This is a genomic window from Ensifer sp., assembly GCF_035999185.1.
Classification (GTDB): Bacteria; Pseudomonadota; Alphaproteobacteria; order Rhizobiales; family Rhizobiaceae; genus Ensifer.
The window spans coordinates 57,304-107,117 of record NZ_DASYHB010000132.1 but is presented as its reverse complement, the minus strand read 5'-3'; the positions used below and the strand labels follow the sequence as shown (position 1 = coordinate 107,117).

Annotated in this window: 42 protein-coding genes (1 of these 42 running past the window's edge); 16 read left to right on the top strand and 26 right to left on the bottom strand. The window is 64.0% G+C overall.

Annotated elements, in window-relative coordinates; all coding sequences use genetic code 11:
• Window positions 1-34: 34 nt before the first annotated feature.
• Genes VGO04_RS17455 through VGO04_RS17445 form a run of 3 tightly spaced genes read left to right on the top strand, consistent with a single transcriptional unit; the run spans window position 35 to window position 3,184 of the window.
• Window positions 35-709 carry a response regulator transcription factor gene (locus VGO04_RS17455; protein WP_327497235.1) on the top strand — a complete coding sequence of 225 codons (675 nt, stop codon included), beginning with the start codon at window positions 35-37 and terminating at the stop codon, window positions 707-709.
• Window positions 699-2,084 (top strand): sensor histidine kinase, encoded by a 1,386-nt coding sequence (locus VGO04_RS17450; RefSeq protein ID WP_327497233.1) that lies wholly within the window; start codon window positions 699-701, stop codon window positions 2,082-2,084. Before VGO04_RS17455 ends, VGO04_RS17450 begins: the two co-directional genes overlap by 11 nt.
• Window positions 2,081-3,184: an ABC transporter substrate-binding protein gene (locus VGO04_RS17445; protein ID WP_327497232.1), complete on the top strand. Its 1,104-nt coding sequence runs from the start codon at window positions 2,081-2,083 to the stop codon at window positions 3,182-3,184. Before VGO04_RS17450 ends, VGO04_RS17445 begins: the two co-directional genes overlap by 4 nt.
• Window positions 3,185-3,225: 41 nt before the next feature.
• Here the strand turns inward: VGO04_RS17445 and VGO04_RS17440 are convergent, their stop codons facing one another.
• The 4 genes from VGO04_RS17440 to VGO04_RS17425 all read right to left on the bottom strand — a co-directional run bounded on the left by VGO04_RS17440 (window position 3,226) and on the right by VGO04_RS17425 (window position 5,909).
• Entirely contained in the window at window positions 3,226-3,741 is a 516-nt protein-coding gene (locus VGO04_RS17440) for a DoxX family protein (RefSeq protein WP_327497231.1), read from the bottom strand.
• Window positions 3,742-3,744: 3 nt separating this feature from the next.
• Entirely contained in the window at window positions 3,745-4,548 is an 804-nt protein-coding gene (locus VGO04_RS17435; protein ID WP_327497230.1) for a DNA-binding domain-containing protein, read from the bottom strand.
• Window positions 4,535-5,461 carry a DUF692 domain-containing protein gene (locus VGO04_RS17430; RefSeq protein ID WP_327497229.1) on the bottom strand — a complete coding sequence of 309 codons (927 nt, stop codon included), beginning with the start codon at window positions 5,459-5,461 and terminating at the stop codon, window positions 4,535-4,537. Before VGO04_RS17430 ends, VGO04_RS17435 begins: the two co-directional genes overlap by 14 nt.
• Before the next feature lie 124 nt (window positions 5,462-5,585).
• Window positions 5,586-5,909 (bottom strand): DUF2282 domain-containing protein, encoded by a 324-nt coding sequence (locus tag VGO04_RS17425; RefSeq protein ID WP_327497228.1) that lies wholly within the window; start codon window positions 5,907-5,909, stop codon window positions 5,586-5,588.
• A gap of 226 nt (window positions 5,910-6,135) precedes the next feature.
• Here VGO04_RS17425 and VGO04_RS17420 point away from each other — a divergent pair, with 226 nt between their 5' ends.
• Together VGO04_RS17420 and VGO04_RS17415 are read left to right on the top strand one after the other, a co-directional pair.
• The gene (locus tag VGO04_RS17420; protein ID WP_327497227.1) at window positions 6,136-6,672 is read left to right on the top strand and encodes a sigma-70 family RNA polymerase sigma factor; all 537 of its coding nucleotides are present in this window, start codon (window positions 6,136-6,138) and stop codon (window positions 6,670-6,672) included.
• Between the two features lie 2 nt (window positions 6,673-6,674).
• Entirely contained in the window at window positions 6,675-7,313 is a 639-nt protein-coding gene (locus VGO04_RS17415) for an NrsF family protein (protein ID WP_327497226.1), read from the top strand.
• 266 nt (window positions 7,314-7,579) lie between these two features.
• Here the strand turns inward: VGO04_RS17415 and VGO04_RS17410 are convergent, their stop codons facing one another.
• On the bottom strand, window positions 7,580-8,374 hold the full coding sequence (locus tag VGO04_RS17410; RefSeq protein ID WP_327497225.1) for a DeoR/GlpR family DNA-binding transcription regulator: 795 nt from the start codon (window positions 8,372-8,374) through the stop codon (window positions 7,580-7,582).
• A gap of 236 nt (window positions 8,375-8,610) precedes the next feature.
• Between VGO04_RS17410 and VGO04_RS17405 the strand changes: the two genes are divergently transcribed.
• On the top strand, window positions 8,611-11,910 hold the full coding sequence (locus tag VGO04_RS17405; RefSeq protein ID WP_327497224.1) for an autotransporter domain-containing protein: 3,300 nt from the start codon (window positions 8,611-8,613) through the stop codon (window positions 11,908-11,910).
• Window positions 11,911-12,019: 109 nt separating this feature from the next.
• Here the strand turns inward: VGO04_RS17405 and VGO04_RS17400 are convergent, their stop codons facing one another.
• The 7 genes from VGO04_RS17400 to VGO04_RS17370 all read right to left on the bottom strand — a co-directional run bounded on the left by VGO04_RS17400 (window position 12,020) and on the right by VGO04_RS17370 (window position 21,775).
• Entirely contained in the window at window positions 12,020-12,679 is a 660-nt protein-coding gene (locus VGO04_RS17400; protein ID WP_327497223.1) for a histidine phosphatase family protein, read from the bottom strand.
• Between the two features lie 74 nt (window positions 12,680-12,753).
• A complete protein-coding gene (locus VGO04_RS17395; RefSeq protein WP_327497222.1) occupies window positions 12,754-13,854 on the bottom strand; it encodes an ABC transporter ATP-binding protein in 1,101 nt (366 codons plus the stop codon).
• 14 nt (window positions 13,855-13,868) lie between these two features.
• Window positions 13,869-15,578, bottom strand: coding sequence for an iron ABC transporter permease (locus tag VGO04_RS17390; RefSeq protein ID WP_327497221.1), 1,710 nt, complete (start codon window positions 15,576-15,578; stop codon window positions 13,869-13,871).
• Window positions 15,579-15,700: 122 nt separating this feature from the next.
• On the bottom strand, window positions 15,701-17,020 hold the full coding sequence (locus VGO04_RS17385; RefSeq protein WP_327497220.1) for an ABC transporter substrate-binding protein: 1,320 nt from the start codon (window positions 17,018-17,020) through the stop codon (window positions 15,701-15,703).
• A gap of 158 nt (window positions 17,021-17,178) precedes the next feature.
• On the bottom strand, window positions 17,179-18,519 hold the full coding sequence (locus VGO04_RS17380) for a sigma-54 dependent transcriptional regulator (RefSeq protein WP_327497219.1): 1,341 nt from the start codon (window positions 18,517-18,519) through the stop codon (window positions 17,179-17,181).
• The gene (locus VGO04_RS17375; RefSeq protein WP_327497218.1) at window positions 18,516-20,432 is read right to left on the bottom strand and encodes an ATP-binding protein; all 1,917 of its coding nucleotides are present in this window, start codon (window positions 20,430-20,432) and stop codon (window positions 18,516-18,518) included. Before VGO04_RS17375 ends, VGO04_RS17380 begins: the two co-directional genes overlap by 4 nt.
• Entirely contained in the window at window positions 20,420-21,775 is a 1,356-nt protein-coding gene (locus VGO04_RS17370; protein WP_327497217.1) for an ABC transporter substrate-binding protein, read from the bottom strand. The genes VGO04_RS17375 and VGO04_RS17370 overlap by 13 nt, the downstream gene beginning before the upstream one ends.
• A 514-nt stretch (window positions 21,776-22,289) precedes the next feature.
• On the opposite strand from VGO04_RS17370, the gene VGO04_RS17365 reads away from it, so the two are divergent.
• Window positions 22,290-24,104 (top strand): ABC transporter ATP-binding protein, encoded by a 1,815-nt coding sequence (locus VGO04_RS17365; protein WP_327497216.1) that lies wholly within the window; start codon window positions 22,290-22,292, stop codon window positions 24,102-24,104.
• 57 nt (window positions 24,105-24,161) lie between these two features.
• On the opposite strand, the gene VGO04_RS17360 is transcribed toward VGO04_RS17365, so the two are convergent.
• The 4 genes from VGO04_RS17360 to VGO04_RS17345 all read right to left on the bottom strand — a co-directional run bounded on the left by VGO04_RS17360 (window position 24,162) and on the right by VGO04_RS17345 (window position 28,781).
• The gene (locus VGO04_RS17360; RefSeq protein ID WP_327497215.1) at window positions 24,162-25,376 is read right to left on the bottom strand and encodes a TIGR03862 family flavoprotein; all 1,215 of its coding nucleotides are present in this window, start codon (window positions 25,374-25,376) and stop codon (window positions 24,162-24,164) included.
• Window positions 25,377-25,456: 80 nt separating this feature from the next.
• Window positions 25,457-26,530 (bottom strand): amino acid ABC transporter permease, encoded by a 1,074-nt coding sequence (locus VGO04_RS17355; RefSeq protein WP_327497214.1) that lies wholly within the window; start codon window positions 26,528-26,530, stop codon window positions 25,457-25,459.
• A complete protein-coding gene (locus VGO04_RS17350) occupies window positions 26,527-27,717 on the bottom strand; it encodes an ABC transporter permease subunit (RefSeq protein ID WP_327497213.1) in 1,191 nt (396 codons plus the stop codon). The genes VGO04_RS17355 and VGO04_RS17350 overlap by 4 nt, the downstream gene beginning before the upstream one ends.
• Before the next feature lie 20 nt (window positions 27,718-27,737).
• Complete coding sequence (locus tag VGO04_RS17345; protein WP_327497212.1) at window positions 27,738-28,781, bottom strand: amino acid ABC transporter substrate-binding protein; 1,044 nt, start codon at window positions 28,779-28,781, stop codon at window positions 27,738-27,740.
• A gap of 395 nt (window positions 28,782-29,176) precedes the next feature.
• On the opposite strand from VGO04_RS17345, the gene VGO04_RS17340 reads away from it, so the two are divergent.
• Window positions 29,177-30,271: a DUF930 domain-containing protein gene (locus VGO04_RS17340; RefSeq protein WP_327497211.1), complete on the top strand. Its 1,095-nt coding sequence runs from the start codon at window positions 29,177-29,179 to the stop codon at window positions 30,269-30,271.
• 186 nt (window positions 30,272-30,457) lie between these two features.
• Here the strand turns inward: VGO04_RS17340 and VGO04_RS17335 are convergent, their stop codons facing one another.
• Complete coding sequence (locus tag VGO04_RS17335; RefSeq protein ID WP_327497210.1) at window positions 30,458-31,660, bottom strand: MFS transporter; 1,203 nt, start codon at window positions 31,658-31,660, stop codon at window positions 30,458-30,460.
• Between the two features lie 108 nt (window positions 31,661-31,768).
• Here VGO04_RS17335 and VGO04_RS17330 point away from each other — a divergent pair, with 108 nt between their 5' ends.
• Window positions 31,769-32,707, top strand: a complete 939-nt coding sequence (locus tag VGO04_RS17330) for an AraC family transcriptional regulator (RefSeq protein ID WP_327497209.1) — start codon at window positions 31,769-31,771, stop codon at window positions 32,705-32,707.
• Between the two features lie 21 nt (window positions 32,708-32,728).
• On the opposite strand, the gene VGO04_RS17325 is transcribed toward VGO04_RS17330, so the two are convergent.
• Window positions 32,729-35,527 (bottom strand): autotransporter domain-containing protein, encoded by a 2,799-nt coding sequence (locus VGO04_RS17325; protein WP_327497208.1) that lies wholly within the window; start codon window positions 35,525-35,527, stop codon window positions 32,729-32,731.
• Between the two features lie 205 nt (window positions 35,528-35,732).
• Entirely contained in the window at window positions 35,733-35,936 is a 204-nt protein-coding gene (locus tag VGO04_RS32975) for a hypothetical protein (protein ID WP_414650559.1), read from the bottom strand.
• 277 nt (window positions 35,937-36,213) lie between these two features.
• Between VGO04_RS32975 and VGO04_RS17315 the strand changes: the two genes are divergently transcribed.
• The 3 genes from VGO04_RS17315 (at window position 36,214) to VGO04_RS17305 (ending at window position 38,585) form a co-directional block, all read left to right on the top strand.
• Window positions 36,214-37,272: a P1 family peptidase gene (locus VGO04_RS17315; protein ID WP_327497207.1), complete on the top strand. Its 1,059-nt coding sequence runs from the start codon at window positions 36,214-36,216 to the stop codon at window positions 37,270-37,272.
• A gap of 66 nt (window positions 37,273-37,338) precedes the next feature.
• Window positions 37,339-38,205 carry a D-amino-acid transaminase gene (locus VGO04_RS17310; RefSeq protein WP_327497206.1) on the top strand — a complete coding sequence of 289 codons (867 nt, stop codon included), beginning with the start codon at window positions 37,339-37,341 and terminating at the stop codon, window positions 38,203-38,205.
• Between the two features lie 38 nt (window positions 38,206-38,243).
• A complete protein-coding gene (locus tag VGO04_RS17305; RefSeq protein ID WP_327497205.1) occupies window positions 38,244-38,585 on the top strand; it encodes an immunity protein Imm33 domain-containing protein in 342 nt (113 codons plus the stop codon).
• On the opposite strand, the gene VGO04_RS17300 is transcribed toward VGO04_RS17305, so the two are convergent.
• A complete protein-coding gene (locus tag VGO04_RS17300) occupies window positions 38,582-39,481 on the bottom strand; it encodes a LysR family transcriptional regulator (protein ID WP_327497204.1) in 900 nt (299 codons plus the stop codon). The genes VGO04_RS17305 and VGO04_RS17300 overlap by 4 nt on opposite strands.
• An 88-nt stretch (window positions 39,482-39,569) precedes the next feature.
• A complete protein-coding gene (locus VGO04_RS17295; protein ID WP_327497203.1) occupies window positions 39,570-41,090 on the bottom strand; it encodes a serine hydrolase domain-containing protein in 1,521 nt (506 codons plus the stop codon).
• Between the two features lie 288 nt (window positions 41,091-41,378).
• Between VGO04_RS17295 and VGO04_RS17290 the strand changes: the two genes are divergently transcribed.
• Window positions 41,379-42,419 carry a dipeptidase gene (locus VGO04_RS17290; protein WP_327497202.1) on the top strand — a complete coding sequence of 347 codons (1,041 nt, stop codon included), beginning with the start codon at window positions 41,379-41,381 and terminating at the stop codon, window positions 42,417-42,419.
• A gap of 63 nt (window positions 42,420-42,482) precedes the next feature.
• Here the strand turns inward: VGO04_RS17290 and VGO04_RS17285 are convergent, their stop codons facing one another.
• Entirely contained in the window at window positions 42,483-43,376 is an 894-nt protein-coding gene (locus tag VGO04_RS17285; RefSeq protein ID WP_327497201.1) for a LysR substrate-binding domain-containing protein, read from the bottom strand.
• A 185-nt stretch (window positions 43,377-43,561) separates the two neighbouring features.
• Here VGO04_RS17285 and VGO04_RS17280 point away from each other — a divergent pair, with 185 nt between their 5' ends.
• Window positions 43,562-44,533 (top strand): quinone oxidoreductase, encoded by a 972-nt coding sequence (locus VGO04_RS17280; protein WP_327497200.1) that lies wholly within the window; start codon window positions 43,562-43,564, stop codon window positions 44,531-44,533.
• Here the strand turns inward: VGO04_RS17280 and VGO04_RS17275 are convergent.
• The 3 genes from VGO04_RS17275 to VGO04_RS17265 form a co-directional block, all read right to left on the bottom strand.
• The gene (locus tag VGO04_RS17275; RefSeq protein ID WP_327497199.1) at window positions 44,530-45,237 is read right to left on the bottom strand and encodes an XRE family transcriptional regulator; all 708 of its coding nucleotides are present in this window, start codon (window positions 45,235-45,237) and stop codon (window positions 44,530-44,532) included. The genes VGO04_RS17280 and VGO04_RS17275 overlap by 4 nt on opposite strands.
• Window positions 45,238-45,353: 116 nt before the next feature.
• Entirely contained in the window at window positions 45,354-45,602 is a 249-nt protein-coding gene (locus VGO04_RS17270; RefSeq protein WP_327497198.1) for a DUF2798 domain-containing protein, read from the bottom strand.
• Between the two features lie 11 nt (window positions 45,603-45,613).
• Window positions 45,614-46,528: an NmrA family NAD(P)-binding protein gene (locus VGO04_RS17265; RefSeq protein ID WP_327497197.1), complete on the bottom strand. Its 915-nt coding sequence runs from the start codon at window positions 46,526-46,528 to the stop codon at window positions 45,614-45,616.
• 106 nt (window positions 46,529-46,634) lie between these two features.
• Between VGO04_RS17265 and VGO04_RS17260 the strand changes: the two genes are divergently transcribed.
• Window positions 46,635-47,528: a LysR family transcriptional regulator gene (locus tag VGO04_RS17260; RefSeq protein WP_327497196.1), complete on the top strand. Its 894-nt coding sequence runs from the start codon at window positions 46,635-46,637 to the stop codon at window positions 47,526-47,528.
• 22 nt (window positions 47,529-47,550) lie between these two features.
• Here VGO04_RS17260 and VGO04_RS17255 read toward each other — a convergent pair whose 3' ends face one another.
• Window positions 47,551-48,414 (bottom strand): DMT family transporter, encoded by an 864-nt coding sequence (locus VGO04_RS17255; protein ID WP_327497195.1) that lies wholly within the window; start codon window positions 48,412-48,414, stop codon window positions 47,551-47,553.
• 80 nt (window positions 48,415-48,494) lie between these two features.
• Between VGO04_RS17255 and VGO04_RS17250 the strand changes: the two genes are divergently transcribed.
• Window positions 48,495-49,814, top strand: partial view of a PLP-dependent aminotransferase family protein gene (locus tag VGO04_RS17250; RefSeq protein WP_414650558.1) — the 5' portion only. The gene runs 111 nt beyond the window's last position; 1,320 of the gene's 1,431 nt are visible here — the first part of the coding sequence; it begins with the start codon at window positions 48,495-48,497; its stop codon lies off the right edge, out of view.

The window sequence follows — 49,814 nt, the reverse complement described above, 5'->3', positions numbered from 1 at the left end:
TGATCGGCGAAATCTTCCATGTCACTGCTTGCCCATGCGCATCTTTCTGGTGGAGGACACGAGGGATGTCGGGGAGGCAATCAGCCGGCGACTGGAAAAGGTCGGGCACACCGTCGATTGGCAAACGGACGGGCAAGCCGCTGCCGACATACTCGAATTTACAGACTATGATCTCGTGATCCTCGACGTGATGTTGCCGGGGCTCGACGGGTTCGAGATTCTGCGTCATCTGCGCGCCCGGAAAAAGACGACGCCGGTGCTGGTGCTGACGGCGCGCTCGGAGATCGAGGATCGCGTCGGTGCGCTCGATCTCGGCGCCGACGACTATCTGGTCAAGCCCTTCGACTTCCGCGAGCTGGAAGCCCGCACGCGCGTGCTTTTGCGCCGCAGCCAGGGTGAACCGACCAACCTCATCCGCTGCGGCGATCTCGTTCTCGACCGCAACAGCCGCTCGGTGCGAGTCGGCAACCGCGAGGTCCAGCTGAAGCGCCGCGAGATCACGCTGCTCGAGGTGCTGGCCGCGCGTCCGGGCCGGGTGTTCAGCAAGGACGAACTGCTCGACCGGCTCTTCGGCTTTGACGACGGTGCGAACCAGAACGCAGTCGAGCTCTATGTCGGCCGCCTGCGCAAGAAGATCGAGGGATCCTCAGTGCGCATCGTCACCATCCGCGGCCTCGGCTATCAACTGGTGGCAGATGATGCGGCGTGAAACCTCATTGTTCTCGCGCCTCGTGCTGCGCGTGGCGCTGGTGCTTTGCGGCGGTGCCGCATTGCTGGCGACGGCCGCCTGGTACTACGCCCGTGCCGCCGCCGACGATGCCTATGACCGGCTGCTGCTCGGGGCGGCGATCCAGATCACCGCCAACATGACCGTGGACGCCGGCAATCTCGCCGTGACCCTGCCGTCTTCGGCCTTCGAACTGCTGGGGCTCGCCGAACGCGACCGCATCTTCTATCGGGTGGTCGGTCCGGATGGCAAAACCCTGACGGGCTATGACGATCTCGATCCCGGTATCAATCTGTCATCCGCCCGGCCAGCGCCAATATTTCTATCGGCCAACTATCGCGACGTGCCGGTGCGTATGGTCATCGTATCGCGGGCGCTGTCGGATCCGTCCTTCTCGGGTTGGGCCTATGTGGTGATGGCGCAGACGACCGAGGCGCGCCGCGCGCTTGCGGGCGAGTTGACGACGCGCGCCATGATCCTCGTCGGCATCATGAGCATTCTGGCTCTTGCCGGCACCGTGCTTGCGATCCGCTATTCACTGCTGCCCGTCGGCAGGCTCGCCTCCACGCTCAACGCCCGCGACCCGCAGGACCTGACGCCTGTCGAAGTCGACATGCCGCGCGAGCTGAAACCTTTCGTCGGCTCCATCAACCATTTTATGGGTCGCCTTGAGGAACGCGTGTCGCTGCTGCAGCGCTTCATCGCTGACGCCGCCCACCAGATCCGCACGCCGTTGACGGCATTGACGGCGCAGGTAGACATGCTCGATGACGACGACCTCGACGCGGATCGCAAGCGGCGTCTCGGGCGGGTGCGGGAGCGCGTGAAGCAACTCGCGCGGCTTACCAACCAGCTTCTCAATCATGCCATGGTCATCCACCGTTCCGACTCCGTGCGCTTCAAGCCCGTCGACCTCGGTGACATCGCCCGCAAGGCGTTCCGGGCAACGGTGCCGGTCACCGTCGATCCGGATGTCGTCGTCTCCTTCGAGGGCTGTGCTGCACCGGCGATCGTGCTTGGCGACGCGGTCAGCCTGCGCGAGGCCATCGCCAACATCATCGACAATGCCCTGCAGCATGGCGCCGTTCAGCGCTTGGCTGTGCGGGTCGAGCGTTCGGGCAGGCGGGTACTGGTGGAGGTCGCCGATGACGGCCCGGGCATTCCGCAGAGCGAATGGCCGGCGGTCACTGCGCGCTTCGTCAGTTCGAAAGTGGGAGAGGGAAGCATGGGGCTCGGTTTCGCAATCGCGGCAGAAGTGGCCGCGGCCCATCGCGGCACAATCCGGTTTCGCGAAAAAGCCGAGCATGACTTTGCCGTCATTCTCGATATCCCGCTCTATCAGGAGAGTGAGCGATGATCTGGCCGAAGATCGTGCCGCTGGCTTGCGCTGGGGTTCTCGCATTGACCACCACGGCTGGCGCCGTCGAAGGAACACGCACGTTCTTTCCAGCGCTCGATGCCGAACGCGGGCGCCTCGTCATTAATGGCGCGACGGATGTCGAGGCGATGGAGCCGCTGATCCGCGATTTTCAGGCGACGGTAAGAGACGTCGCCATCGACTACACCGACTACGTCACCAACGACCTCTATCGCGATGCCGATATCGCCTGCCGGCTCAAGCAGCCTTTCGGCGATATCCTGCTGTCGTCGTCCGTCGACCAACTGGTCAAACTTGCCAATGATGGCTGTGCGCTGGCGCATGTGTCGGCGGAAACCCGGGGCGTTCCGGCCTGGGCGAACTGGCGCGACGAGGTCTTCGGCTTCACCTTCGAGCCGTCGGTCATGGTCTATCACAAGGATTTCGTGCCGCCGGAGGATGTCCCGCACACCCATGGCGAGCTGACGGATCTCCTGCGCTTCAAGCCGGACTATTATCGTGGCCGCATCGGCACCTACGATCTCCGGCAATCCGGCATCGGCTACCTGCTCGCCTTCCTCGACGCGCAGCAGGCCTCGACCACCTATGGCCGGCTGCTCGAAAGCCTCAGCCGTGCGAACGCCGTGCTTCGCTGTTGCAACAATGCGGTGCTGTCGGAACTCGACAGCGGCAACGTCTTCATCGGCTACAACATCCTCGGCTCCTACGCCTATGCCGCCTCGCGCCGCAACGACAAGCTCCGGATCGTGCTGCCGCGCGACTACACCCTGATCCTCAGCCGCGGCGCGCTCATTCCCGTCGGCGCAAAGCGGCAAGACCTTGCAGGCCGCTTTCTCGACTATCTGTTGTCCGTGAGAGGCCAGAAGGTGGCCCGGCAAAAGGCATTCTTCTTTTCGCACGATGGCGCTGTGCCTGCCGACGTTGACGGCCCAGCAAAGCTGGTCGAGTCCGGCATCGGCCGACCGATCCGCATCGGCCCGGCGCTGCTAGCCGCCCAGGATCGGCTGCAGCGCTCCCGCTTCATCGACGACTGGACCAATCTCATCGTCAATACGCCGGTCAGGCTGCGACCCAATTGAGGGCGGGCGACTGCGTTGACGGCAGGCGCCCGCGCGCAGTTTCAACGCTTGTGAGATCCACCGCTCCAGGCGCACAGCAAATGGTCGAGCGACAGCTTGCCGGGGCCGGAGGCCATGATGCCAAGGGCCATCGCTGCCCAGGTAATATGGATCGGCCAGCCGTCAGGCACGGTCAGTTGCACGACGATGGTCATGACGAGCAGGCCGAGGCCGGCAAAACGCGTCGCGAGGCCAAACACCAAGAGGATCGGCAGCAGGATCTCGGCAGAGCCGGCCGCAAAGGCCATGATCCCTGGTGCAGGATAGGGGTAGGGGCCGCCGGGCAGGTGCAGCTTGAATTCCGAACTGAAGAGCAGGACCGCCACGTCGTTCAACTGCAGGAAGCCATCCCACTTGCTCATGCCGGATCGGAAGAACGGGACGGCCAAGCCGAAGCGCAGGGCGAGCTGGGCGAGCCAGAGAGGCGCAAGTGCGCCAACCGCCCGATTGGCCCGGCGGGTCCAGTGCGACAGATCGGTTGAATTGACACTGTTTTGGGAGCTGGATGCGGACATCATGGTTCATCCTCCGTGATGGATGGCGGTGAAGGCGCCGGCGTCGAGCGCCGTCGCGATGACGGCGGCAAGGTCGAGCGTCGGGTCGTGGTTTGCAGCTTCGGTTGCCGCGACCGCCAGGGGCGCGCCCGCCAGCAACCGCGACAGAAGGATATCGGCGCCCGGCGTCAGGTGGCGGACGGCAATCTCCAGTTCGGGGCGGGTGATCAGGCCGCTTTCCGGCGCAGACGTCTCGATCCGGCCAACCGGTCCGCTTGCCCGGTTGACGGCAAAGATCGTCACGGCGGGATAGTCGGAACGGACAATCAAGGCGGCCGGGTGACCCTCGAAGATCGCGTCGCCAAGCCGGTCCGGCGGAACCGACGCGAGGGCATCGGGCGCCAGCGCCGGTGCATCAGCGGCATGATAGGCATCGAGCCAAGCGCGCTCGATCCGCGCCACATCCGCAAGCCAGGGCATGGACTGCGCGTGCTCGTAGCGGGCGATGAAGTCGGGAAAGTCCTGGCCATATTCGAATAGCAGCGGCGAGGTCGGCGGCGTTTCGCGCACATGAAATCGGGCCATGGCGCGAAAGAAGGTTTCGCCGGTGATGCGCATCGTCGCCGGAAACGTCGCCGCCAGCGCCTCGATCAGGCTGGCGGTGACGTTGTTGCGGTAGACGTTGAAGCGCTTGACGGCCGCCTTGCCGTTTGGGCCGGAAACAAGTGAAGGCGTCAGGTGTTCCGGGTCGAGCAGCGGCGGTACGAAGCCGGCGGCATAGCTGCCCGCGGTATCGGCAAGCGCTGCGGGTGTCCTGTCAGGCGCTTGCACGGATATTCTCCCGTGAGGCCGCGCGAGCATGGCGGTCGAGGATCGCCTGGGCGGCCGTCGCCTCCCGCTTCAGCACCGGCCAGTCGGGAATGGCGCTGTCCCATTCGATCAGCGTCGGGATCGGACCCGCGCGCGCAATGACCAATTCGTAGAGTTTCCACACGGCGTCGGCGACGGGTCCGTCATGGCTGTCGATCAGAAGCAACTCGCCCTCGTCGTCTTGCTGCTCGGCATGGCCGGCAAGATGGACCTCGCCGACATCGGCCAGCGGGAAGTCGCTGAGATAGGCGAGGGCCGAATAGCCCTGGTTGGTGGCGGAAACAAATACGTTGTTGACGTCGAGCAGCAGTCCGCAGCCGGTGCGTTTCACCAGTTCACGGATGAACGCCGTCTCGCTGATCGTCGATTGTGGGAAAGTGACGTAGGTCGAGGGGTTTTCGAGCAGCAGCTGGCGGCCGATCGCTTCCTGGACCTGGTCGATATGATCGGCAACGCGGGCGACTGTCGCTTCCGTGTAGGGCAGCGGCAGGAGGTCGTTGTAGTAGGTGGTTTCGTGGGTAGACCAGGCGAGATGCTCGGAGACGAGTGCCGGTTCATAGCGCTCGACCAGAGCCTTGAACCGGGCGAGATGCGCCTTGTCGAGGGCCTGCGGTCCGCCGATCGACATACAGACGCCGTGCAGCGAGACCGGGAAATCCTCGCGGATGCGGGCGAGTGCCGCATGCGGCGGGCCACCCGCACCCATGTAGTTTTCCGCATGAACCTCGAAGAACCCGCCGGGTGCGTCGTCAGCGAGGATTGCCGGCAGGTGCTGGTGCTTGAGGCTGGTGCCCGCCAGCCCCGCGATTTCGTGTTTCGGCAGGCGGTTGCTCACCAAGGCAAGCCGGCTGCCGTGATCCGTTGAAGTGCGCATTGCCAATCCCGTTTCCGTTGCTGTGGTGTTGGTGGCGGGCACGCCCTGGCCCGCCACCATTTGACAGGAAGTCCTTGCGGAACGGCGCGCGTTTGCCGCGCATTCCGTTCCGCGTGCTCGTGGATTAGGACGGCATGTCGCGGGAAAGCGCTTCCGGCGAGCCCATGCGGCCGTCGGGCAGCTTCATCGTGGTGCAGGTGCCGCCATCGACGAACTTCCAGGCATTGCCCTGATAGTCGACGGTGGATGTGGCCTGGCACGTCGTGCCCGGGCCGGCTGCGCAATCGTTGTGGCCCTTGAGGGCGACGCCGAAGCATTTCTCCTTGCCCGCATCCATCGCGCTTTTGACCTGTGCTTCGGTGAGCGGGCCCGCAACGGCGAGCGACGACAGGGCGGCAGCGACTGCGCTTGCCAGCATTGCGCTGCTGATCGTGGACTTCATGGACATCATAATATCTCCGTGTTGAACTCATCCCGTGCGTCCCATCTCGGTCGCACATCGGGTCTTTCGTCACGGCGACAGCAAGCGTTACATAACGATCGCAACACGCTTTCGTGATGTCTTCGCGAGCGGTCACGATCATGTCAGCCCGTTCGAGCAAACAGGCCGTGCGATTTTTGCGATGAGCGTGTAACAAACGCTTGCGATCGGCGAATGGGGAGGAAAGGCGCGGGTGAGCGGCGCGGACGACGAACATCTCGCAAGGCTCCTGCGCGGCGCCGTTGCCGGCGACGAGAAGGCCTATGGCGACTTCCTGCGCGACGCAGCACTGCTGATCCGCGGCTGGGCGCGGCGCTGGACGGTGGGCGGCGGCATTGACGCCGAAGACGTCGTGCAGGAAGCGTTGCTCGCCGTGCACGTCAAGCGCCACACGTGGCGCGACGATGCGCCTGTAGTCCCCTGGCTCCATGCAATCGCCAGGCATAAATTCGTCGATGCCGTCAGGCGACAGGCCCGTCGCCCGACAGTTGGCATCGAAGCGTTTGAGGAAACGCTCGCGAGCCCGGAAACCGAGCAGGCCCGCGATTGGGAAATCGGCCGGGCGCTTGAAGGTCTTGCGCCGGGCCAGCGGTCCGTCGTCAACGCGATCTCGATCGACGGTTGCTCGGTGGCGGAGACTGCGAAGCGGCTGGATATGAACGAGACGGCGGTTCGCGTGGCGCTTCACCGCGGCCTTGCGGCAATCGCCCGCCGATTTGGACGAGACTGACGATGGATACGAACGACCTGATCAAGGCACTTGCTGCAGACACCCGCCGGTCCGGGTTGCCGATGAATACGGCCTGGAAGGGCGCGGCACTGGGGGCACTCGTGCTCGCTGGCGTTGTCTTCTTCATTATGCTCGGGCCGCGGCCGGACATCGCAACGGCGGTCGAGACCGTGCGCTTCCTCTTCAAGTTCGTTGTCACCCTTGCTCTGGCAGTGGCCGCCTTTGCGGCCATGCGTGTCGCCGCCTGGCCCGAAGCCGAGTTGCGCCGGATGATGCCCTATCTTTGCGTGGCGCCGGCACTGGTGGTCGCCGGTGTCGTGCTCGAGCTCATCGCCCTGCCTTCCGACGCTTGGGGCACGAAGCTGATCGGGACGAACAGCGTGCTCTGCCTGACGTTCATACCGCTGATCGGGTTGGCACCGCTTGCGCTTTTCCTGCTGACCTTGCGCCATGGCGCACCCTCGCGCCCGTCGCTTTCCGGTGCGCTGGCCGGGCTTGCCGCGGGCGGCATTGCTGCGACCTTCTATGCCGCGCACTGCCCCGACGATTCGCCGCTGTTCGTCGCGACCTGGTACACGATTGCGATCCTCGGCCTGGCGCTGCTCGGGGCGATCGGTGCCCGTTGGGCGGTTCGCTGGTAGGAGAAGCACCTCAGCGGCTGGCTGGTTGGACAAGACGGTGAAAAACAAAAAGGCCGGCGAATGCCGACCTTTTCCAGTTCGCTGCGTCACTCTGCCAGTACATCCGTGGTCAGGGTTTTCGCGCGAGCCGTGCCCGGAGCCTTGGGTTATCCGTGAAGCTCCACGGGCAATCTGTTGAGGCCTATGTGTGTGGTCTTGGCATGGGTTTCAAGCCCCCTGTCTGAAAATCTCGCAAGCACTTCATTCGGGAGGCCCGCGTCGCGCGGTTAGCAATGGATGCTGACGCCGTGTTCCCGCAAAAGGGCGACGAGCCGTTCGTTCGGCAATTCATCGGTGACAAGCGCGTCGATATCGGCGAGCGAGGCAAGGCGCACCAGCGCGCGCCGGTCGAACTTGCTACTGTCCACCGCAAGGATCACGCGTTCGGCCTGCCGCATGGCGGCCGAGACGGCGGCGACTTCGGCATGATCGTCGTCGCCGATGTCGCCGTCCTGGTCGATGCCGCTGACCGAAATGATGGCGACGTCGAACTTGAACTTGCGGATATAGTCGGCGGTCTCCTCGCGAAACACGCCGCCATCCACCTGCCGCACGAAGCCGCCGGGCACGGCAACGGCGAAATTGCTGCTTTCGCTGAGCGTGGTCGCGACGCGCAGGCTGTAGGTGACGACGCGCAGATCGCGACGCCTCAGCAGGCCGCGGGCGACGGCCTCGCAGGTCGTGCCGGTGTCGAGGAAGACGGCCGCGCCATCGGCAACAAGATCGGCCGTCAGTTGCCCGATGCGTTCTTTGAGCGCTGCGTTGTCGACGCGCCGCTGTCGATAGATGGCCGGGTCTACGGGCGTGGCGATCGTCGCGCCGCCGTGCAGGCGACGTACCTTTCCTTCCTGCTCCAGTGCCATGATGTCGCGGCGCGCCGTCTGCGTCGTTACGCCGAACATCTCGGTGATCTCTTCGATCGAAATGTAGTGGTTGTCGTGGAGATGCGCGAGAAGCTGCGCTTGTCGGCGTGTCTTCTTGTCTCCCGTCGCGGCTTCTCGGTCGTCGTCCATTGCCCTCATCTCATTCCCCCAGGCACGCCTTGCTAACATAGCGCCTGCGTCGATCTCCAAGAAAATCGCAGAAGCGCCGCCGCCACGTGAATTTTTATGGCGCCCGATAAAATGTTGTAAAACTGACATTTGACTCACTTAGTGTCTGAAATCGTACATTTCATCGAACTCTTCCGCTCATCAACACCATCGCCATGAAGGTCTTGTGACGGGGCGTGTTCGCATCGCGACATTGGAGCAACATCATGAGACTACGTGGACACAGCTTCCGCGGGGTGCGGACACTTGCGCGCCTCACGCAACCGCTTCGCCTGACGACGGCGATCCTTCTGTGCGGAACGAGCCTGACGCTTTCGGCAGCCGAGGCGCGCGCCGCCGACGACAGCATGAAGATCCTGACGCTGAATACCTGGCTCGACCGGTTCAAGGCCAATCCGAGCGTCATGGCGGACTTCTTCATCAAGGGGAACTACGACATCCTGACCTTCCAGGAGTTCCGCGCCAACAGCACCTACGCGCGTGACATTCCGGGCATTCTGAAGAATGCGGGCCTCGGCACCTTTGCCACGCGCCAGGACAGCGACACCGGCGTGTTCTCGCGCCTGCCTGGCACCTTCGGCGCCAGCACGCTCGGCGACACCGTGACCTACACGGTGGTCGATCCGACCGTCAGCAAGCCGCAGGTGGTCGTGGGCACCACGCATCTCAACTACTACGATCCGCCGACGACCCGCATCAGCGAGGCAAAGGGCATCAATCAATGGGCCAAGTCCGAGACGCGGCCGATTATCTTGACCGGTGACTTCAATGCCGGCGACGTCTCCGAGCGCGGCCTGCATTCGGTGAGCCAGCAGGAGCTACTGCTGAAGACCTATGTCAAGAACCCGAGCAACAGCTTCTACATGAGCTTGCTGCGTGACTATGCCAAGGACCAGCAGAAGCTCGATGCCTATATTGCTGAGTGGAAGGGCAAGAGCTCTGCTGCGATCAACGCCTCGACGGTCCCAACAGGCCTCTTTGCCGACGAGATGTATCCGGTTGCCGGCAACCTGCCGCAGACGATGAACATCCTCAAGAAGCAGTTCCAGCTCTTGCAGCTTCCGAACGAGCGCGAGCAGTTTTCTCCCCATGCCTTGAACGACGGCAGCGTCACCTGGCCGTCGCACGGCGAGGACGCCACCAACACCTGGGCGAGCTGGCACCGGGTGAAGATCGACCATTTCCTGGCCTCGCGCCCCTTCGGCAAATGGTGGACGCTCAACGACGATCCGAAGGATCCCTATTCCGGCGTCATCACCGATGTCAGCTACGTGACCAATCCCGATGGCTCTAAGACGCCGCTTTCCGACCACGAGCCGGTGGCTCACACCGTGCGCTGGGTCGGTCCGGTGCTTCAGAACTACACCGATCCCGCGACGTCCACAGCCAAGACCCGGATCGTCTGGGGCGACGACGCCTCGACCTTCGCCGAGAAGGGCGGGGTGTTTAGCCTCAGCCGCAACAACATGCGCAACGACGTCTATCTCGGCCAGATCGCCGACGAGAACGGCCTGCCGATCCTCGCCGGCCTCACGGAGCAGGAAAAGAAGACGCTGCTTGATTGCAAGAGCACCGATTCCCGCTTCCAGCAGGCAATCCGCGACTACTGCATCGACGACCATTCCTTCATCGGCGAGACGCTGGTGACCGACAACGGCACCGTGGTGGTCGAAGAGGACGCAGCTCTTGGCAGTGCTGCGGCAAAGCTCAGGCTCGACGGCGGCGCGCTGCGTATCGCCGGCCGTGACATGCACCAGATCAACCGCGACATCGTGCTCGAAGCGGGCGGCGGTTCGCTCGACGTGGCCGATGCGGCAAACGTCGTCGCCGTCAACAAGGCCATCAGCGGTAACGGCGGTCTGACGAAACTCGGCGCCGGCGCGCTCGTGCTCAATGGCGACAACACCTATACCGGCGCGACAGTCGTCAAGTCCGGCTTGCTCTCGGTCCAGGGTTCGATCGCCTCGTCTTCGGGCCTCACGATCGAGAATGGCGGTGCGATCGGCGGCGTCGGCAAGTTCGGCAGCCTGACGGTCGCAGACGGCGGTGTCATTGCACCCGGTAATTCGATCGGCACACTCAATGTTGCCGGCGACATCACCTTTGCCAAGGGCTCGACCTATCAGGTCGAGGCCAACGCCAAGGGCGAAAGCGACAAGATCGTCGCGTCAGGCAAGGCGACGCTCAACGGTGGTTCGGTCCTGGCGCTTGCCGCCAACGGCAGCTACGCGCCGCAGACCCGCTATACCATCCTGACGGCTTCAGGCGGCGTGACCGGCACCTTTGCGGACGTGGCCTCGAGCCTCGTCTTCCTCGATCCGACGCTTGGTTACGACGCCAACAACATTACCCTGACGCTCAGCCGCAACGATATCCGCTTTGCCGATGTCGCGACGACCGCCAACCAGCGGGCCGCAGCAACCGGTGCCGAAAGCCTTGGCTTCTCCAATACCGCTTACACCGCGCTCACCAACCTCGATCGCACACAGGCGCGTTTCGCCTTCGACCAGCTCTCGGGCGAAATCCACGCCTCGACCAAGGGCATGCTCATCCAGGATGGCCTGCTTTTGAACAGTGCCGCGACGAACCGCATCCGCGCCGCCTTCGGCGACGACAGCGGCAAGCCGGTGCCGGTGCTCGCCTATGGCGAGGGCGGCATCGAAAGCGTTGCGGCCGACACGGAGCGCTTTGCGTTCTGGAGCCAGGCCTTCGGCACCTGGGGCGATGCGGACGGCAATGGCAATGCTGCAGGCTTCCAGCGCAACGTCGTCGGCTTCCTCGTCGGCGGTGACAGTCTTGTCGGCGACAACTGGCGTGCGGGTCTCTTCGGGGGCTACAGCCACTCGTCCTTCGATGTCGTCGACCGGCGCTCGTCCGGCGAAAGCGACAACTACCATATCGGTGGCTATGCGGGCGGTGACTTCGGCGCGCTGTCGCTGACTGCGGGCGCGACTTACAGCTGGTCTCGCATCGAGACCACGCGTGGTGTTTCGTTCCCGGGTTTCGAAGACAGCCTGTCGGCCGCCTATGATGCCCGTACTGCCCAGATCTTCGGCGAGGCGAGTTATGCAATGTCAGCGGGGCAATTCGATTTCGAGGGCTTCGCCAACCTCGCCTACCTCAATCTCGACACGGACGGTTTCCGCGAAAAGGGTGGCGCTGCGGCCCTGTCCGGCATCTCCGACAACACCGATACGACGTTCACGACGATCGGCGTACGCACCTCGACCGACGTGTCCTTCGGCGAGACGGCGGCAGTCCTCAGCGGCACGGTCGGCTGGCGCCATGCCTTCGGCGATGTCGTGCCGACCTCGACGCTTGCCTTTGGCGGCGGACAGGGCTTTGGCGTTGCGGGCGCGCCGATCGCGAGGGATGCGGCCCTCGTGGAAGCGGGCATCGACTTCAAGATCGCGCCCACGGCAACCTTCGGCGTCAACTACACCGGTCAGATCGCGTCGGGCGTTTCCGACCACGGCGTCAACGCCAAGCTCAAGGTGAGCTTCTAATCGGCGCTTTGGAATGGTGCCTGGGCGATAACGTCCAAGCTCTAGAGTTTGCAGGCCGCGCGTGGCTCTCCACGCGCGGCGTTTTCTTGAGGGCGATTGCTTCGGCTCGTCAGATCCAGACCGTGCGGCCTGCGCCGTCGCAGCCAAGTGCCCGCAGAACATTGACGGGAATGTCGAGCATGGTCTCGCGGCCCGAAGACAGCAGGAATGAGGCGGTTTGCGGCTCACGGTAGGCAAGAATCTCGTCACGCGAGGCGGCGGCATAGATGCCGCGCAGGGCTCTCAGGCAGCCGCTATGGGTGACGACGACGTGGGGCCGATCGCAGTCGAGCGTGTCGAGCCAGGATTCAAGGCGCGCTGAAAGCGCCGTCCGGCTTTCGCCGCCGGGCATCGAATAGTCGAAAGGGTCCGCGCTGTGCGCCTTGTACTGATCGGCAAGTTCACGTTCGATCTCGTCATGGGCAAGGCCCTCCCAGCTGCCATAGGAACGTTCCGCCAGGGCAGGCACTTCGACGAAGCGATCGAACGGGATTGACCAGGTGTCGGCGAGGATCGAAGCGGTCTGGCGGGCGCGGCCGAGCGGGCTCACCCAGAAATTCAAGGTTTCGTCTTTGGAGATCCGGTCGGCAAGTCGGACGCCGACGGCAAGCGCCTGGCGAAGGCCGTTGGCGGTGAGTGGCGTGTCTTTGCGGCCCTGCAGGCGGCCGGCAACATTCCATTGGGTTTCGCCGTGGCGGATGAGGATGAGGCTTGGAAGTTCTTTTGTCATGCGGAACTCGAAAGGCAGCTTGAACGTGGAGGGTTGGCGTCCGCCGACCGAAACCGGCGGACGCGCTGTTTTCTTCAGTGGGCAAGCCATTGCACAGACGACGGCTTGAGGCCGAGCGTCGTCGTGGTGCCGGGCTCAAGCAGCGCATCGCCGGAATGGAAGGGCGCATCGATCAACACGGTCGATGCGCCGATCCGGACACCGTAGCGCACCGTCGCTCCTAGGAACTCGCGGTGCGCGATGATGCCTTCGAGCGCGACGGCGCCAGGTTCCAGGCTGCCGATCGTCGCATATTGCGGCCGGAAGACGAGCTTGGCGCCGGCGGGCACATCAGCTCCCGCCGGGATCGGGATGGAGCCGCCGCCGACCACCTCGAAGCTTCTGGCAGCGCCGCTGCCGGATACTTTCCCGTCGAGGATGTTGGCGGTGCCAAGGAAGTTGGCGACGAACAGGTTCGCGGGCTTCTCATAGAGCCCCATCGGCGTTCCCACCTGCTGGATGCTGCCCTCGTTGAAGACGGCGATGCGGTCGCAGACGGTGTTGGCCTCTTCCTGATCGTGAGTGACGAAGATGGTCGTCAACTGCAGCCGCTGCTGCAATTCGCGCAGCTCGCGGCGGACTTCGACGCGCATCTTGGCGTCGAGGTTGGACAGCGGCTCGTCGAGCAGAAGCACCTTCGGCTCGATGGCGATGGTGCGGGCAAGCGCCACGCGCTGCTGCTGGCCGCCGGAAAGCTGCGACGGCCGGCGGTCGGCGAGATGCTTGAGGCCGACGAGCTCCAGCGCGGCCTTCACCCGGCGGTCGATCTCGGCCCGCGGCAGCCGCCGCTCCTCGAGGCCGAAGGCGACGTTGGCCGCGACCGTCATGTGCGGCCAGAGCGCGTAGGACTGGAAGACCATGCCGATGTCGCGCTTCCATGCGGGCATGTCGAGCACGTCCTGCCCGCCGATGACGACCTTGCCCTGGCGGGCGTTGTTGAAGCCGGCGATCAGCCGCAACAGCGTGGTCTTGCCGCAGCCGGACGGGCCGAGAAAGGCGAAGAACTCGCCCGGCTGGATTTCGAGGTTGATGTCCTTCAGCACGTGCAGCGCGCCGTAATAGAGATTGACGTCGCTGATGCTGATGGCCTTGGCCGGACCTGCGGCGAGTGCAGCGCTGTTGATGTTCACTGTCATTGTTTCCTCCCGAATTATTTGGCCGTCCCGAGCGCCTTCTGGCGGCGCTCGATGACGTAGTGGGACAGAAGCGTGCAGAGCGCGACCATGATCACGGCGATGACGCCGAGGGCTGCGCCCGGACCGCGACCGGCCGGCGATTGCATGAAGACATAGAGACCGTAGGCAATCGGCGCGTCCGAATTGCTCTGGATCAGCATCAGCGTCGCCGAGAGTTCGACGGCGGCCGTCGAGAAGCTGGTGACGAAGCCTGCAAGCAGACCGCCGGTCATCAGCGGCAGGACGATGCGGCGGATGGTCCGCTGCTTGGTCGCGCCGAGGTTTTCGGCAGCCTCTTCGAGCGATTCCGACACCTGCTGCAGGGCGGCGTAGCAGGCCCTCAGCGCATAGGGCAGGCGGCGGATGGCAAGCGCCAGCACCACCATGACCCAGAGGGTTGCAAGCGGCGTGCCGTCGGGCAGGGTGATGCCGTAGAAGGTGCGGAGATAGCCGATGCCGAGCACGACGCCGGGGATGGCGAGAGCTGCGGTGGCCGCCCAGTCGAGCCAGCGACGGCCGATGACCTTGGTGCGCAGCACCAGATAGGCGATGGCGCCGCCGATGACCACGTCGATCAGGCCGGCAAGGCTGGCATAGATCAGCGTGTTCTTGATGTAGAGCGAACTTTCGCCGAAGACCCGGCCGTAATGCGCGACGGTATAGGCGTCGGGCATCGGGCTGAACGACCAGACGGTTGCGAAGGAGAGCAGCAGCAGGCCGATATGCGGTGACAGCACCAAGAGCAGGATGAGTGCAACGACACCATAGGCAACGACGCTCTCGCCACGGCTGAGCTTGCGCCTGGAAAGACCGCCGCCGCCGCGCTGGACGGTCGAATAATCCTTGCCGCGCATGGCGACGGCCGAAAGCCACATGGCGAAGATCGAGACGGCAATCAGGATGACGGATATGACGTAGCCCATCGGGTCGGTGAGGCCGACCGAGGTGACGCGCAGATAGGCCTGCGGCGCCAGCATGTCCTTGACGTTGAGGAGCAGCGGCGTCGCCAGATCGTCGAAGACCTTGACGAAGACCAGCGAGGCGCCGGCGAGATAGCCGGGCATGGCGAGCGGAAAGACGATGCGGCGGAACAGGCGAAAGCCGGAGGAACCGAGGTTCTGGGCCGCTTCTTCCATCGACCGGTCGATGTTGCGCAGGCTGGTCGACAGGTTAATCAGGATGAAGGGGAAATAGTGCAGCGACTGCACGAAGATGACGCCGTTCAGCCCCTCCATGAACGGGATGCGGATGCCGAACCAGTCGTTCAAGAGCAGGTTCACCGTGCCGTTGCGGCCAAAGAGAAGCTGCATCGCCACGGCGCCGACGAAGGGTGGCATGATCAGCGGCACGAAGCCGAGGGTCTGGATGATCAGCGATCCGCGGAAGTCGAAGCGGGTGGTGAGTACCGCAAGCGGCAGCGCGATGGCGCTCGCCCAGACGACCGACATGCCGGAGACATAGACCGAGTTGAAGAAGGATCGGCGGAAGAGGTCGGTGTTGAAGAAGTCGATGAAGTTGACGATGGTGAGGGCGCCGGTGCCCTTCTCGGTGAAGGCGGTGTAGATCACCGTGCCAGCGGGGATGACAAGAAAGATTGCCAGGAACAGGGCGATCACCGAGACCGCCAGGATCTGGCCTGGTTTGGCCGCAGCGGGCCTGATGGGAACGGAAGCGACGAGCGCCATGGGGCAGACTCCGGAATGAGTTCGGCCAGCCCGGCGCGCGAGGCGCGCGCCAGGGTCGGCGGGAGCTTTAAAGGTCAGGGAGCAAGACCGCCCGCGATAGGGCGGACGGTCTCTGTCGCCGGTTAGTCGACGAGGTTCAGGGCTTCATCAGCCTTGGCCTTGGCGGCGGCATATTTTTCCGTCGCGAAGGCAGCCCACTTCTGCTCCAGTTCCGCCTGGCGAGCGGTCTTGTCCTCGCCACCGGTAAAGGCGTCACGGGTCTCCTTGCTCGCGGCTTCCTCCGCCGTGATCGGCATGGCGGCGATCAGAGCCTTGGCTTCGTCGAGAAGCGCACGGGCGGCCGGCTGTTCGTTGGCGGCGAGCGCCTTTTCGGCCGCATGGATCGCCTGGGTGGCACCCTTGAGGTTTTCGAGCTGGAAGGAGATGAGCTGATCGAACAGCGTGTCGACGACATCCGTGCGCTTCTTCGAGACGTCGCTGTCAAAGGTGATCATCGACTGGAAGCGCGGATCCTTGAAGGGGTTCGGGAAGCCTTCGGGTGCCTTGGCGTAAAGTGCCGGGTTGATCGGCAGGCGACGGATCGCCGGCTCGAGCAGAACTTCCTGGCCCTTTTCCGACAGGATGTAATTGACGAAGGCCTCGGCACCCGCCTGGTTCGGGGCGTTGGCGACGATGCCGATATTGGCCGGCACAACCGTCGTCACCGACGGATAGGCGAAGCTCACCGGGAAGCCGCTCGCCTGGGCCGAGAAAGCGAAGAAGTCGATGACGATGCCGATGCCCGTCTGGCCGGAATTGACTGCATCCGGAACGCCGAAGGAGCGTTCGGTCACCTGCTGCAGATTGCCGCCAATGCCCTTGAGCGTGCCCCAGCCCTTGTCCCAGCCTTCGCCCTGCAGGATCGTCTCGATCGTCAGATGCGTGGTGCCGGAGCGCGACGGTGCGGCGATCGCGACATGGTCGAAATATTCGGGCTTGGCGAGGTCGCCCCACTCGGCCGGCTTCGGCAGGTTGTTGGCTTCCAGATAGCGGTCGTTCGACATGATGCCGTAGCCCGACGCGGCAAAGCCGAAGTAGAAGCCGTCCGGATCGTTTACGGGGTACGAGCCGACCTTTTCCGGAAGCCCGGTCACCGACGGGGTAAACTTGGCGAGCAGTTCCTTGCTCTTCAGGCTGTCGAAGGCATCAGGCGCCGACGCCCAGAACAGGTCGACCTGATTGTTGACCTTGGTCTCATCGATGTACTTCACGCCCGAGCTGGTGCTCTTGTTCTGGACGTCGAGGGTGAAGCCGGGATTGGCGGCCTCGAAGCCGGCCTTGAACGGATCGGTCACGTCCTTGGAGAACGAGGTGACGATCGTCACCTTGCCGCCGTCCTGAGCATGCGCCGTCACGATGATGGCAGCCGACATCAGCATCGCTGCTGCGATGGTTTTCAACATAGGTATCTCCTCCCAATAGGCCGCCGGTTCTTGGCGGCTGACCTATTGAGAGCAAGGCCCGTGCCAGATCGGAAATCCCGTAAAACCGGGCGTTCTCGCGCCGGGATGGGAAAGAAAGGTAACATCGGGGCCGGCGAGCTGGGGTCAAAAGGGTAACATCACCCGTCGTCGCCGTCGCTGCGGGCGTCGATGTCGAATTTGCGCATTTTCAGATAAAGCGTTTTGCGGGAGATGCCGAGCGCGTCGGCGGTCGCCCCGATGCGACCATCGTTTGCGGCGAGGCTGTTGACGAGAATGGTTCGCTCCAGCCGATCCATCTGCGCTTCCAGTGTATCATCGCTCGACGTGACCGCATCGGCGCCGGTGCGCTCTTCGAGCCCGAGCACGAAGCGCTCGGCGACATTGCGCAGTTCGCGCACGTTTCCCGGCCAAAGCCGGGCGTTGAGGTCGGCGAGATGATCCGCGCCGACCGGCGGCGGAGTGCGCCCCTGGCGCTTGGCGGCCAGACCGAGGAAATGCTGGAACAGGAGGCCGACATCGCCCTTGCGGCGCGCGAGCGGCGGCAGTTCGACCCGGGCGATATCGAGGCGGTAGGCAAGGTCCCCGCGAAACTCTCCGCGCCGCGCCGCATCGTGCAGATCGGCCTTGGTCGCCGCCACGACGCAGATGTTGACCGGCAGTTCGACATTCGAGCCGAGGCGTTCGATGACACGCTCCTGCAGCACGCGCAGCAGCCGAACCTGCGCTGCGATCGGCATGGACTCGATCTCGTCGAGAAACAGCGTGCCGCCGTCGGCATATTCGATCTTGCCGATGCGTTTATCCCGCGCACCGGTGAAGGCGCCCGCCTCATGGCCGAAAAGCTCGGATTCAAGCATGGTTTCGGGAATGGCGCCGCAGTTGACGGCGACGAAGCGACCCTTGCGGCCGCTGAAATCGTGCAGCGCCCTTGCCGTCACTTCCTTGCCGGTGCCGGTGTCGCCGATGATCAGCACATCGGCTGAGGCTGCCGCGATGCGCTGCAGCTTCTCGCGCAGTGCCACCATCGGCGCCGAATGGCCAATCAGCCGTGTCTCCCATCCATCCTTGTCGACCGAGAGCCGCAACCGCCGGTTTTCGAGCAACAGCCGCCGGTGGTCGCGGGCGCGGCGCGCCGTTTCGATCAGATGCACGGGGTCGGCGGGCTTTTCGAGGAAGTCCCAGGCCCCCTCGCGCATTGCCCTCAGCGCCATCGGGATGTCGCCATGCCCGGACATGAGGATGATCGGGATGTCGGGGTCGATCTTGCGCACGGCTGCAACCAGATCGAAGCCGTCATGGCCGGGCATGCGCACGTCGGAAACGATCACGGTTTGGCTGTCGGCGCGAAGGCCGGAAAGTGCAGAGGCGACGGAGCCGTGCGGGGCGACGCTGAAGTCCTCGAGTTCCAGCACCTGGCAACAGGCTTCCAGCACGCTCGCGTCGTCGTCGATCAGGATGATGTCCGCTTCCGGTCTCATTCCGGTCCTTTCAGGGATACGAGGAATCGTGTGCCGGCGGGGCCGGTGTCGAGGACGGCGATGTCACCGCCGAAATCCTTGACGATGTTGTAGGAGATCGACAGGCCGAGACCGAGACCCGAGCCGACAGGCTTGGTCGTGAAGAATGGGTCGAACACGGTGCCGATGTCCCCCGGCGCAATGCCGTGGCCGGTGTCAGCGACAACAAGCCGGGCGGTCCCAGCCGATGTCTCGACCGCGACGCCGACGCGCCGAGTCTCTCGGCCGGTGACGGCATCAAGCGCGTTGCCTATGAGGTTGACGGCGACCTGTTCCAGCCGTACCGGCTCGGCCATCACGAGCACGATACCACTCTCCGGCAGGGCGAGTTCGAGCTCGACCGCCTCCTCCTCGAAGCGGTGTTCGAGCAGGCTCAGTGCGTCGCGGACCGCGGCGGCAAGATCGACCGGCCGCAACTGTGCGTCCGGGCGCCGGGCGAAGCGTCGGATATGGCTGATCTGGTCGGCCATGCGCCCGGTCAGCCCCTTCATCTTCTCGAGGTTGTTGACCGCCTGATCGCCCTTTCCGCGGCCGATGAGCGTCGTGGCGCTATGGATGTGGGCTCGAAGGGCTGCCAGCGGCTGGTTGAGTTCGTGGCCGATGCCGGCCGCCATCTGGCCGAGCGCGGCAAGCTTGGCCGACTGGACCAGCTCATCGCGGGTCTGGCGAAAGAGCGTCAGCGCGCGGGAAAGGTCGCCAAGTTCGTCGGCTTCCGGCGGCGGAATTGGGGCGGTCGGCCGGCCGCCGCTGATCGCGCCTGCAGCCGAAGCCAGAAGCCGAATGCGGGCAATCAGATTGCGGTGGACATAGAAGTAGCCAATCGCAGTCGCGACCAGGATCGAGAGGATGGCGATCGCCACCAACAGGCTGCGTCCGGTTTCGATCGCGGCGGCCGCGCGTCGGGCAGCGTCGGCGGCGCTCGCCTCGATCGCGACCACTTCCGTCTCGATCCTTCGTCCCAATGCGTCCACCAGCCGGCTGTTTTCGACGGCAAGCTCGCTGAGGGTCACTGCCTGCCGCATCTCGGAGCGCTTGCGATTGGGTATGCCGGTCGATGCGTTGGACTGGTCAAGGATGCGTCGCGCCAGCTGCCGCACGGTAATGCTGTCGGGCCATCCATCGAGCGAGCTGATGCGGTTTGCCAGCTCATCGGCGCTGTCGCCGAGGAAGGCGTTGGTTTCCTGCATTTCCTCGTTGGTGGTGGCATTGACCAGGCGGCCGATCAGACCCGTAGCAAGATTGGCCTGGGACACGACGGTCAGAAGCGCCTCGCTTTTCTGCTGTTCGGCAAGGGCTGCCGCCCCTTCGCCCTTGCGCGTCTCCGTCTCGATGTTGAAGCGGATATCGTCGACGAGCGGGTCGGCCTCCTCCAAGAGGTCGGTCTGAACCCAGCGCAATTCGTCGATGTCGGACCGCATGGCCTCGCGCAGGGTGAAGCGCTTGCCGGCGGCAAGGTCTATCTTGTTGAGGTTCGCTGCAATCTCTTCGGCAAGCGGCAACAGGGCGGCGGTGCTGGACTGGGCGGCATTTTCTTCCAGCAGCGCCCGCAGGGTGGCGAGGCGACTGGTATAGGTGCTGCGGATTTCGTTGTACTCAGCGCGGCTTTCGGCGCCGGCAAGCACCGATGTCACCGAGCCGATATCAGCGCCGGCCTTCGACAGCCGCGAGGCGAAGGCGAGCTGCGGCATCTGCTCGTCCGTCATGCGCGACAGTTCACCCGACAGCCGCTCGTAGGAAAGCCAGCCGACGATGCAGGCTACGACTGCAAAACCGACGATCGCGACGAAGGCAAGCGCGAGGCGGGCGCCGATGCCGAAGCGCCATCGCGCCTGCGGCGCAGAGGTGTCGACCGTCGCCTCCATCACTGCCGCCATGGGTGCAGGCTGACGCCGCCGCCGGGGCGGACGGTCGAGGACAGCAGTCCCTCCGCTTCGCCAAGGTTCTGTTCGATTTTCGCGCGCAGACTGTTGGCCAGGGCCGTATGCGCTGGCGAGCGCGCGACGCCGCGCGGCCATTCCCCCTGCAGCCCCACGGCCACGTTCTCGACCTCACGTGCCGAGAGCGGCGGCGTCGACAGCAGGCGTTTGGCCCGTGCCAGCATGCTCAGCCGTTGAGCGTCCTTGATCCCCATCGCCTCCAGGTCCGCGACCCTCTTCCACAGGCGGGCGAGCGTCGCCCGGCGGCGCACGATATAGTCGTCGAAGATCAGATTGACGAGCCCGTATCTGCGCGCCGACAGAGCGGCGTCAAAGCCGCTCGATTTCAGAAGGCTGTCGCCGTCCTCACGTGGCAAGAGACCACTGTTGAGCGCCGGATTGACGGGGATGCGGGCGATTGCCGGCGAAAGGAGAAGCTTCTGCCCGGCCTCGGACAGCACGAAATCGACGAAACGCTCGGAGGCGGGAACATTGCGCGAGCGGGCGAGAATGGCGATGCTTGCGGGGACGAAGACCGTATCGGGCGGCAGGACGAAGATGTTGCCGGCGCGCGTGAACTCCGGCGTGCTGGCCAGGAAATCGATCGTGATGCCGATGCTGAATCGGCGCTGAGCAACGCCGGACGCGACACCGAAGCTTCGGGCGGTGACCGTCGACAGGTTGCCACCAAGCTGCGACAGCATCGCCCAGCCTTCCTCCCACCCATAGGTTTGCAGGAGAGCCTCGACGATCAGGTGGGTCGTGCCCGAACGCGACGGCGTGGTGATGCCGATCTGGCCGGAATAGACGGGATCGAGCAGGTCCTGCCAATGCTTGGGCGCCGGCAAGCTGTTCCGGGCAAGATGGGAAGGGTTGTAGACGAAACCGTAACCGGACAGAGCGAAGCCGAGATAGTAGCCTTCCGGGTCATTGACCGGATAGCCGAATACCCTGACCGGCGCACCAGTGTCGCGCGGAGCGATCGGGCGCAGGCTGCCGTTGCGCTTGAGAAGCTCGAACGCGTCGGCGGCCGAGGCCCAGAAGACATCCGCCTGCACGTCCTCCTTCTCGATGACGAAACGGCTGGCGCTTGCCGTGTTGCGCTGAATGATCGAGATCCGGATGTCCGGATTGGCGGTTTCGAACGCGGCGCGGAACGGTTCGAAAAACGACGGCGGATAGGACGTGACGATGACGAGCGTCTGCTTTTCGGCTGCGCGCGCCGCGGCCGCCGTCATCCCAAGGACGAGCAGGATCAGCGGCAGCATCGCCGCGGCAATCAAGAACCGGAATCGCGTCAAGTCACTCCCACCGCGCTTGTCCGTCCGATCGTTGTCGGTCCGGATTTCCGCGGCTCCTCCCAAAGTCGTCGCCGTTTCGCGGCCTGTCGCGGTCGGTGATCGTGGCGGCACTTTCTACGAAGAGAGCGCAGCCGTAAACCCCACCGACACGTCTGGCGACTGTTGCAAACAGGTCGCAGCCGCGACGATTGGCGACATGGCAAGATTTCTGCACTTGGCGGTTGCGTGCGATTCGCCTATAGCTCGTCTTCCGGCAACCAATTAGGGAGGTTTCAAAAGATGCCAGCTTTTTCTTTCTCCCTACGGGGCGGCGTACAGTTCTGAGCTGGACGCAGAAGGGCGCTTTCGCCTTTCCGTCTTTTCCAGGTCGGAGTTCGTCTCACTGACCTTGGCCCTTCCTCCCCGGAGGACGCTGCCAAACCCATGATGCCGCATCGGAAGCTGGGTTCCTTTTTTCGGCATAATCCGTTCTGAAATCGTTTTGAGGCCGATGCGTGCGCATCGGGCAAATAATATGGCTTTTATACGTTTCGACCTGCGCGGCGGCGCATTCCGCAGCGTTCTCGGTTTTACTTTTGACCACTGGAAAGGGCAGCCGCTGCGGATCACGGTGATCCTCGGCATGGTGCTGCTTTCGACGCTCGCCGACGTGCTGACGCCGCTCTATTCCGGCCGGCTCGTCGACGCGGTCGTTTCGGGTGCGGCAACCGATCAGCTTGCCTGGGATGCGGCGATTGCTGCTTTCTGGATGCTGATGGCGCTTTCTCTCGGCGCGATCCTGTTCAGGCACTTCATCTTCCTCGGCGTCACCGATCTGACGCTGAAGATGATGGCCGACATCGCATCGGCCGCCTTCTACCGCATCCAGCGCTTCTCGACCGACTGGCACGCCAACAGCTTTGCCGGCTCGACGGTGCGCAAGGTGACCCGCGGCATGTGGGCGCTCGACCTGTTGAACGACACGCTGCTCGTGGCACTGTTCCCGTCGGTGGTGATGCTCGTCGGCTCCACCGTGCTGATGGCGCTCTACTGGCCGATGATGGGCGTCATCATCGGGGTCGGATCGATCGTCTTCATCGTGGTGACGATCCTGTTGTCGCTCGGATACGTCGCGCCGATGGCGAGCCTCGCCAACCGTTGGGACACCAAGCTCGGCGGCGCGCTCGCTGACGCGGTGAGCTGCAACATCGTGGTCAAGGGATTTGGCGCGGAAAAGCGCGAAGATGCGCGGCTCGCCAAGGTGCTCGCCAAATGGCGGGACCGCACGCGCCGCACCTGGATCCGCGGCACGACCAACGGCACGACGCAAGGGACGATGCTGCTGATCCTCAGGGCGGCGGTGATCGGCTTTGCGCTATTGTTGTGGTCGCGCGGGCAGGCAACGGCGGGTGACATCACCTTCGTGCTCACCTCGTTCTTCATCCTGCAGGGTTACCTGCGTGAAGTCGGGCAGCACATCCGCAACCTGCAGCGCTCGATCAACGACATGGAAGAGCTCGTCGATATCCATGGCCAGTCGCTCGGCATCGAGGACAAGGCGGACGCCAAGCCGATCCGGATCACCGACGGCCGCATCGAGTTCAAGGACGTGACGTTCCACTATGGTGCGCACCGCAAGCCGCTCTATGACCGGTTTTCGGTAACGATCCGGGAGGGCGAGCGCGTTGGTCTCGTCGGGCATTCGGGTTCGGGCAAGACGACCTTCGTCAAGCTGATCCAGCGCCTGCACGACCTGAAGTCCGGGCAGATCCGGATCGACGGACAGGACATCGCATCTGTGGCACAGACGTCGCTGCGCCAGCAGATTGCAATCGTTCAGCAGGAGCCGATCCTGTTCCACCGTTCTCTCTCGGAAAACATCGCCTATGCGCGGCCGGAGGCCACGCAAAGCGAGATCGAGAAGGCGGCAAAGCTTGCAAGCGCCCACGACTTCATCACGGCGTTGCCGAAAGGCTATGGCACGCTGGTGGGGGAACGGGGCGTCAAGCTTTCGGGCGGCGAGCGCCAGCGCATCGCGATCGCGCGTGCCTTCCTGGCGGATGCACCGATCCTGATCCTCGACGAGGCGACATCGAGCCTGGATTCGGAATCGGAGGTCTTGATCCAGCAGGCGATGGAACGGTTGATGCTCGGTCGCACGACGCTGGTCATCGCCCACCGCCTTTCGACGGTCCGGGCGCTCGACCGGCTGCTGGTCTTCGATCATGGCCGGATCGCCGAGGAGGGCACGCACGACGCGCTGATCCGTCTCGACGGCGGCATCTACCGCGGTCTCTTCGAGCGCCAGGCGCTGGAGCTGACCAAGGGGCTGGTGCTGAACGACCAGTAACCGGCGCGCTCTGCCAAATGACACCAATCGCCGCGCTCGACAGGAGCGCGGCGATTTCTATTTCCGATTATCGAGCCAGCGGTTGATGCCGTGTGCAGCGGCGCGGCCCGTGGCAAAGCAGGCGGTCAGCAGATAGCCGCCCGTCGGCGCCTCCCAGTCGATCATTTCACCGGCGACGAAGGTGCCGGGCAAGGCCTTCAGCATGTAGTCGTCATCGATCGCGTCCCATGCCACCCCGCCAGCGGAAGAAATTGCTTCGGCGATCGGGCGAGGACGGGCGAGCGGTATCGGCAGGGCCTTGATCAGGGCAGCCAACTCCGTCGGGTTCATGCGGGGAGCCTCGGGGAAAAGTTCGCGCAGCAGGGCCGCTTTCACGCCCTCCAGCCCGGCGCCCTTGCGAAGGCGGTTGGAAAAGCTGGTCTTTTTGTCGAGCCGACCGAGATCTTTCATCAGCCGCGCGGCATTACGGCCGGGAGCAAGATCAATCACCAACGCGGCGTCCTTGCCGTCGAGCAGGCGGTCTCTGAGAGCGGCGGCGTGGGCGTAGACAAGGCTGCCTTCGATGCCGGTCTTGCTGACGACGAACTCACCGGGCAGGGTGCCAACCTCTGAGGTCGCGGTGACCCCCTTGAGCGGGGCGCCGGCGAAACGGTCGCGGAAGGTCTCGCTCCATTCGACGTCGAAGCCGCAATTGGCGGGCTGCAAATCGGCAACGGCAACACCTTTGTCCTTGAGCCACGGGAGCCAGGCGGCATCCGAGCCGAGGCGCGGGTAGCTGGCGCCGCCGAGCGCCAGCAGAGTGGTGTCGGCCTTGATGTGCTTGGTGCCATCCGGTGTCTCGAAGACGAGCGCGCCGCCATCGAACCCTGTCCAGCGATGTCGCGTCAGGACCTTGATCCCGCGGGCTTCCAGAGCCCTCAGCCAGGCGCGCAGAAGAGGCGAGGCCTTCATCACTTCGGGGAAGACCCGGCCCGACGAGCCGACGAACGTCTCTGTGCCAAGCGCTCTTGCCCACAGTCTGACATCGTCGGGCGTAAAGGCATCGAGTGCCGCACGTAGTCGAGGAGACGCATCGCCGAAACGCTTGGCAAAGGTGGCATAATCTTCGGAATGGGTGATGTTGAGGCCCGACTTGCCGGCAAGCAGGAACTTGCGCGCGACCGTCGGCATGCTGTCATAAACGGTGATCGCATGGCCTTGTTCTGCCAACACCTCGGCTGCCATCAGGCCGCTTGGCCCGCCACCGATGATGGCGATGTTCTTTTGTCCCATGCGTTTGCCCGGTCACCGTTTTCGCGTCGCCGCACTCTTGGCCCGGCGACGCACGGCGCGCAACCCCGTTCAATGCGTGCCTAGCGGCGATCGGCGCCATTCAGTCTCCTTTCGAGCCACAGGCTGTAGCGCGACCCCGTGAAGCAGATTGTGAAGTAGACCAGCGCCGCAAAGATGTAGGCCTCGCTGTAAAAGCCGAGCCAGTTGGGGTCGGTCGCCGAGGTCTTGGCAGCGTTCAAGAGATCGTAGATGCCAATGACGGCAAGAAGCGACGTGTTGAGCACGATGCCGATCGACAGGTTGACGATCGCCGGGATAACGGCTGTGAGCGCCTGCGGCAGCACGACCAGCCGCAGCATCTGGACCCGGCTTAGCCCCAGCGATAGCGCCGCCTCTTTCTGGCCCGCGGGAATGACCTGCAGCCCGGCACGGATCACTTCGGCGAGATAGGCCGAGAAGAACAGGGTGACGCCGATTTGTGCGCGCAGCAGCTTGTCAATCGCGGCCCCGCTCGGCAGCGCCATGGGCACAATCAGCATCGCTACGTAGAGCACAGCGATCATCGGCACGCCGCGCAGCACTTCGATGAAAGTGATGGCGAGCGATCGCAGGATGCCCATCTTGGACTGGCGGGCGAGCGCCAGCAAAAGGGCAATCGGGAAGGCAAAGGCAAGACCGGCGATCGAGACGGCAAGTGTGATCGGCAACCCGCCCCAATGGTTGGTCGAGACCGGCTCCATGCCCGCCGCGCCGGCCATCAGCGCCCAGCTTCCGGCAAGCACGGCCAACCACAGTGGGACGAGCCGAAAGCTCCAGAAACGGGGAAGGGCCGACACTGCGAGCAACGCCAGAATGGCGAGGACGACCAGTGCCGGGCGCCACTGCAGCACCGGAGGAAAAAAGGCAAACAGCATGAAACGCAGCTTGGCGCCGACAAAGGCCCAGCAGGCACCGGCCGTATCCTGCGCGCAGTCGGCTGCGGAGCCGGTCCAAACCGCATCGATTGTGGCCCAGCGAACAAAGGGAAGAAGCAGCCACAGGATCGCAGCGAGTGTCACGAGCGTCACAAGACCGTTGGCCCAGCCGCTGAACAGACCCTGGCGCCAGCGCTGCCAGTCCGGTGCGACCGGTGGGGCGAGTTCGATCTGGCTCACTTTCGACCTTCCCCGCGCAGCACGACGCGCCGGTTGTAGAGGTTCATGGCGGCGGAGACCGCAAGGCTGATCGTCAGGTAGACGGCGCCGATGATGATGATCGCCTCCAGTGCCTGGCCGGTCGTGTTGGCGGTTGTGTTGGCAACGCTGACGAGATCCGGATAGCCGATCGCCACCGCCAGGCTCGAATTCTTGGTCAGATCCAGGAAGCTTGAGATCATCAGCGGTGTGATGACGCGCAGCGCCTGCGGCAGCACGACAAGCCGCAGGATCTGAGCGGGCTTCAGGCCCAGCGCCCGTGCCGCTTCCCATTGCCCCGACTTCACCGACTGGATGCCACTGCGCACTATCTCCGATATCGAGGCGGAGGCATTGACGACGAGGCCGATCAGCAGGGCGGCGAATTCCGGTGTCAGCGACAGCCCGCCGCGAATGTTGAAGCCACCCTTGGCCGGGATCTCGACAGAGGCGCTGAAGCCGAGCGAAACGAGCACGAGGTAACAGAGCGCCATTGCGCCGATCACGGCGCCGGCGGCCTTGGGTAGAGAATAGGTTGATCCGCCAAGCAAGCGTCGGGAGATGAGGAGAGCGCCCAAGCCGGCAAGCAAAACCATGGGCAGCCAGATTACCGCCGGCAAGCCGTCGACCGAGACGGCAGGCAGATAGACCCCGCGATTGCTGAGAAAGATGCTGTCCGCGAACGAATAGGCGCCGCGCGGCGGCGGCAGGGCGTGCACGATGGCGCTCCACAGGAACAGTTGCAGCAGCAGTGGCGTGTTGCGCAGTAGCTCGACATAGGCGTGGACGAAGCTCGCCAGCAGCAGATTGCCCGAGAGCCGGGCAATGCCGAGCGCGACCCCGAGCAGAGTTGCGAGCAGGCAGCCGAAAATTGCGATCTTGACCGTGTTGGCGATGCCGGCGGCGAGCGCGCGGGCATAGCTGTCACCGGCGGAATAGGAGAGCAGGCTCTCCCCGATCTCGAAATTTGCCTGATGGGTGAGAAAGCCGAAGCCCGGCGTCAGCCCCATCCGATGCATGCTGTCGGCGGTATTTTGGCCGAGAAAGGCGAAAAGCATGAGCAGGCCGATGAAGACGAGGCCCTGCTGCAGTGGCCGCGGCCCGACCCAGGAGCGCAGGCGCGAGACAAGTCCGGGCCCCGAAGGGCCCGGTTGGAGGTGGCGTGTCATGGGAAAATCCACGAACCGGCTCAACGGAACGGCGGCGAATAGAGCAGGCCGCCCGCTGTCCAGGGCTGGTTGTAGCCGCGCTCGAAGTTAAGGGCCGTGCCCTTGCCGACATTGCGCTCGAAGATTTCGCCGTAGTTGCCGACCGTCTTGACGATGTTGTAGGCGAACTTCGGATCGAGCCCGATGGCTTCGCCGAGCGACGGGTCGACGCCGAGGAAGCGCTTGATCGCCGGGTCCTCGCTCTTCAGGAACGTGTCGACATTGTCCTTGGTGATACCGAATTCTTCAGCCTGGATCGTCGCGTAGACCGTCCAGTTGACGATTTCGAGCCACTGGTCGTCGCCGGCGCGGATCGCCGGTGCCAAGGGCTCCTTCGACAGGCGTTCCGGCAGAAGCACGTAGTCATCGGGCTTGGAAAGTTGGGTGCGCTTGGCGGCAAGGTCGGTCGCGTCCTGCGTCAGCGCATCGACGCGGCCAGAGTCCAGCGCCTTCAGGAACTCGCCGGTCTCTTCGATCGTGACCGGCGTGAAGGCCTTGCCGGTCTTGCGGAAGAAGTCGGCGATATTGAGTTCGCCGGTCGTGCCGCTCTGGACGCCGATCGTGGCGCCGTCGAGTTCCTCGCCCTTGCTGACGCCGAGGTCCTTGCGCACCAGCAGGCCCTGGCCGTCGTAGAAGACGATGGGGCCGAAATGGAAGCCGAGCTTGAAGGCGCGGCTCACCGTCTGGGTGACGCCCGAAAGCAGGATGTCGAACTCGCCCGATTGCAGCGCCGGCAGGCGCTGCTGCGGCGAGGAGTTGGTGAACTCGACCTTTTCGGCGTCGTTGAACACGGTGATGGCGATGGCTCGGCCGAAATCGACGAAGAAGCCCTGCCAGCGGCCGCTGCTGTCGGGCGAGAAGAATCCCGGCGTGGTGCCGACACCGACCTTGATGACGCCGCGCGCCTTGATCTTGTCGAGCGTTTCGCCGGCAAGCGCTGACGTGGCGATAAGGCCAGCCGCCAGCGCTGCCGTTGCGGCAAAGGCCTTTGTGAAAAGTTTTCGGTGAGTAGAATTTCGCTGCATGAAAGGCCCCCAAGCCAAAGAAGAATGTCATTGCGCATCACCGGCAGAGCCGTTCGAGGCGTGATGGAATAATTAAATCTATAGAAATTATATAATAGGTATGATCGTGCGAAATTGGCGCTTGGCGCGAAACAGATTTCGCCGCCTCGTTTTTGCCGAGAACGTTTTTGACAAGCAGGTGGTTGGTTCGAAGCACGGCGACCCGACGCGCCGCCGGGTTGTACCCGGTCCTGACCGAGAGCGGCACGGGCTCTGCAAGCCGATCGTCCTTGAGGGCTTCCCCTCTTGTTGAGTTCGGCGGAAGTTCCTAGGTTCCGCGCGTCTGTTGGGTTATCTCCTTGGCGATGCAGCTCTTTGCGGGAAAATGGCGGGAACGGTTAGGATGGGGCGCGCCGGTGTCGGTCGCCTTGCATCTCGTCGTCGCCTTCTTCCTGCTGTTCGATCTGCCGCTGGAACTGCCGAAGCCGCCGAAGGAGCAGTCGGTCAACGTCGAGCTCGTGCCGCCCCCGCCGGAGGCGAAGGAGGAAAAAAAGGCCGAGCAGAAACAGGCCGAGCAGAAGAAGGCGGGGCCCAAAAAAGGCGAAGAGAAAAAGGCGGACCAGCCGAAGCCGCAGCCCAAACCCAAAGCCGAGCCCAAACCGGAGCCAAAGCCACAGCCACAGCCGAAGGCAGATCCGAAGCCGCAACCCAAGCCGGCGCCGCAGCTGCCACAGTCCTTCGCCTCGGCCATGGCCAAGACCAAGCAGGACAACAAGGAGGCTGAGTTGCCGCCGGCCGCCAGGGACACGGAGAAAAAGACCGAGCCGTCCCGGCCGGAAAAGGCCGTGGACGACAAGGCAAAGCCTGCGGACGAGCCGGCAAAGGTGGCCCCGGCTGAGAAAAAAGAACCGGTGAAAGAGCCGAAACCCCTGTCGACCCTTGCCGTGCCGGCAAAGTCACCTGACAACGCCACGCTTAAGGCGGATGAAAAGGCCGCGGCGACGGTGGCCGAGGCCAAGCCTGAACCAAAAGAAGCGCCTGAAGCGAAAGAGCAGACCATTAAGTCGCAACAGGAGGCTGCAAAGGCAAAACCGACCGATGCCGCAGCGAAGGTCGAACTCAAGCCGGTTCCGAGCAAGATGACCGAAGCAAAGGAACTCTACTCGGCAAAGTCGATCGCCGACCCACGTGTGAAACAGGCGCTGATCAACCTGCCGGTCAAGCGGCGCATTCTGCAGCTCTGCAATCTCGAGGCGCTCGAGCAAATCCGCAGCCAACGACCGGATAGCCCGCCGGAGGGGTTGGTGCCTTTCGGGCCGAGAGGCGGCTTCATCTCGAAGAACCGGATGGACGCCAGCGGAGGTGCCTATCAGCACAAGTCGAATTGGTACGACGTCGACTTCAAATGCGTCGTCAACGAAGAGGCGACGGAAGTGACCTCCTTCAGCATCGCCATCGGGGGCCAAGTGCCGAAGGCAACCTGGAAAGAGCGAAGGCTTCCGGCGAATTGATCTCTTGCTGCATAGGCAGCGCGGCGTTGGTCTTGCCTCATGCCGCAGCCGGCCCGCGCCTTCGTGCAACGCTTGTCGCCAGACATCGCCGATCGCTGCGCCGTTTGGAAACCTTTGCCTGCCGGACCCATTCGAGCCCGGCAGGCGCTGATGCGAGTTGCCACTCTCACACCGATCCTAGGTATGTTACTCCGCAGCCTGCAGCGTCCGCTCCCGGTAGACGGAAACCAGGGAGGTTCCGAGCATCGCGGCGACTGCAGCAAAGAGGAAGACGCCCGCCGGTCCCTGCAGTTCGACGAGAAGGCCGCCGAGGATGGCACCGGTGGAAATCGCGATCTGGAAGGTGGTGAGCGTTGCAGCACCTGCACCTTCGGCCTCGTCACCGGCCGCACGGCTCAGGAACGACTGGACGCTGACCGGCAGTGCGCCGAAGGCAAAGCCCCAGGCAGTGACGGCAGCGATGGCGACGGCCGGCAGTGCGCCTGCCAGAGCCAGCGTCAGGGTGGTGACCGCGACGCCGGCTGCAGCCGACATCATCGCCAATCGGGTGCTACGCTCGGCAAGGAAACCACCGGCAATGTTGCCGAAGAAGCCGCCGATGCCGAAGGCAAGCAGGATGGCGGTGATTCCTTCGACGCCGAACTGGGGCACCTGCTCAAGGAAGGGGCGAACGTAGGTGAAGCCGGCGAAATGGCCGGTGACGACCAAAAGGATCGTCGCAAGCCCGAGCCGGATCGCCGGGCGCTTCAGGACGTTGAGGATCGTGTCGAGGCCAGTCGTCCCGACGGGAGGAAGCCGCGGAACGGTCAGCGCCTGCACGATGAAGGTGACGATGCCGACGGCGGCGGCAAGCAGGAAGGCGTAGCGCCAGCCGAGCGTCGCGCCGATCCAGGCGCCGACCGGGGCAGCGCAGACAGTGGCGATCGACACGCCCGACATGATGATGGCCATCGCCCGCGGCATCAGCCGGCCGGGAACAAGCCGCATGGCAAGCGCAAGCGAGAGCGCCCAGAAACCGCCAAGGCCGATCCCGAGCAGGAAGCGTGCCGCAAGCAGCATCGGCAAGCTGGAGGCGAAGCCGGCGATCAAACTCGAAACGACCAGCAGGGCCGTCAGTGTGAGGAGAACCGTGCGCCGGTCGAAACGCCCGGTGTAGACGACGATCGCGGGGCCGGCGATGGCCGCAACCACCGCCGTTGTGGTGACCGACTGGCCGGCCGCGCCGACGGTCACGCCGAGGTCGGCGGACATCGGCGTCAGCAGGCTTGCCGGCAGAAACTCCGCCGTGACCAGGCCGAAAACCCCGAGCGACAGGGACACGACGGCCGCCCAGAGCGGCTTTTCGCGTTCATCCGCCTGTCCCGTGGGCTTGGCGACAATACCATCCATGACTTTCATCTCCATTGCATGTGGTGATGAAAATATGCATGGCGAACTGGAGTTTCTATGCTAGAAAATCCAAAACACTGTGCCGATTATCCAAAGATGGAATACCGGATGACTGATGCGCTAACCGAAATCCTGCGCGGCCTGAGGCTCGATGGTGTCGAATATGGGCGCTGCCAGCCGTGTGCGCCATGGGCGACCTCCTATCCCGAGCAGGAACCGGCGCGATTTCATTTTCTGGCGTCCGGTTCCGCCCATTTGCAATCGCCGGATGGTTCGTGGATGGAGTTGACGCCTGGAGACGCCGTGCTGCTGCCACGGGGCGACGCCCATGTGCTTGCGAGCAAGCCGGGGCTGCCTGCCATCTCGATTCGCGACCTGCCGAAACGCCAGTTGTGCGACGGCATTGTCGATGTGCAGTGCCCCAATTCGGACAGCCAGAACCTCCTGTTCTTCGCTGTCATGCAGTTCAACGTCGACAGGCTGCATCCGCTGTTGCAACTGATGCCGTCGGTCATGCGCACCAGCGATCTTGCAAAGAGCGAGCCGTCGATACCGTCGCTGCTCGATACCATGACGCGCGAGGCGGCAATGCAACGCGTCGGCTCGGGTGGTATCCTGGCGCGCCTCGCCGACGTTTTGACCGCGACGATCATCCGCGCCTGGGTGGAGCATGGCTGCGGCACGGCGACCGGCTGGCTGGCGGCCGTGCGGCATCCGGAGGTTGGCCGTGTGCTGGCCGCCATCCATCTCGACCCGACCAAGGATTGGTCGGTGCCGGAACTGGCAAAGCTCATGGGCGCGTCGCGCTCCGGTTTCGCCCAGCGCTTCGCCGATACGGTCGGCGAGACGCCGGCGCGCTACGTCGCCCGTATGCGCATGCACCAGGCGCATCAGTGGCTGCGGGAAGGCAAGCGTGTGGCCCACGTCGCCAATCGCCTCGGTTATGATTCCGAGGCTTCGTTCAGCCGTGCCTTCCGCAAGATCATGGGCGCGCCGCCAAGCCATTCGCGCAGCCTGACGATGTCACCGGATCAACTGGCATCGTGATCCGCCTACGGGCTTGAAGCATCAGAACTTGACGGTGAGATCGGCTCTGACGCCGTGATCGCGCGCCGCCGACGCGACCTGTCCCTGATAGGCGACGCCGAGCGTTGCGGTCGGCGTAAGAGCGAAATCGACGCCCGCCTCGAGGACGGCGCTGTCGCGCGCGATCGGTGCGCCGCCCACGGAAAAGGCCTCGCTACCGGAGAAGGCCTGGGCAAGGTTGGGGGTGACGTCGCCATAGGCACGCCGCCAGCCGACGAGGCCGCGTGCCGTCGCCTTCGTGATGCCAAGCTCGAAACCGGTCGAGGCGCGCAGCCCGATCGTCGTGAAGGTCATGTCGCTGGAGCCGCCGTGGACGGTGAGTGCGGCCGCGCCGCCTTTCTCGGTGAAACCGTCCGTGCGCACATTGACGTGGGCGAGGTTGGCAAAAGGTTCGAAGGCGAGATCGCCGGCTTCAATCCCATAGCCGAACTCCGCGAACATCTGCGTGGTGCCGGCGCGGTAGTCCGCAGTCAGGCTGTCGATGAAGACCGGCGATACGAGTTGCCGGCTGCTGTCGATCTCGCTCCAGGTATAGGCAAGGCCGGATCGGAACGACAGGGCGCCCCACGTCGTGCCGCCATAGACCCCGAGATGATAGTTGTCGCTCGATGCATCGGAGCGGCGGTCGTCGGCCTTGAAACTGGAATGGCTGTAGCCGCCAAGGAAGCCGAGCCTCCAGTCGCTGCCGATGACACCGTCAAGACCGGCGACGAAACCGCCAGTGGAACGCGACAACGCGGTTCCATGACCATCGCCGTCGGTATCCCCCCAGGACCCGAAGACCGAGCCCCAGGCACCCACGGTTTCGGCCGGGGAGATCGACGCCGTGATGATCTCGTCGGTCGTCACGATCGGCGGCGCCTTCGCGCCGACGGTTTCAAAGACTGAACGCAAACGGTCGTTCATCTGGTTGTCGATGAGCTGGCTGTTTTCGATGAGGCCCGTGACGGTCGAGCTGTGAACTTCGCCCGGCAACTGTCCGAAGAGGTCGGCGGCGGTGTAGCCGTCGAGGGTGACGGCGAGATCATGCAGTTCCCGGCCGATGCCGAGGCGCTCGATCGCCGAGGCTGCCGCCATGCCGTTGCCGGTCGTCGCCAGATCCGCAAAGGCAACGCCGTTGCGCGCCACATCGAGATAGACGGTATTCGGGTCGTAGGCGAGCGTGAGATCGAGGAAGGCATGACAGCCACAGTCATCGTCGAAGCGCCCCGTTACGCCGCCGAGGGCCGAAAGGATGGTGTGGCGCCCATCACCCCGGTAGTTTTCGGGCCTGACCCTGACGTCGACTGCACCGGCGATCTCCGCCCTGCCGGTGACGTCGAGCCGGCTCGTGCCGTCGGGCGCGTCGAGATTGACGAGGAACCACGCATCGCCGGCCTGGCGATAGTTGCCGTTTATGGCAAGAGCGCCGCCCTTGCGACCCCAACCGGGATTGACGGCGCCGTCGTTGACGACATCGCCGCGGATGGTGCCGTTGCCCGACAGCGTACCCTCGCCGCCAACGAAAGTCTGCGACGCTATGCTGCCGCCGATCGCCAGAACGCCGCCTTCGACATGTGTGTCGCCCTGATATGTGTTGTCTCCATGCAGGGTCAGGATCCCGCCACCCGACTTGATCAGGCCGCCCGCGCCGGTGATGTCGTTGGACCAGACGCTCTGGCCATCTTCGATTGTGACATGGAAATCACCCCAGTCGAACTTGCCGGGACCGCGCACCGCCCGTCCGGCGCTGACCATGCCATAGCCAAACACCGTATCGACGCCCGGGCTACCGTAGTCGGTGGCCGTGCCCAGCAAGACCTGCCTGATCTGAACCATGGTCATGTAGGGAAACGCCTGCGCGACCAGCGCTGCCGTCCCCGCGACGAACGGGGCGGCCAGCGATGTGCCTGTTTGCTTGGTGTATCCGCCGCCGGGAGTGGCGACGAGAATGTCGTCCGCATCTCCCACCCACACCCATTCGCTCTTGTCCTGATCCCATCGCCAACCGTCGGTGCCACCGGGGGCCGCAAGGCAAAAGTTCATGGCGACGCCGCACCTGTTCGACCAAGCAGGCATTTGCTGGGGGCCTGTCGCCACCACCGCGAGCCAACCATCCTCAAGCTCGGGAAAAAGGTGCGGAAGACCAGCCAGAACGGACGGCTGCGCATTGCCCTCGTTCATCGCTGAGAAGACGAGCAGCGCGCCCCGCGAAACGGCGTAGCGGTAGGTTGATAGATTTTCCTTGAGGTCTCTCTCGATCTCTTCGACGGTGACGTCGGCAATGAACCCTCCGCCATGGCTGTTGTTGAAAATCCGAACGCCTTGGTCGACAAGTTTGCGAATGCCATAGTTCGTGGCATCAAAATCGACATAGCCCGGGACATCCATTCCCCCCACGGAAACGATCGTCGCGCCGGGCGCAATGCCGTGCATGCCAACTCCGTCGCGATTGGCGGCGATGACAGACGCAACCGACGTACCGTGACCGTCAATGTCGCGATTCCATGGTTTTGCCGGATTATAGGTGATCCCCTCCGCATAGCGTCCGGCAAACTCCGGGTGGGTTATGTCGAGGCCGCTGTCGACCACGCCGACCTTGATGCCGCTGCCGTCGTAACCCAGCATGTAGGCATACTCGGCGTGGATCGCACTCAGCCCCCATTGCGCGTTGAATTCCGCTGTTCGCCAAGTCGCGGGATCACGGGGATCGCCGGCATCCTGCGCGATGACTATGGACGGCAAGGCTGTCGACAACAGGAGTGTGGCAACGTGAATGGCGCGACGACAGTTCTTTTCCAAGACGATTCCCCAAGGCCCTGCCTCGCGGCGCGTCCGTGGCGCAGGGTGCGGAAGGAAAACGGAAATTCACGACGTGGGCGGGCGAAAACTAGTCCGGCGGGCCGCTCTGGAAAATACGGCAGGTGCCGTATTTCGTCATGCGGATGCGGCCCCCTGTATGCCCTTTTTTCGCCGCAACGAGCGCTGGTCCGCTGCGCGACGATCTTCAGGATGATGGAGAACGTCGCTCGCGATCGAGGGCGGCTGCGCCATAGGGAGCGAGTGCTGCGGGCGAAAGATAGAAGTCGGAACCGATGATGTTGCCGACGACGAGCGTGGAGCAGGACCTGATACCGAGGCTCGGCCTTGTGGCCGCTTCGGGCGTTGCAAGCTCAGTTCTGCCGGAGCTTGTATCAAGCGGCTTCGTCATGGATGGGGAGCTCCCTTGCCAAGAACGAGGCGAACTTGTGAACAGTCTCTTATGGTTGCAACTGCTTTATTTCACTCGACTACCGTCGCCCTGTGATGATGCGTGGGTGCGGCGAACGATTTGCGAACGTATTGGTCAAGCGCGATCCCGGAGTTGCAGGCTTCTCATCAAACTATTCCATTTTTGCGATGCCGTTTTACCGCCGATGCAGGTAGGGTGCCTGCGACGAAATGACTGCTTCGTGACCGGGTGGGTCGGCTGAGAAAACGACGAAAAAATGATAAATATCAAACGTTTACGACTTAGAAGCCTCGGTTTTCAGCCGGGCGTTTATGCAACCGGTCCCCTGAACGCGATCACCGATGTGGAGGGTGTCGCGGTCGGTCATGTGACCGTCCTCGACGGAGACCGCATCCGCACCGGCGCGACCGCCATCCTGCCGCACGGCGGCAACCTTTTTCAGGACAAGGTGCCGGCCGCACTCGCCGTACTCAACGGCTTCGGCAAGTTTGCCGGTTCCACCCAGATAGAAGAGCTCGGCGAACTCGAAACGCCCGTCGTCCTCACCAATACGCTGGCAACCGGACGCGCCATCGAGGCGATCAACCGGTGGACGCTGGCGCAACCCGGCAACGAGAGGGTCGTGTCGCTGAACGCGGTCGTCGGCGAGACCAACGATTCCCGCCTCAACGACATTCGGGCCGGGCGGCCGACGATCGACGAGATCGGCGCAGCGCTGTCGGCTGCAAAGGTCGGCCCGGTTGAGGAAGGGGCGGTCGGTGCAGGAACGGGTACGGTTGCCTTCGGGCTCAAGGGCGGTATCGGTACGAGCTCGCGGCGCGTGAAGACGGCGGGCGAGGACTTTACCCTCGGCGTGCTGGTCCAATCCAATTATGGCGGCCGGCTCACCGTCTGCGGTCAGGCATACGAGGCACTGGCCACTCACGACAAGGACGGCTCGATCGTCATCATCATGGCGACGGATGCACCACTCTCGGCGCGCAACTTGAAGCGCCTTGCCGAGCGTGCGTTCGGAGGCCTGGCGCGCACAGGTGCGGCGCTCAGCAACGGTTCCGGTGACTATGCCCTTGCGTTTTCGACAGCGCCGTCTGTCCGTCGCACCAAGGCAAGGCGTGCAAAGATCGCCGAGTACCCCGACCTGCCGAACGACCTGATGTCGCCACTCTTCGAGGCCGCGATCGAGGCGACGGAAGAGGCGATCCTGAATTCGCTGACCATGGCGCAGACGACGCATGGCTTCAACGCGGCCAACGGCAAGCCAAGCACCGTTGAAGCGATATCGCTCGACCGGCTTCGCGCACTTGGTGAAGGCTGATCTTCTATCCGCGGGTCTTGCCGGGCATGATCCGCAACCTTGAAAATCCAAATCCCTGGAGTTCCCATGTCCCAGCCCCCCATTCGTACGGTCTATCTCAACGGGCAATTTCTGCCGGAGAACGAGGCACGCCTCTCGATCTTCGATCGCGGCTTCCTCTTCGGTGACGGCATCTACGAGGTGACGGCCGTGCTCGACGGCAAGCTGGTCGACAGCGCTCCGCACATGGCGCGGCTCGAGCGTTCGGCCCGTGAAATCGACGTGCCGTTGCCGGTGTCGACCGAGGAGATCGTCGCCGTCGAAAAGCGGCTGGTAGAGGAGAACGGCCTTGTCGAAGGCGTCGTCTATCTCCAGCTCACCCGCGGCGCCGAGGACCGGAACTTTCTGTTCTCGGACGATATCAAGCCGACGCTGCTGCTTTTTACCCAGGCAAAGACGCTGGTGAACGTGGCGACGGCTGAGAAAGGGCTTTCGATCGTTTCCGTTCCCGACCAGCGCTGGGCGCGCCGTGACATCAAGAGCGTGTGCCTGCTGCCGCAGGTTCTTGCCAAGCGAATCGCCAAGGCCGAGGGCTGCGACGAGGCCTGGATGATCGAAGACGGCTTTGTCACCGAAGGCGCGTCCTCCACCGCCTATATCATCACCGCGGACAACCGCGTCGTCACCCGCGGCAACAGCCAGGCGACGTTGCCGGGCTGCACGCGACTTGCAGCGCTCGAACTGGCCCGCGAACAGGGGCTGACGCTCGAGGAGCGACCGTTCACCCTGGACGAGGCACTCAACGCTCGCGAGGCCTGCCTGACGAGCGCTTCAAACTTCGTCGCGCCGATCACCCGCATCGACGGCAAGCCCATCGGATCGGGCGTGCCCGGACCGATCGTCAAGCGCCTGCGCGAGCTCTATCTGGAGCATGCGCGGCGGACGGCGATCTAGGCGGCGGCCGGTCTCCTGCCTTGGACGAGCGAGAATTGATGAAGGCTCAACGTGACGTCTGCCGGCGCTACGGCGCCGGGTTCGACGCGCCCGACATGTCTTGCAAGCTTGGTATTTCTGCCAGCGCGTTGCAGGGAAAACAGCCGCTGAACGGGCTGCGGCATCCGCCCGAAAACGGAACGAATGGCTGGTACATCTGGGGAGGTGAAGAACTATCGGCCGATCCCGATTTCTTCATGCCTCTCCATGGCCATCACTTGCAGGAGCTTTGTGTTTCTGTGCTGCCATATCTCGCCCTGCCGCCGGGCTGGCGTTTCCTGATCGCGCCTGACCATGAGGATGTCTGGTACGACGGTACGCTTCTCGCGCCGGCTGACTAGGACCCGGTCTCCAGGCTCTGCCAGACACGCCCGACGATCGGACGGCGGCTCTCCCTGGCGCGATAGAGCCGGATCTCGACGCTGATGTCCCAACGGGGCTCGGCGGCTCTCACCAGCGAACCGTTCGCCAGTTCGGCTGCCATCAGGCTCTCGGGCACCCAGGCGATGCCCCAGCCGGCATCGGCCATGGCCTTCAGCCCGACCGACATGCTGCCTTCGTGAACCCGCTCGGCCGACGGCAGGTCCGCGCCGATCAGATCGTCGAGGAGTTGCCCGAAGAAGGAGGACTTCTCGTAGCTCAGATGTGGGAAAGGTTCTCCGCCACCTTCAAGCAGGTGCATGGGCGCACCTGTCTTGCTGGCGGCCGAGACAGGAAGGATGCGTTCGTGCCCCAGCACGCGGTGCTCGAAGGCCTGCGGGTCGAGCAGGTGCGGGACCTGGGTATGGGCGTAGGTGAGCAGAAAATCGCATTCGCCGTCGACGAGCGAGTTGAGGTTTTCCTCCATGCTGCCGGAATCCGGACGAAGCCGCGAAAACAACGGTCCGACGCTTTCGTTGATGCGGGTCATCCAGTGTGGAAAGAAGGTGAAGGAGAGCGTGTGCAAAGCCGTCAGCGTGATCGTCCGGGCGTCAGAACCTTTCTCTTCCCGCAGATCGCGCCGTGCCTGGTAAAGCTGCTTCAGCGTAACCTGCGCCACCGGAACGAATTTCGCACCCGCCTCGGTCAAGCGCGAAGGGTAGGTTGCCCGATCGACCAGAGTTGCGCCCAGCCACGCTTCCAATTGTCTTATGCGGCGGCTGAAGGCCGATTGGGTCACGTGGCGCTCGTCCGCTGCCTTGGAGAAGTTCAGCGTGTTGGCGAGCGCCAGAAAGTCCTCAAGCCATTTGATTTCCACTGACGCGCTCCCATAGGGCTTGGTTCACGCCGCCATCCGCGGTGAGAAAGCCTCCTTTTAGGCAGTGCGACGGTGCCAGCAAGAAAAATCAGCCACGCCGACGGTACTCGATCATCCGGGCGCGACTTGTCACCAGTTCAAGACGATCTGGTCCGAGGAGATGCAGGCAGATGCGCTTTACCCAGGGGCCGTCGTTCAGGGTGAACAGGAATCGGCCGTTGCCGAGTGCGGTCAGTGCAAGGGTCTGACGCGTCGGACCGATGCCCATCAGCACCCTGTCTTTGTCGACCATGAACTCCGCGCCTTCGTCCGAGTACCACACGCCGGAAAGCGATGCTGGAACCGGCTCATGCGTTGCAGCCGGAAGGAAGCGCCTGGCGGCATGGCCGACGTCGCCGACGAGGGCGATGCCATCCCGGCGAAGCCTTAGGGGCGACGAGGCGGAAAGCGAAGAAGCCCAGCCGTCGCCATCGTCATAGAGCGTCTCGTCGGCGTCGAGATAGGTGCAGGTGCTGCCCTTGATCTCGATCCACCAGGGACCGTTTTCCGTCACATAGAGACCGCCGCCGAGGCCGGATGCCGGAACCGGCAGGGGAAGACCTGTGAGCGCGGCCATGCTCTCAAGCGCGATCTTGTAGCCGTTGGTGTCCTCGCGGTTGGAAACGACGACGAAGCCGGCGCGGGTTTCGCGGTCGAGCAGGAAATAGGTCTTGTAGCCGGGATGCGAGCCGCCGTGGCCGAAGAATTCACGTGAGCCGAGCGACGATTTGCGCAGGCCCAGGCCATAGCCGGTGGGCCGGCCGTCGGCAAGAAAGCGTGTCGCCTGAAGTTTTCCGAGCAGACCGGCAAACTGGTCGTTCTCGCTCAAAAGGGCCTGCAGCCAGGCGGCCAGCGCCTTGGCGCTTCCCGTCAGGCTGCCCGAGGCAGAGATGTGTAGGCCGGCGGCGGAAAGCTGCCAGCTTTCGCCCGAATGCCAGTAGCCGGGAACAAGGTTCTTCACCGGGTCGTTCCAGACGTCGGGCGCCTTCAAAACGATATCGAGCGGCGACGCGATCCGACGCTGGATGAAATCGTCGAAACGGCAACCCTTGCGTTCGAGCGCTGCCTCGACGAGGCGATAGCCGGTGTTCGAATAGGAGACCTCGCTGCCCGCCTCGAAGTTCAGGCGTTCGAGGCGCGAAATGTATTCAAGCAGCGGTTCCGACTTGGTTTCGGTGTAGACGGAGAGGCCGAGAAGCGAGAGGCATTCGCGGGTGTCCGGCAACCCGCCGCTCATGTCGAGCGCCTGGCCGACAGTGACCTCGGCAAGTGGCGACCGCAGTTCGGGAAGATGTCGGCCGAGCGGGTCGTCGAGCCGGATCAGGTTACCGTGCGCCAGCACCATCGCCGCGAAAACGTGCTTGGTGACGGACGCATAACGCACGACGCTGTCGACCGTGAACGGCGCAAATGTCGCAAGGCTCTCGACACCGCCAGCATGGGTAAAACGAACCCCCGATGCATCGAAGCCGATGATGGCGCCGCCCGGCTCATCGGCAGCCCATTGCGCGGTCAGGCGCCTTGCCGTTGCTTCGGCCGCTTGCCAATCGAGCACTGCCGGCTTCGTCATGTCCATTCTCCCGTTCGCGGATGGTGTTGCCGCGTGCATTTTCGACTAAGCACGACAGCCATGCCTGTTGCCAATTCCGATTCCGGCAGGGCCTATGCGTGGTTTGCATTTGCCCGACACGTCTGTCTTGCGCTAGAGCGCCGCACGTCCGGGCAAATGCATCAAGGACGCACCGTGCCTTGGGCTCGCGGGGAAAATGGGTGCGGTTCCCGCACCCAATGTCTATGGTCCATGCGCGACTGGTTATGAGTCGCGTACAGGACAACAGATTGAAAAGGACGTCGAAAATTGGCGACGCAAGCGAAAATCCCGGTCTTTGATGGACACAACGACGTGCTGTCGCGGCTCTGGCGCTCGCCGGGCGGGGCGCCCGAACGCCGCTTCCTCGACGGTGTCGATACCGGGCATATCGATCTGGACAAGGCCGAGAAGGGCGGGCTTGCGGGTGGTCTTTGCGCCGTCTACGTGGCCTCTCCGGGCCTTGCCAAGGATGGCAGCGGCGAGTTTGCGACGCCGGATCAGGCGAGCGCTCTTGAGGCGACGCTCGGAATGGCGAGCCTGCTGATGCGGATCGAGCGGGAGGCGCAAGGGCGTCTGACGATCTGCCGCAGCGCTGCCGATATCCGTAACGCAATGGCCAGGGGCGCCTTCGCCTCCGTGCTGCACATCGAGGGCATAGAGGCCGTCGGCGCCGATCTCGATGCGCTTTACGTGCTCCATGCCGCGGGCCTGCGCACGCTCGGTCCCGTCTGGAGCCGGCCGAACATTTTTGCCTATGGCGTTCCTTTCCGCTTTCCCTCCTCGCCCGATATCGGTCCGGGCCTCAGCGAGGCCGGCAAGGATCTGGTGCGGGCCTGCAACGACTTGAAAATCATGCTCGACCTTTCGCACATGAACGAGCAGGGCTTCTGGGATATCGCCAAGCTTTCGCAGGCGCCGCTGGTCGCTTCGCATTCCAACGTGCATGCACTCTCCCCCCACAGCCGCAACCTCACCGACCGGCAGCTTGATGCGATCCGCGACACCGGCGGCCTCGCCGGCATCAATTTCGGCGTCCTGTTCCTGCGCGCCGATGGCACCAGGAACACCGATACGCCGCTCTCGCTGCTGGTCGACCACATCGACTACATCGTCGAGCGCATCGGCATCGACCATGTGGCGCTCGGTTCCGACTTTGACGGTACCGCGATCCCGGCGGCGATGCGCAGCGCGGCCGATCTGCCCCTGCTGGTCGATCTCCTGAGCGAGCGCGGTTACGACGATGCGGCGCTTGCCAAGATTTGCCACGGCAACTGGATCCGGGTGTTGGAGACGACCTGGGGCGAATGAGCCCGCGGCGATCCCGGCACACGTGCGAGACGGTTTTCCGCCCGGATCAGTTGCATACCGCGCTCAGCGCGCTTCCTTGGAGACGCTTTGAGCCTCCGAGGCCACCGGCAGGCCTTCCAACAGGACGCTGATCGCGGCATCGACAACGGGCGTCCGGCGATCCCTCGCGTAGAGACCGTACTGGACCGGAAGCGGCTTCGGCACGCCGGCCGACGCCTTCAGCACGCACATGGTGCCGGCCCGCACGGACTCGGGCGGCAGCAATCCGATGCCGAGGCCGTTTTCGATCGCCGCCTGCAGGGCGGTGACGCTCTGGCTGGAGAAGGTGATCCGATGTTCGCGCCCGGCGGCAGCCAGCGTCTCGATCATGCGCCGGCGCCAGAGGCAGGGGGCCGCGAAGGCAACGAGGTCGAGAGGTCGGTCGGGATCCGGGAGTGAGTCTGGCCCGCTTACCCATTGCAGCTCGACGTTCCAGGTGGTGACGGCATCGGCAACGACGGCGGATGTCGGCACGATCATGATATCGAGTTCGTCTTCCTGCCAGAGCCGGCCGAGCGCCAGGCTTTGCTCGACCACGACGTCGAGGCGAATTTCAGAATAGCCGCGATGCAGCCGTCCGAGCGCCGCCGGCAGCGCCGTCGTCGCCACTTCCTCGGCGAGCCCGACACGCACGCCGCCGCTGACCTCGGCCTGGCGCAGCCGCGCCGCGGCTTCGTCGCCCAGCGCCAGCATCCGGGTCGCATAGGAGAGGAACAACTCACCCTCGGGCGTCGGCACGACGCCGCGGCCGGTGCGCTGGAACAGCTGGCGGCCAAGCAGGCTTTCAAGCCGCCGCATCTGCATGCTCAGCGCCGATTGGGTGCGGCCGGTCTGGGTCGCCACGCGGTTGAGGCTGCCTTGCCGACAGACCGCGACGTAGGTGCGCAACAGGTCGATGCCGATCTGGTCAGATATCATTTTTTCTGAACTCTGCTGTCATAGATATCAGTCTACAACGGGAACGTTGGTGTGGCTATCTATTCGGTGTGACAAGAAGGGAGCGGACGCACCAACCATGTAAGAAGCCATTCGGCATCGTTAGCCGACGAGCCGGGGCCATCGCGCGGCTCGGTCGCAAGCCCGCCAATCCAAGGAACAGATCCATGAAAGCAATCCGCGTGCACCAGCACGGCGGGCCTGATGTGCTCGCCTATGAAAATGTCGAAATCGGAGAGCCCGGCCCGGGCGAAGTTCGCGTTCGCAACCGCGCGATCGGCGTCAATTTCATTGACGTCTATCTGCGCAGCGGCGCCTACCGGCCGCCGCACCTGCCGTTCATCCTTGGCAAGGAAGGTGCGGGCGAGGTGGTATCGGTCGGTGCTGATGTCGAGGGCTTCAAGCCCGGTGATCGGGTCGCCTATGTCGAGGCGCTCGGTGCCTATGCCGAGGAACACAACGTGCCGGCTCACTATCTCGTGCATCTGCCCGACGACATCGATTTCGAGACCGGCTCGGCGATGATGCTGAAGGGCCTGACGGCACAATATCTCTTGCGCCTTACCTTCCGCGTCGAGGCGGGGCACAGGATCCTCGTCCATGCGGCGGCCGGCGGGGTCGGCCTGATCCTGACGCAATGGGCAAAGCATCTTGGCGCGACGGTGATCGGTACGGTTGGCTCGCCCGCAAAGGCCGAGCTTGCACGCGCCAATGGCGCCGACCATGTCATCGACTACGCCAAGGAGAACTTTGCTGAGCGCGTGCGTGAAATCACCAGGGGCGAGGGTGTCGACGTCGTCTATGACGGCATCGGCCAGGCGACATTCGAAGGTTCGCTCGACAGCCTGCGGCCGTTTGGCCATTTCGTCAGCTTCGGTTCCGCCTCCGGCCCAATCGCGCCGTTCGACATCACGACGCTGGCGCGCAAGGGCTCGCTCTACGCCACCTGGCCGCTGCTGCCCACGCATCTGGCGCGGCGGGAAGATGTTCTTTCCATGAGCAAGGAGCTTTTCGAGGTCGTCGGCAAGGGCGCCGTCCGCATCCCCATCCATGCGCGGCTGGCGCTGGCTGACGCCGCGGAAGCGCACCGGCGGCTCGAGGCACGCGAGACGACCGGGGCGACCGTTCTGCTGCCCTAGGCTTCGCGGCCCGGGCGGCCCTTGCGGGACCGGGCCTTCTCGGAAGAGTCCGATCGATGGTCGGCGCGTGTCACCGCCAGGCTATCGGCCGGGCTCCCCGAGGGCTCGCCGTCGCCGAAGACATCCATGGTGCAGGTGTGCAGGATGGTGGTGGGTTCGCCGGTGTGGTTCCACATCGTGTGGATACGAAGCGAGGGGAAATGGGCGGAGTCACCGGCCTCAAGAACCATGGGCTCGCCATCCACCTCCAGCGTCAACGCACCCTTGAGGATGAAGAAGATCTCTTCGCCCTCGTGCGACATTGGCTCGCTGCGGTGCCCGGGTGGTTCGTGGATGATAGTGCTCCTAAGCACGTTTCCGGGAAAGGAGGCGGAGAGGCGCTCGTAGGAGACGGCATTCCCGCCTTGTTGGCCGAGCCCATAGACCGGCCGATGTTCGCGTCGGGTGAAGGGTGTCGCAACCTTCGGCGGATTGAGGAAGCTGCCGGCCTCGACCTTGAGCGTGCGACAGACGGCAATCAGCGAAGTCAGGGAAGGGACCGTGATGCCGCGCTCGATCTGCGATATGAAGCCGACGGAAAAGCCCGCCTCGTCGGCCACTTCCTGCAGCGTCAGCTTCAACGCCTTGCGCCGTTGGCGCAACCGATCACCGAGCGGCGGTGCTTCCGCTCCGCGGGAAATCGCGTTGCCGACATTTTCCGTCATCCCTGGTCATTCCCTCTCGTCTCTCCTCAAGCTAGGGGGCGGTGCATTTTGCTGTCAATGGATTTTAGCTGACCTAAAAAGTTTGTCGGCATCGCCGGGGCGACGCGGCACCGGCGTCACCGGGTGCCGCCGGCCTGTTCGACGGTTGCCGCAACGATCCGCCGCACGATCGGCAGGACCAGGAGCAGGCTTGGGAAAGCGACCACCCAGGAGAGCGCCCAGGCCCTGAGCCAGAGTGAAGGCAGGGCGGGCCCAAGGCCGCTGCCGCTGGCGGTCGCGACGAAGGAGACGATCGCGGACATCAGCACGGACAAAACGAGCGGCATGACGATCGCCTGGTAGCGATGGGGAAGCTTCTTCGGCATAGGCTGAACTCCTAATTCTGGAGAGGAAGTGGCAGGGTGTCGGTGCGGCCCTGGTTGCTCGCCAGCGCCAGTTCGCGGATGAAGTTCTGAAGGCTGCGGGGCTCGCGCTGCAGTGCTGCACGCAATGCCAGGCTGTTGCCGCCGAGCCCGACGTCGGCATAGTGCGCGTGCACCCGGGCGAGCATCTCAAGCTGGTGGCCGGTGTATTTCGCGCGGATCGGTTTTGCCCATTCGTGAAAATCGATGGTTCCGGCAGTGATCGGCCGCGCGAGGGCCTCGCTTATCATCAAGGCAATCTCTTCGCGATTGTGCCGCCCCTCGGCGCAGAGTTCGAGCGTGGCGTAGGCAAGCCGATCCTCGGTGAGTGCGATTGCCGCCACCTCCGCGACATCGCGGTAATCGACACGGGCAATGCGCGCCGTCTTTGGAAAGGGCTCGGCAAGGATGCCGGTTGCGAGCACGCTCGGCCATGCGGCGTGAAGGTTCTGCATGAAATTTGCCGGCTGCAGGATGGTGTATTCCAGGGGCGAAGAGTAGAGCGCATCCTCCACGGGGATTTTTGCGGCATGGTTCTTCAGCCATGTATTGGTCGGCTGGATGACCGAGGAGAATGCAAACTTTCTGACGCCCGCCCGTACCGCCGCCTCGACCATCGACACGCCCATCGCGGCTTCGTCCGGCGCGAATGCGGGCCCGATGTGAAAAACGCCGTCCGCTCCCGCAAGCGCCCGGTCGAGGCTTGCTCGCTCGCGCAGGTCGCCGATCGCCACCTGCGATACTCCAAGCAACGTCGCATGAGCACCTTGCGCAGCGTCGCGGACGAGGGCGCGGACCCTTGCGCCGCGTCGCGCCAGTTCCGGGACGACGAGGCCGGCAAAGCGGCCGGTGGCGCCTACCACGAGGATCGTGCTGGAGGGCTGGTTCATCTGGGATACCTCGGTCGTCGAATGATGATCTGAAGCTAATGCTCCAAACGAAGGCGGACAATCGACGAAGAATGTGATTTATTATCTCGAAAAACGGGATTATCGCATGAGCCGCATCGAAGACCTGGAAACGTTTTTGGCCATTGTCGAGCAAGGCAGCCTGACGGCTGCGGCGAGGCGCCTTGGGCGACCGCTGCAGACCGTCAGCCGGACGCTCGCTCTGCTCGAAGAAGATCTCGGGGTCGAACTGGTGCACCGGACCACCCGCCGCTCCGTTCTAAGCGAGGCGGGCGAAAGTTTTTACCGGCGCATCAAGCCGGCGGTCGAGGAAATCCACGAGGCGCGGGAGGAGGCAGCGCAGCGCCGCATCGAACCGTCAGGCGTGCTCAGGCTCGGCGCGCCCAGTCTGTTTGCGCCGCGGTTCCTGATGCCGGTCATCGCCGCCTACATGGCGAAGTATCCTCGCGTCGAAGTGGATCTCGACCTCTCCGACGTCTTCTCGGACCTTGCCGCCGACGGTCTCGACATGGTGATCAGGATCGGCGATCTCGCCGATTCCGGTCTGACCGGTAAGCGCCTGGGTGCGCTTCGCAGGGTCGTTTTCGGCGCGCCGTCCTACTTCGCCCGCTTCGGCAGGCCGGAGCATCCATTGGAGTTGCCCCGGCATGCCTGCGTTGCGCGAACGGTAGACGAGCGGCCCGGCGTCTGGATGTTTGTCGTCGACGGCCGGCCGCGCGCGGTCAAAGTGTCCGGAGCATTTCGCACCAACTCGATAAACGCGGTCTACTCGGCGGTCGAGCAGGGGCTCGGTCTCGGTTTTTCGCCGCTCTGGCAGATCAAGCACCTGATTGACGAAGGCAAGGTCGAGATTGTGCTCGACGCCTTCGAGCCCGCGCCCGTGCCGATCCACGCGCTCTGGCTCGAGGGGCGCAGCCCGACGGCGAAAATCCGCTGCTTCCTCGATCTGCTGGCCGAAAAGCTGAAGCTCGATCGGCTTTGACGCGAGCGGCAGCGGCTTGCGGCTATTTCGAGAACTTCTTTGCCCCGGCGACACACAGCACGATGCCGCCCGTCGTCACGAGCATGGCCGAGCTGACCGGTTCGCCCAGCAGCGTTGCGGCAAGGGCCAGCCCGAAGAAGGGCTGCAGCAACTGCAACTGCCCGACGCCGGCGACACCGCCGAGTGCGAGGCCGCGATACCAGAAGACGAAGCCAATCAGCATGCTGAAGACCGACACATAGGCAAAACCTGTCCAGGCGGCGTGGTCGACGGTCGCGAAGGACGAAGGCATGGTGAAAAGCGCAAGCGCGAGCATCACGGGCAGCGACAGAACCAGCGCCCAGCAGATCACCTGCCAGCCGCCGAGCTTGCGCGAAAGGCTGGCGCCTTCGGCATAGCCAAGGCCACAGACGATGATTGCCGCCAGCATCAAGAGATCGCCGACCGGGTTTGCCGCAAAACCCTGCATCAGCGCAAAGCCGACGACGGCGGCACTGCCAAGGCAGGAAAAGAACCAGAAGGCCGGGCGGGGACGCTCGCCGGCGCGCAGCACGCCGAAGATGGCTGTTGCCAGCGGCAGCAGTCCGACGAAGACGATCAGATGCGCCGACGTCACATGCTTCAGCGCCAGCGCGGTCAAGAGCGGGAACCCGAGCACGACGCCGAAGGCGACGATCACCAGGGACGTGAGGTCGGCGCGCGTCGGGCGCGGCTGGCGGAAGACGAGAAGCAGCAAGAGCCCGATGAGGCCGGCGATCGCCGCGCGCGCCACCGTCAGGAACACCGGATCGAAATCCATCACCGCGACCCGCGTTGCCGGCAGCGATCCGCTGAAGATCAGCACGCCCAGAAAACCACTCACCCAACCGTCTGCCGTTCTGTCCATGATAGGCTCCTTTTTCACCTGTATCGGCCAGGCGGCCTGTTCTTGCCAGAGACAATGCGGTACAGTTTCTTCAAACTGTAATGGACGATTGGGCGGTACGGATGACGGTGCAGGAACCTGGGATCGGTAGCGAAACGCTGATCGAGGGCGTGATGGCGACGATCCGGCAAAGGATTGCCGGGCGCGCGCTGACGCCCGGAGCAAAGCTTCCCTCCATTCGTGCCTTTGCCAAGACGATGCGCGTGTCGAAGTCCACCATCGTCGAGGCGTACGAACGGCTTGTGGGGGAAGGCGCCATCCGGTCGCGGCCGGGTGCCGGCTTCTTCGTCTCGGCGCCATTGGCGCCTCTGTCGCTGGCCGAAATCGGGCCGCGGCTTGACCGGGCGGTCGATCCGCTCTGGGTGTCGCGCGAGGCGCTGGAAACGGGTGACGGCGTGCTGAAGCCGGGTTGCGGCTGGCTGCCTCCAAGCTGGATGCCGGAGGCGGCCCTGCGCCGTGCGCTCAAATCGGCAGCAAGGATCGAGGCGGGCGCACTGACGGATTACGGCACGCCGCTCGGCCATGGCCCCCTGCGCCAGCTTCTGGCGCGACGGCTCGGCGAGCATGGCGTCGTCGCATCGCCCGAGCAGATCATTCTGACGGAGTCCGGGACGCAGGCGATCGATCTCATCTGCCGCCTGCTGCTGGAGCCGGGCGATACGGTCCTGGTCGACGATCCCTGCTATTTCAATTTTCATGCGCTGCTGCGCGCCCACAGGGCGAAGGTGGTGAGCGTTCCCTACACGTCTTCGGGACCGGACCTTGAAAAATTCTCCGAGGTCCTGACTGAACATCGCCCGCGGCTCTACATTACCAACTCCGCCCTCCATAATCCGACGGGCGCCACGCTTTCTCCCGTCGTCGCCCATCGCCTGCTGAAGCTCGCCGAGCAGGCCGGGTTGACGATCGTCGAAGACGATATCTTCGCCGATTTCGAAAACGCGCCGGCGCCGCGGCTCGCCGCCTTCGACGGGCTCGATCGTGTGGTGCAGATCGGCAGCTTCTCAAAAACCCTGTCGGCCTCCATGCGCTGCGGCTTCATCGCCGCGCCACACGACTGGATCGAGGGGCTGGTCGACCTGAAAATCGCCACCACCTTCGGTGGCCCGAACCTCTCGGCAGAACTGGTTTTCACCATGCTGAAGGACGGCAGCTATCGCAAGCACATGGAGGCGCTGCGTCAGCGCTTGGCGCGCGCGATGGCCGATACGGCTGCACGTCTTAAAGGTATCGACATCACGCCGTGGATCGAGCCACACGCCGGCATGTTTCTCTGGTGCCGCCTGCCGGATGGCATCGACGCGGCGGCGGTGGCCCAAAGGGCGCTGCAGCAGGAGATCGTGCTGGCGCCCGGCAATGTC

What these genes read in the sequence shown, in the direction of transcription:
- VGO04_RS17455 (WP_327497235.1), top strand. Translation starts at nt 35, where the DNA reads ATGCGCATCTTTCTGGTGGAGGACACGAGGGATGTCGGGGAGGCAATC.
- VGO04_RS17450 (WP_327497233.1), top strand. Translation starts at nt 699, where the DNA reads ATGCGGCGTGAAACCTCATTGTTCTCGCGCCTCGTGCTGCGCGTGGCG.
- VGO04_RS17445 (WP_327497232.1), top strand. Translation starts at nt 2,081, where the DNA reads ATGATCTGGCCGAAGATCGTGCCGCTGGCTTGCGCTGGGGTTCTCGCA.
- VGO04_RS17440 (WP_327497231.1), bottom strand. Translation starts at nt 3,741, where the DNA reads ATGATGTCCGCATCCAGCTCCCAAAACAGTGTCAATTCAACCGATCTG.
- VGO04_RS17430 (WP_327497229.1), bottom strand. Translation starts at nt 5,461, where the DNA reads ATGCGCACTTCAACGGATCACGGCAGCCGGCTTGCCTTGGTGAGCAAC.
- VGO04_RS17425 (WP_327497228.1), bottom strand. Translation starts at nt 5,909, where the DNA reads ATGTCCATGAAGTCCACGATCAGCAGCGCAATGCTGGCAAGCGCAGTC.
- VGO04_RS17415 (WP_327497226.1), top strand. Translation starts at nt 6,675, where the DNA reads ATGGATACGAACGACCTGATCAAGGCACTTGCTGCAGACACCCGCCGG.
- VGO04_RS17410 (WP_327497225.1), bottom strand. Translation starts at nt 8,374, where the DNA reads ATGAGGGCAATGGACGACGACCGAGAAGCCGCGACGGGAGACAAGAAG.
- VGO04_RS17405 (WP_327497224.1), top strand. Translation starts at nt 8,611, where the DNA reads ATGAGACTACGTGGACACAGCTTCCGCGGGGTGCGGACACTTGCGCGC.
- VGO04_RS17400 (WP_327497223.1), bottom strand. Translation starts at nt 12,679, where the DNA reads ATGACAAAAGAACTTCCAAGCCTCATCCTCATCCGCCACGGCGAAACC.
- VGO04_RS17395 (WP_327497222.1), bottom strand. Translation starts at nt 13,854, where the DNA reads ATGACAGTGAACATCAACAGCGCTGCACTCGCCGCAGGTCCGGCCAAG.
- VGO04_RS17390 (WP_327497221.1), bottom strand. Translation starts at nt 15,578, where the DNA reads ATGGCGCTCGTCGCTTCCGTTCCCATCAGGCCCGCTGCGGCCAAACCA.
- VGO04_RS17385 (WP_327497220.1), bottom strand. Translation starts at nt 17,020, where the DNA reads ATGTTGAAAACCATCGCAGCAGCGATGCTGATGTCGGCTGCCATCATC.
- VGO04_RS17380 (WP_327497219.1), bottom strand. Translation starts at nt 18,519, where the DNA reads ATGAGACCGGAAGCGGACATCATCCTGATCGACGACGACGCGAGCGTG.
- VGO04_RS17375 (WP_327497218.1), bottom strand. Translation starts at nt 20,432, where the DNA reads ATGGCGGCAGTGATGGAGGCGACGGTCGACACCTCTGCGCCGCAGGCG.
- VGO04_RS17365 (WP_327497216.1), top strand. Translation starts at nt 22,290, where the DNA reads ATGGCTTTTATACGTTTCGACCTGCGCGGCGGCGCATTCCGCAGCGTT.
- VGO04_RS17360 (WP_327497215.1), bottom strand. Translation starts at nt 25,376, where the DNA reads ATGGGACAAAAGAACATCGCCATCATCGGTGGCGGGCCAAGCGGCCTG.
- VGO04_RS17350 (WP_327497213.1), bottom strand. Translation starts at nt 27,717, where the DNA reads ATGACACGCCACCTCCAACCGGGCCCTTCGGGGCCCGGACTTGTCTCG.
- VGO04_RS17345 (WP_327497212.1), bottom strand. Translation starts at nt 28,781, where the DNA reads ATGCAGCGAAATTCTACTCACCGAAAACTTTTCACAAAGGCCTTTGCC.
- VGO04_RS17335 (WP_327497210.1), bottom strand. Translation starts at nt 31,660, where the DNA reads ATGGATGGTATTGTCGCCAAGCCCACGGGACAGGCGGATGAACGCGAA.
- VGO04_RS17330 (WP_327497209.1), top strand. Translation starts at nt 31,769, where the DNA reads ATGACTGATGCGCTAACCGAAATCCTGCGCGGCCTGAGGCTCGATGGT.
- VGO04_RS32975 (WP_414650559.1), bottom strand. Translation starts at nt 35,936, where the DNA reads ATGACGAAGCCGCTTGATACAAGCTCCGGCAGAACTGAGCTTGCAACG.
- VGO04_RS17315 (WP_327497207.1), top strand. Translation starts at nt 36,214, where the DNA reads ATGATAAATATCAAACGTTTACGACTTAGAAGCCTCGGTTTTCAGCCG.
- VGO04_RS17310 (WP_327497206.1), top strand. Translation starts at nt 37,339, where the DNA reads ATGTCCCAGCCCCCCATTCGTACGGTCTATCTCAACGGGCAATTTCTG.
- VGO04_RS17305 (WP_327497205.1), top strand. Translation starts at nt 38,244, where the DNA reads ATGAAGGCTCAACGTGACGTCTGCCGGCGCTACGGCGCCGGGTTCGAC.
- VGO04_RS17295 (WP_327497203.1), bottom strand. Translation starts at nt 41,090, where the DNA reads ATGACGAAGCCGGCAGTGCTCGATTGGCAAGCGGCCGAAGCAACGGCA.
- VGO04_RS17285 (WP_327497201.1), bottom strand. Translation starts at nt 43,376, where the DNA reads ATGATATCTGACCAGATCGGCATCGACCTGTTGCGCACCTACGTCGCG.
- VGO04_RS17280 (WP_327497200.1), top strand. Translation starts at nt 43,562, where the DNA reads ATGAAAGCAATCCGCGTGCACCAGCACGGCGGGCCTGATGTGCTCGCC.
- VGO04_RS17275 (WP_327497199.1), bottom strand. Translation starts at nt 45,237, where the DNA reads ATGACGGAAAATGTCGGCAACGCGATTTCCCGCGGAGCGGAAGCACCG.
- VGO04_RS17270 (WP_327497198.1), bottom strand. Translation starts at nt 45,602, where the DNA reads ATGCCGAAGAAGCTTCCCCATCGCTACCAGGCGATCGTCATGCCGCTC.
- VGO04_RS17265 (WP_327497197.1), bottom strand. Translation starts at nt 46,528, where the DNA reads ATGAACCAGCCCTCCAGCACGATCCTCGTGGTAGGCGCCACCGGCCGC.
- VGO04_RS17260 (WP_327497196.1), top strand. Translation starts at nt 46,635, where the DNA reads ATGAGCCGCATCGAAGACCTGGAAACGTTTTTGGCCATTGTCGAGCAA.
- VGO04_RS17255 (WP_327497195.1), bottom strand. Translation starts at nt 48,414, where the DNA reads ATGGACAGAACGGCAGACGGTTGGGTGAGTGGTTTTCTGGGCGTGCTG.